We start from the raw sequence: 47,306 nt of genomic DNA, 5'->3' as shown, positions 1-47,306 counted from the left end.
CTGACGCCGTGTCCGCGGACGCGGCGACGAAGCGGGCCCGGTTGTCCCGCCGCTGGCAGCGGGACGTGCGCTGGAGCCCGTACGCCTTCGTATCGCCGTTCTTCCTGCTGTTCGTCGCGTTCGGCCTGTTCCCGCTGCTCTACACGGGCTGGGCGTCGCTGCACCAGGTGGAGCTGACGGCGCCCACCGACATGGAGTGGGCGGGGCTGCGCAACTACACGCGCATCTTCGACGACGACTTCTTCTGGAACGCGGCGAAGAACACCCTCACCATCGGCATCATCTCCACCGTTCCGCAGCTGCTGATGGCGATGGGCATCGCCCACATCCTCAACTACAAGTTGCGCGGCTCGACCTTCTACCGGGTCGTGATGCTCGCTCCGTACGCGACCTCGATCGCCGCCGCCTCGCTGGTGTTCGTGCTGCTCTTCGGCCGCGACTACGGAATGATCAACTGGGTTCTGCACCAGGTCGGCATCGGCAGCATCGACTGGCAGAACGGCGAGTGGGCGTCGAAGTTCGCCGTCTCGACGATCGTCATCTGGCGCTGGACCGGGTACAACGCGCTGATCTATCTGGCGGCGATGCAGGCCATCCCGCAGGACCTCTACGAGTCGGCGGCCCTGGACGGGGCCAACCGCTGGCAGCAGTTCTTCCATGTGACGCTGCCGTCGCTGCGGCCGACGATCCTGTTCACGTGTGTCGTGTCGACGATCGGGGCCAGCCAGCTCTTCGGCGAGCCGCTGCTGTTCGACGCGACCAAGGGCGCCTCCGGCGGCGCCGAGCACCAGTTCCAGACGCTGGGCCTGTACCTGTACGAGCAGGGCTGGGTGAACCAGCACCTCGGGCGGGCCTCGGCGATCGCCTGGACGATGTTCCTGATCCTCATCGTGATCGGGATCGTCAACTACGTCATCTCGCGCCGGCTGCGCGCCAGTCATTAAGGAGTTCCGGCCGTGACGACGACTGTGACGAAACCCCCGGCCGACGCGGTGGACCCGCCGCCGAAGCGCACCCGGGGCCCCAAGTCCGCCCGGGCGGGCGGGCAGTTGCACGCCGGGCCGATCGCGTACGTGATCCTGGCCCTGTTCACCGTCGGCTCGCTGTTCCCGCTGGTGTGGACGGCGATCGCCGCCTCCCGCGACAACAGCCGGCTGGCGCAGTCCCCGCCGCCGTTCTGGTTCGGTTCGGGCCTCCTCGACAAGCTGGAGGTGGCCTGGAAGGACGCCAACCTCGGTGAGGCGTTCCTCAACACCACCCTCGTGGCGGGCATTTCGGCGGTGACCATAGTCGTGCTGTCGACGGTGGCCGGGTTCGCCTTCGCCAAGCTGCGTTTCCGGGGCCGGAGCGCGCTGATGCTGATCGTGATCGGCACGATGATGGTGCCGCCGCAACTCAGCGTGATCCCGCTGTACATGATGGTCGCGAAGCTGGACTGGACCGACCAGTTGCAGGCGGTGATCTTCCCCTCGCTGGTGAGCGCGTTCGGTGTGTTCTTCATGCGCCAGTACCTGCTCCAGGCGCTGCCGGACGAGATCATCGAGGCCGCCCGCGTGGACGGCGCGAGCAGTTGGCGGGTGGTGTGGCACGTGGTCTTCCCGGCCGCGCGGCCCGCGATGGCCGTGCTGGGCATGCTGACGTTCGTACAGACCTGGAACGACTTCCTGTGGCCGTTCCTGGTGCTGACCCAGATGGGCAACCCGACCGTGCAGGTCGCGATCGCCGGCCTGGGACGCGGCTACACTCCCGACCAGTCCCTGATCATGGCCGGCGCGCTGCTCGGCACGCTGCCGCTGCTGCTCGTCTTCGCGATCTTCGGCAAGCAGATCGTGGGCGGCATCATGCAGGGCGCCGTCAAGGGCTGACGGCACCGGCCCGCCATGGTCCCCGTGCTTCCGGGGTGAGTCACCACCACCTCGTCCCGGATGTCCCTCCCCCCTTCCTCCAACGGTCTGAACGACCACCGATGGGAGCGCTTCCATGCCTGAACCCGTGACGCCGGTGACCTTTCCCTCCACCTTCCTCTGGGGCGCGTCGACCTCCGCGTACCAGATCGAGGGGGCAGTGCGGGAGGGCGGTCGCACCCCGTCGATCTGGGACACCTTCAGCCATACGCCGGGCAGGACGGCCGGCGGCGATCATGGTGACACCGCCGTCGACCACTACCACCGCTATCCCGAGGACGTGGCGCTGATGGCGGAGCTGGGCCTGGATGCCTACCGCTTCTCCGTCTCCTGGTCGCGGGTGCAGCCGACGGGGCGCGGCCCGGCCGTCCAGGTCGGTCTGGACTTCTACCGCCGTCTCGTCGACGAACTGCTGTCCCACGGCATCAAGCCGGCCGTCACCCTCTACCACTGGGACCTCCCCCAGGAGCTGGAGGACGCGGGCGGCTGGCCGGAGCGCGACACGGCGTACCGGTTCGCCGAGTACGCGCAGCTGGTCGGCGAGGCGCTCGGTGACCGTGTGGAGCACTGGATGACGCTCAACGAGCCCTGGTGCACCGCGTTCCTGGGCTACGCCTCCGGGGTGCACGCCCCGGGCCGTACGGAACCGGAGGCGTCCCTGAAGGCCGCCCACCATCTGAACCTGGCCCACGGCCTGGGCGCGACGGCCCTGCGGTCGGTGATGCCGGCCCGCAACTCGATCGCGGTGAGCCTCAACTCCTCGACGGTGCGGACGGTGTCGCAGGACCCGGCGGACCTGGCGGCGGCCCGCAAGATCGACGACCTGGCCAACGGGATCTTCCACGGCCCGATGCTGCACGGCGCGTATCCCGAGACGCTGCTGAAGGCGACGGAGGAGCTCACCGACTGGTCGTACGTCATGGAGGGCGACCTGGAGCTGATCAACCAGCCGCTGGACGCGCTGGGGCTGAACTACTACACCCCGGCGCTCGTGTCGGCGGCGGACGCCGAGGCACGGGGCCCACGGGCGGACGGGCACGGGGCGAGCGCGTACTCCCCCTGGCCGGGCGCGGACGACGTGATGTTCCACCAGTCGCCCGGCGAACAGACGCAGATGGGCTGGTCGATCGACCCGACGGGGCTGCACGACCTGCTCATGCGGTACACGCGGGAGGCGCCGGGCCTGCCGCTGTACATCACCGAGAACGGCGCGGCCTACGACGACAAGCCCGACCCGGACGGCCGCGTCCACGACCCGGAGCGGATCGCCTATCTGCACGGCCACCTGTCGGCGGTCCGCCGCGCCATCTCCGACGGCGCGGACGTCCGCGGCTACTACCAGTGGTCCCTGATGGACAACTTCGAGTGGTCTTACGGCTACGAGAAGCGGTTCGGCATGGTGTACGTCGACTACGCCACGCTGAAGCGGACGCCGAAGTCGAGTGCGCGGTGGTATTCGGGGGCGGCGCGGACGGGGACGCTGCCCCCGGTGGAGTGATCGCGGAGCCACCCCCATGCATTCCTCCGCCCTGCCCCTCGTCCGGGGCAGGGCGGAGGAATGTGCCCATACCGTGCGGCCCTCGGGTCCGCGCAGCCGCCGCCGGCGATCGGTTTGTTTCCGGCATGTTGAGAACCGTCCGTTCTTGAGTGGCCGAACATGAGCAGGCCTCACACTCCGCCGGGCACGGCTGAGCGCAAGGTGGGGCCTCCGCGGGCGGCACGGGTTTCGTGCGGCAGACGGTCGGCCGCATACGCATTCACCTGATCGAACACCGAATTCGACATGATCACGCGACTTTTGAAGCGGAATCATTAACTCCAAAATCACGGTATTGCGTTTGCCCGCTTTACCCCGTTGGCGGGCACCCGACGAAGAGCGCGATCAGGCCATCACGCATCGCCGCCGGCATGCAGGAGAATGTGGCAACCGGACGGCGCACCGTGATATGTTCTGTGCGTTCGTTATCGAACGGACGATGCTCTTCGGCGAATCATGAATGGCACTTGCGTACGGCCCTCCGGCCACGACAACGGGGAGAGTGCTTGCATGGGTACGGCCGCAAAACGCCTGATGGGTCCGCCCTTCCTCGCCGCACAACGGGACATTTCCAGCATCGGCCCACGGGCCTGAAGCTTCTTCAGCAGAGCGTCATCACATCGCATTCCCCCTTTGCCGCAACGGTGCGGCCTGCCGTGCTGTCTTGACATGCGCAGCGCGGTCACAGGAATGCGTAAGTGAACTTTCCGTTTACCTTCCAGTTACCCGTCAGGGAAATTCGCGACGCGGCAGAACACGCTTGACAGGCAGAGAACGCATATGCCAGGGTTCTTTGCGCCGACCCTCAGAGGGAAGGACAGTTTTAGGTGCCGTCAGAGGTACGCAGTGAACGAGAAAAGTCACCGCTCCACCCGCACGTCACCAAAGTTGTCATTCCGGTAGGAGGCCTCGGCACTCGCTTCCTTCCGGCCACCAAGGCCATTCCCAAGGAAATATTTCCGCTCATCGACAAGCCCGTCATCCAATACGTGGTGGAGGAAGCCGCCTCGGTCGGGCTGACGGACATCCTCATGGTCACCAGCCGTAACAAACGGCCGTTGGAAGACCATTTCGACCACAACGTCGAAATCGAAGAAGCGCTGTCCCGCAAAGGCGACGAGACGCATCTGGACCAGGTGCGCGAGTCCAGCGACCTCGTGACGCTGCACTACGTCCGCCAGGGCGCACCCAAAGGCCTCGGTCACGCACTCCTGTGCGCGGAATCGTATGTGGGGAACGAGCCGTTCGCCGTCCTCCTCGGCGACGACCTCATCGATCCCCGCGATCCCCTGCTCGCCCGCATGATCGCCGTACAGGAACGATTCGGCGGCAGCGTGGTCGCCCTCATGGAGGTCGATCCACGCGATATGCATCTGTACGGATGCGCAGCCGTCTCCCCCACCGGCGAGGCCGATGTCGTGCGCGTCACCGGCCTCGTGGAGAAACCCGGTCCAGGCGAGGCACCCAGCGCCTGCGCCGTCATCGGCCGCTTCGTGCTCCACCCCGGCATTTTCGACGTGATCCGCGGCACCGGCCCCGGACGCGGCGGAGAGATCCAGCTCACCGACGCGTTGGACAGCCTCTCCCGAACCAGGGCAGCGCCCGTGCACGGAGTTCTCTTCTCCGGCCGCCGCTACGACACCGGCGACCGGGCCGACTACGTGCGCACCATCGTCCGCCTGGCCTGCGAACGCGACGATCTGGGGCCGGACTTCCGAGCATGGCTGGCCGCGTTCGTCTCGCACGACTTTCACGAGACAAGGTGAACTCAATGCCCTCTGGCTCCCTCCAAGAGACCCCGTTCCCCGACTCCTCCCACGGCGACGAGAGCGACGCACTCGCCCTGGCCCGGCTCGTGCTCGCCGGGGACGACCGGACCGTAGAGGCTCTCAGGCCGCAGGCCGGCGACGCGGACCCCGAGCGGTTACCGCTGCTGACCGGCGCGGAGGCCGTGGCCGCACTGCTCGCCCACGCCGGCGTCCACAACGTCTTCGTCTACGCCGGAACCTCCGAACTGGCGCTCTGCGACGCGCTGCACCGCACCGAAGGCGTCCAGCTGTCCAACGGACGCGGTGACAAGGAGTCCGCCTTCATGGCCGCGGGCGCCTCCCTGACACAACCGGGCCGGGGCGCTGCCCTGCTGCACGGCGCACGCGGGCTCACCAACGCCACCGGAGCCGTGGCCGACGCCCGGCGCAACGAGGTGGGGGCCCTGTTCCTCGTCGGCCTTCCCTCCAGCGGCTCCGTCCGCTTCCTGCCGCCGCACGGCGAACACGGCCTGATCCACGGCATCGGCACGTTCGCCGACTGGTCGTGGCAGGCCCCGCCCGTGCCCAAGCGTCCCGGCGAACGCCGGGCGTCGGCCGAGCGGTTCGTGGACCGGCTCCGGGCGAGCCTGGCCTTCTGCACCACACCGCCGTACCGGCCGGCACTCTTCGGTATCCCCCAGGATGTCGCCGAAAGCCGCTGGATACCGCTCGACGCGCTGCTCACGACCCCGCCCGCCGCACCGGCCACCGATCTCAGGCAGCCCGCGCTGGAAGCGCTGCTGAGCGAGCTGCGGCAGGCCCGGCGCCCGCTGTTCCTCCTCGACGACTACGCGCTGCACCACCCGGGGACACGCCCCGCGCTCGACCGGCTGAGCACCATGACCGGCGCGGCGGTGCTTCAGGTGCGGTACCGGCGGGGCCCGATGCTCTTCGAGCGGTTGCGCAGCGAGGAGGTCACGAACTTCGCCGGCTGGCTCAACCCCTTCAGCGCGGCACACCGCGCCCTGCTCGCCGAGTGCGACCTCCTGGTGACGGTGGAGGACCGCAACATCTACGAACGAGTCGTCGGCCCCCTGCCCGACTGCCGGAAGGCGGCGGTCAACACCGACTCCGCCAAGGTCCTCAAGAACGAGTACCTGCGCGACGACGAGCCACTGGCCGTCGGCGAACCGGCCCTGATCCTGACGGAGTTGGCCGACCGGCTGAGCGCCGCCGGGGAGCCGGCGCCCGCGCCCTGGTTCCCGGCGCAGGCCCTCGCCGAGCACATGGTGAGCCCCGAGCAGGCCACCGGCGAGGTCCAGGACGGACGCCGCGCCGTGGCCCGCGCGCTCGCCTCGACCCTCGCCTCCTGGGAACGGCCCGCACTCGTCGACGACAGCCAGATGTTCGGCGGGCTGCTCTCCGAGCACTACGACGACTTCCCGCAGGGGCTGCGGGTCTTCGGCGACCACGGGGCGTTCGTCGGCGGCGGGCTGGCGTACGCGACGGGCCTGGCCCTCGGGGACAAGGACGCCCGGGTGATGTGCACGCTGGGCGACCAGGCCTTCACCAACTCCTTCCAGGGGCTGGTGGCCGCCGTGCAGGACCAGGCCCAGGTGCTGTTCGTCGTCTGCAACAACGGGGAGTCCGTCTCGCTGAACAAGCAGGCCGACGCCTCGTACGGCACCTCGGACCGTTCGTATCTCGCGAACGTCGGACACATGGCGTACCACCAGGTCGCCGAGGCCCTCGGAGTGCCCGCCCAGCAGGTGGTCGTCCCCCTCGGCGGCTCGCCCGCGGCCGTGCAGGCGGCGGTGTCCCTCCTGGCGACCGTGCTGGAGAAGAGTGCCGCCGTACCGGGACCCAGCCTCGTCGAGATCGTCCTGCCGTCGGATCCCGACGTGTGGAAGGGCATCTGGATCACCCAGGGCTTCGAGGAGGCCACGCCGGCGGAGCGGGAGAACGCCTCGGCGGAGCAGGGGAGCGTGGCGGTGGAGCAGGAGAGCGTGGCGTGAGGGAGGGGCCGGCCACCCCTGCCGGGGGACCGGCGCCCCGGCTGTCGGGGACCGCGGGGCCGCAGCGGGCACGGATCGCCCTCAGCGTGGTGTTCTTCGTCAACGGGGCCCTGTTCGGCAACTGGGTGCTGCGCATCCCCGCCGTCAAGGACCACGTCGACGCGGGCACCGGCCCGCTCGGGCTGGCGCTGCTCGGCATCGCGGTCGGCGCCCTGCTGTCCAAGCAGATCTCCGGCCAGCTCGTCGCCCGGTACGGGAGCCGCCCCATCACCGTGCTCGGCATCACGCTGAGCTGTCTGGCCCTGATGCTCCCTGCGCTCGCCGGGAACATCGTCACCCTCGGGCTCGCCCTCATCGGCTTCGGCGCGGCGATGGGCATCGTGGATGTGGCGATGAACGCCCACGGCGTCGCCGTACAGGACCGTATGGGCCGTCCCGTGCTGTCCTCCCTGCACGGGGTGTACAGCATCGGCGGGCTGCTCGGCGCGCTGACCGGCGGGGCTGCCGAGGCCCGTGGGCTGTCCCCGCTGGTGCACTTCGCTCTCGTCGCCGCGGTGCTGGGCGGCGCCGCCCTCGCCGTGTCGCCCTGGCTGCTGCCCGCGAGCAGCGATGTCGCTCCGAGGGCTGCCGAAGGCGGCTGGGCCAGGCTGCCCGCCGAGCGCAGGCTGCCGCTGGTGCTGCTGGGCTTCGTCGGCCTGTGCGGTATGGCCGGAGAGGGTGCCGTCGGCGACTGGGGCGCCATCTACCTGCGCGACGACCTCGGCACCAGCGCCGAGTTCGCCGCCGTGGGCTACTCCGCCTACTCCGTCGCCATGGCGGCCGGGCGCCTCCTCGGCGACCGGTTCCTGGGCCGCTGGGGCGACGTACGGGTGGTGACGTGGGCGGTGACGTTCGCGGGCTGCGGGTTCGCCGCCGGTCTGCTGGCCGGGCATCCGGCCGCGGCCGTCTGCGGGTTCGCGGCGCTGGGGACGGGACTGTCCGTCGTGGTGCCCGCGGTCTTCTCCATGGCCGGACGGATGGGCGGACCGGCCACAGGCCCGGCCATCACCGTCGTGTCCAGCATCGCCGGCACCGGATTCCTGGCCGGGCCTCCGCTCATCGGCTTCCTCGCGGAGCTCACCGGCCTGCCCGCGGCGCTCGGCGTGGTGAGCGTGCTCGCGCTGGGTGCCGCGGTCCTTCTGCACTTCGCCACCTCGGGGCCCCGGGCAGCCACCGGTCCGCCGCCTGCCCGTGCCGCCGACCCGCTCCCCTGATCGCCACCCGAAAGGAACGCCTGTGGCTCAGCTCCGTCCCAGCGACCCGGAGGTCCTGGCGACCGCCGTCGTCGACAGCGTCGTGGTCGTCTCCGACCCCGACGCCCGCCGCTCCGGCCTCTTCTACTGGGAGATGGCCCGCCCGTGGACCGAAGCCGTCGTCGCCGCGGTCAAGAAGGCCGAGAACGCCGAGATCCGTACGCTGGGCGAACGCCTCGCCGAGGACCCGGCCACCCCTGACCACTACCACCGGTTGCGCACCGCCCTCCTCGACCAGGCCGACCTGCCCTCCACCGCTCCCCTGTTCGACGCCGCGTGGGAGGCGGAGTGCAACTCCCGCATCGGCTTCCACCTCGGCGGGCGGCACACCCGCGATGCCGAGCCGGTCTCCGTGGAGGAACTGCGCGCCCTCCCGCCCGGGCCCGCGCTGCCCCCCGGAGCGGACCCCGAGGTGCTGATCGTCGTACCGTTCCGGGACCGCGACACCGGCGGCGCCCGGCTGCGCAACCTGCTGGCCTGTCTGCTCGCCCTGCGCGACCAGTCCTTCCCCCGCGACCGCTACCAGGTCACCGTCGTCGAGTCCGACGACTCCCCGCGCCGGCGCGAGGCGATCACACCCTTCGCCGACCACTACCTGTTCGCCCCCAAGGCCGGGATGTTCAACAAGTCCTGGGCGGTCAACGCGGGCGTGGTCAACACTCCGGGCCGCAACGAGGTGCTGTGCATCCTCGACGCCGACGTCCTCGCCGACCGGGACTTCGTCGCCCGCAACGCCGAACGCTTCCGCTCCCCCGGCGTCGGCGGCCATATGACGTACCGGAAGATGAGCTGCCTGGACGGCCCCACCACCGCCTGGGCCATCCGCGAGCGGCTCCAGCGCGGGAGCGCCGAGGCCGGCGCCGACGGGCTTCGCGCCTTCCAGTTGCGCCGCCCGCCGGGCTGCTGCCTGTGGGTGCGCACCGGGACCTTCCACCGCATCGGCGGCATGGACGAGCGGTACGAGGGGTGGGGCGGCGAGGACAACGACTTCGTCTACCGCTTCGACGTCGCCGCACCCTTCTTCAACCACGACGACTGGATGCTGCACATGCAGCACCCCCCGGCGTCCCTCCTCAGGGACGACGGCGAACTCGTCAACGCCCACATCCCGCCGCTGAGCTGGCGCCCCGAGGGGCCCATCGGCCAACTGGACCGCTTCGCCACCGAGGCCACCGAGGCCACCGTGGAATCCGCCGCATCCGTCGAACCCTCCGAACCCGCCGCCAAAGCCTCCGCCGAACCCGCCTCCGGGAGCTGACGATGCCGCCCTCTCCCGGATTCCAGAGCGAGGTCGTCGTCATCACCGGCCTGTCCGGGGCCGGACGGAGCCTCGCCGCCGACCACCTGGAAGACCTCGGCTGGTTCGCCATCGACAACCTGCCGCCCAAGCTGGTGCCCAAGGTGGTCGAACTGGCCCAGGCCCCGAAGTCGTCCTTCACCCGGGTGGCCCTGGCCGTCGGCACCGGGCACCACCAGGACGAGGTACTGCCCATGCTGGCCTGGCTGCGGTCGTCCGGGGCCAGGGTGCGCGTGCTGTTCCTGGAAGCGGCCACCGACGTCCTCGTACGGCGCTTCGACCACACCCGTCGCCGCCACCCCCTGGCCGACGGCGACGAACAGCACCTGGTCTCCGCCATCGACCAGGAGCGCCAACTGCTCGCTCCGGTGCGCAACGAGGCCGACATGGTGCTCGACACCAGCGCGCTGAACGTCCATGAGCTGCGGCGCAGGCTCGGCACACTCTTCGCGGACGCGGGGAGCGGCCAGGGCGTGCAGATGACCGTGCTCTCCTTCGGCTACAAGCACGGCCTGCCGCTGGACGCCGACATCGTCTTCGACTGCCGGTTCCTGCCCAACCCGCACTACGTCGAGGAACTGCGCCCGCTGACCGGGCTCCACCCGCCGGTCAGTGAGTACGTCCTCGCCCAGAGCACCGCCCAGTCGTTCCTCCAGGACGCCGAACGAATGCTCGGCCGGCTGCTGCCCGCCTACATCGACGAGGGCAGGGCGTACCTGACCGTCGCCCTCGGATGCACCGGCGGTCAGCACCGCTCGGTGGCCATGGCCGAGCAACTGGCCGTCGTCCTGCGCCCGCTGGGCGTCACCCCGGGCGTCCTCCACCGGGATGTCCACAAGTGAGCGCCCGGGAACACCGTCCCCGTGTCGTGGCCATGGGCGGCGGGCGCGGCCTCACCGCCACGCTCCGGGCCGCCCGCCGGTACGCCTCCCACACCACCGCCATCGTCGCCACCGCCGACGACAGCGGCTCCACCGGACGGCTGCGCAGCGCGCTCAGCATCCCCGCCCCCGGCGATCTGCGCCGTTGTCTGACCGCGCTTGCGGGCGCCGAGGACGAACCGCTGGGCCAGGCACTGGAGTACCGCTTCAGCGGCACCGACGTGGAGGGCCACGCCCTCGGCAACCTGCTGCTGGCCGGGCTCACCGCGGTCACGGGCGACTTCCTGGCCGCCACCGTCCGCACCGCGGCCCTGCTGGGCCTGGACCCGGAACAGGGCCAGGTGGTCCCGGCGACGGTCGAACCGGTCGACCTGAGCGCCGTCACATCGAACGGCACCCGGATAACCGGGCAGTACGCCATATCGAAGACGGCCGGCATCCGCCGCGTCGAGCTCAGCCCTCCCGGAGTCAAACCACCCGACGGCCTCGCCCGGACGATTCACGACGCGGACCAGGTGGTGCTGGGTCCCGGCTCCGTCTACACCTCCCTCCTCGCGGCCGCTCTCGTCGACGACCTCCACGCCGCCCTCGCCGCGACCCGCGCCCAACTCGTCTACGTCTGCAACCTGGAGCCCGAGGTGGCCGAGACCCAGGGATACGACGTCGCCGCACACGTCGACGCGCTGTGCGCCCACGGCGTCGAACCCGACCTGGTGCTGGTGCACGACGGCGGCCCCCTGTCCACCGGGGACGTCGGCGTCCCCGTCGTCCGCGCCGACCTCGTCCGCTCCGATCCCCAGTACGGCACGGCTCACGACAGCGTCAAGCTGGCCGCCGCGCTCGCGACGGTCCTCCCGTAGCTCCCGTACTCCCGATACTCCCGTAGCTCCGTAGCTCCGTAGCTCCGTAGTTCCCGTCCCGGAGGTATCCGACATGGCGTTCTTCACCCTGGCCTGCGCCTTCCACGACACCGAACGGCTCATCGACAAGACACTGCCGCTGGCGATCCGCTCCCTCACCCACCCCACCCGGCACGACTTCGAGGTGGTGCTGGTCGCGGAGCGCTCGTCCGACGAGGCCGTCGCCCGGCTGCTGCCCCGGCTGGCCGAACTCGGCGTGGACGAGCTGCGGTTCCGCCGCACCCACCGGCACGCCTTCTCCGGCGCCCCGTCGAACAACTTCCACGGCAACCACTTCACGACCACCAGCCCGTACCTGATCACGTTCACCGACGACACGTTCATCTACAAGACGGACGAGACCTTCGACGTCCTGGACGCCACCGCGCGGATCTTCGAGCAGAACCCGGAAGTCGTCCTCGTCAGCAAGGTGGACGACCACGAGGAGTGGGACTGGCCGCTCACGGACGTCGGGCCGGAGATCGAGCCGGGGGTCCGTTCCGTCAACCGGGTGGTGGACCAGCTCATCGCCTACGACACCGCCCGCTTCGCCCCCGTCGCGCGGCGGCTCGGCGCCTTCGACCGGGACACCTTCGTCAGCCACGAGGGGTTCGAGTACCAGTGGGAGAACCTCGCCAGCCATGTCGGCACCTCCGGCGAGCGCAAGATCGCCTACCCGGAACGGTGGCCGCTGCGGGTCCGCCACAGCGACCTGCGCAACCAGCCGGGTTCCATGCACGGCACCCAGGACGAGGACGTGAAGCTCAAGTGCTTCGAACGGCTCTGGGAGAGCCACGGCCTCACCAAGTGAGGTGATCCGTGCGGCTTACCCCTTCGCGGTGCTGTGCGCCCGCTCCTGCCCGAAACTCGTCAACCTAAGGAGTTGTGACAAACCATGTCCCCTCAGACCCTGTTCCTCGGCGCCGCCCTGACGGTGCCGCTCGTACTCATGGCCGGTCCGGCCACCGCCGCCTCCTCCGGGGCCGATGTCAGGACGGATGTCAGGGCCGATGTCAGGAGCGCCGCGGAGTGCCCCTCCGGCGGCTCGTTATGCCTCTACAGCGGCACGAGCTTCGCGGGCGAGCGGTTCACGGTCGCCTCGGCCGGCTCGGGCGGCGTCTGCGTCAGCCTGGTGGACCACGGCTGGGGCCAGCGCGCACACTCGGCGATCAACACCCACAGCAGCAATGCGGCCATGTTCCAGAGCGACGACTGCCTCGGCCAGCCCTACGCACTGCCCGGCAACTCCAGTCTGGGCGACTTCGGTTCCTTCACTCCGCAGAGCGTCTGGGTGCCGGCCGGCTGACAACTTCTCCCCCCTTCCCGGGAACTTCTCACTCCACGCGCACGACAACCTGATTACGGCGGTTCGGTCCGCGCCCCGGCTCAACGGGCGTGGACCGCACGGCTGTTGTCCGCAAGGCCCCACAGAAACACGGAGTGTCCAGTGCCCCTGTCCGACCAGCTCCAGACCGGCCGCTCCACCACGGCGACGGCGGTGTCCCTCGCCGCAGTGCTGCTGGGTTCCTTCGCCCTCACCGCCTGTGGCGGCGACACGAGTGACTCGGGGGCGGGTGACTCGAAGGCCTCCTCGGAGAAGAACTCGGAGAAGGACTCGGGGAAGGACGACGAGATGGCGATGGACGGCATGGAGGGCATGGACATGGGGGATCCCGACGCCACGCCCGCGAACGAGATCAAGGGTGCGGACCTGAAGGAGGGCACGTTCGTCGTGCTCGACACCGCTCCCCCGGACTCCGACGGCGTCAAGGGCACCGCCTGGCTGGCCCAGCACGACGACGGCACCACCGTCACGGTGATGCTCAGCGGCCTCGAACCGGGCACCGAGTACATGTCCCATCTGCACGCCCAGAGTTGCGCGAAGGACAACGGGGGCGACCACTTCCAGTTCAAGAAGGGCGGCCCGACCACCCCGCCCAACGAGGTCCATCTGGCCTTCACCGCCGGTGACGACGGCAAGGCGATGATGACGGTGAACAACGACACCAAGGTGGGCGACGGGGCCAGGGCGATCGTGGTGCACCCCGCCAAGGCGATGGACAACAAGCTCGCATGCGCCGACTTCTGATCACCCTGCTGGTGGTGTGCGCGGGAGCACTCTCGGCTCCCACCCCCGCCCTCGCGCACACCACCCTGCTCCGCGGCTCCCCGGGCCCCGGTGACTCGGTGGCCCCCGGCCTGAAGGTGATGGCGCTCACCTTCGGCCCGCTGCTGGAACCCTCGCCCGATGCGGTCGGGATCACGGGCCCGAGCGGCACGGAGGTCGCGTCCGGTGCCCCCGTGGTGGTGTCCGACGGCGGTGACGGCGGTGACGGCGACGGGAACGACACGCTGTGTCTCGCGGTCGACGCGTTGGACGAGCCGGGAACGTACACCGTGTCCTACTCCCTGCGCAGCGCGGACGGCGACCCGTTGGAGAGCGCGTTCCAGTTCGCGGTGGACAAGTCGGCCGGCGCGGCGACCGCCGCACCGGAGTGCTCCGGGAAGACCCTCCCGGACCCGGGCACCGCCTCGGGAACAGCCGGAACGCAGGAGCAAGGGCAGGAACAAGCGGAGGCACAGGGACAGGGGCAGACAGAGAGCGCGGACACCGGCGCCGTTTCGGGGCTGTCCGGTACACAGTGGGCGATCGTGGGTGGCGGAGCGGGAGCGGCGCTACTGTTCGCGGCGTTCATGCTGCTGGCGGAAGGCCGCCGTGGAATCCCGCCGCGCAGGCACGAGCACTGATCGCCAACTCGGGCACTGCTGTTGCACACGCGCACGGGCGAGGACCTCAGTCGTGGCACGGAGCCGGGGGTGCCGCTGTTGGCGGCGACGTAGAGGCGCCGTGGTGGGGCGCGACTCAGGGGGGTGCCACGCCCCGCGGGGTCGGCGGGGCGTGGCTGGTCGACACACGCCTAGCCGACGTCACTCACCCGCGAACAGTTCTTCGACTTTCGAAGCGACCAGAGAGCGGTCGAGCCAGATACCCAGGACCTCCAGGTCGGTGCACGACGTGACCCGCTCCCGGACCGGCTCCGAGACCTCGATGCCACGCCGGTCGAGGACCCGGAGGATGTCCTCGGCACGGCCCTTGGCGCGCCCCTCGGCCTCGCCCTTAATGAGGGTTTCCTCGATGAGGGTGCCAGAGCCAGGGAAACGGGGAGTGTACGTGGCCATCAGTTGCCTCCACAGTGCACGGGCCGGGATGTCGCCCAGGCCGACTTCGGTGAATTCCGCCCAACGCTGCGCGGTCTCGCCGCCGGTGTTGGCCACTGCCGCCGCCAGCGCGTCCAGTATCGCAGGGAGACCCGGATCCTTGGCGTGGGCGAGCGCGGAGAAGACGGCGAGGGCGAGGTCCTCGGTCGCCTCGTCCGGGTCGGTGACCGCGGGAACGTTGCCCGGGCCCAGGACGAGAGGGAAGACCGCCATGCTCGTGTGAACGGGCAGGCCGACACGAACGGGTTCCGCCGCCCAGGACGCGGTGGCCTTGTCCCGGCAGACGACCAGCAGGATCGGGGGCAGTTGGTACTTGGCGTACAGGTGCGCCAGGTAGTACGTCCAACTGTTCGGCTTGTCCGGGTCCGGCTTGCCCTGGGCCTCGACGGCGAGCAGGAAGCCGCCGTCCTCGGCCGTGTCGACCCGGAACAGGGTGTCGACCCGGCGGGCCAGCGGCCGGATCTCGGTGAGATCCGTGTCCAGGGGCTGAATCGCCGCGGGCTCGGGGAAGGGGATGCCCGCCTTCGGGAGGACCCGAGCGAAAAGCCCTGGGTCATCCCGGAAGATGTGGTGCATCGCTTCATGCGCTGAGCTGACCATGTGACGGAATGTAGCGGGGAGTTGGGGTCGTGATGGGCAGTTATGGGGCGCGTTCAGCCATATGAGTGAATGTGCCTCTGGCCTATGCCAACCCTGTGCCAGCCCTGCCGACCCCCACCTCGAACCACGTGGCGGCCGTCCTCGTCGTCAACGGCAGGGGACGTCGCAGACAAGCAGGCCAAGAGGCGTCGGGGTGTGCTCAGTTCAGAGGAAGGAACGGGGGCGGCTGAACGCCGAGGTCAGGCGGGAGCGCAGCCCCGGGTGTCTGCGCCGTCGTACCGGCCCACGGTGGGCCCGCCCCCGCGGCGACCGTGCCCGGCCGTCCAGCTGGATCCAGATCCGTACCTCCGTGCCACCCAGCACAGACGAGCCGATCCGTACGTCACCGCCCGTCGACTCGGCCAGCCGGCGCACGATGTCCAGGCCCAGCCCGGTCGAGCCGTCGCTGCCGGAGCCGCGCCCGCGCGCCATCGCCGCCTCGGGGTCCGGGATGCCGGGGCCCGCGTCGGACACCAGCACGATCACGGCGTCCTCTCCGTTGTGCACGTCCACCGCGAAGGCCGTGCCTTCGGGTGTGTGCCGGAAGACGTTGCCGAGCAGGGCGTCGAGCGCGGCGGCCAAATCGGTGCGGGCGACGGGTATGCGGACGGGGCGGTCCACGCCCGCGAGCCGTACCCTCCGCCCCTCGTCCTCCGCGAGCGCCGACCAGAACGCCATGCGTTCACGGACGACCTCCGCCGCGTCGCAACCAGCACCGGGACCGGGCGCCGCCGTCTGTGGCGTGGCCTCCCGCGCCGTGCGGATGATCGTGTCGACCTCGCGCTCCAACTGCTCGACCGCGGCCCGGGTCTGTTCGGCCGCCGGACCGTCGCCCAGCGAGGCCGCGTTCAGCCGCAGCACGGTCAGCGGCGTCCGCAGACGGTGGGAGAGGTCGGCCGCCAGCTCCCGCTCGTTCGCGAGCAGTTGGACCACCTGGTCGGCCATCGCGTTGAACGCCGTCGCCGCCAGGCGCAGTTCCTTCGGCCCCTCCTCGGGGACCCGCGCCCCCAACCTCCCCTCCCCCAGTTCGTGCGCGCTCTCGACCAGACGCCGTGCGGGCCTGACCATGCGGACGCCGAGCCGGTCGGCCACCGCGACCGAGCCGGCGATCAGTGCCACGCCCACTCCGGCGAGCACCGCCCATGCCGCGGCCACACCCTTGCCGACCTCGGACTCCGGCACGTATACCTCGACGACCGCTATCGCGCCGGAGCCGATCGCGGTGGGCTGGAGCAGCGTGGAGCCGCCGGGCACCTGAGTGGTGGAGGCGCGGCCCAGTCCCCGGACGGTGGCGACGTCCGCGTCGGAGGCGCGCTGCCGGCCGAGGTCGACGGCCCGCTCGCCGTCGCCCGCCGGTATGTGCACGGCCATCCCGTCGTCCAAGCCGGCGGAGGCGACGACCCGCTCCAGCTGCTCCCGGTCGGTGGTGATGGACAGCGCGGGCGCGACCGCGGCGGCCTCCCGCTCGGCGTTCGAGAACGCCCGGTCGCGCGCCAGCTCCTTGATGACCAGCCCGAGGGGCACGGCGAAGGCGATCACGACCATCGAGGTCACCGCCACGCACACCTTGACCAGCGCCCACCTCATGGCATCCGCTCCGCCCTCGGTGGCTCCAGCTTCACACCGACCCCGCGCAGGGTGTGCAGATAGCGCGGCCTGGCCGCCGTCTCGCCCAACTTCCGCCGCAGCCACGACAGATGGACGTCAATGGTCTGGTCGTCCCCGTACGACTGCTGCCACACCTCGGCGAGCAGTTCCTTGCGGGCCACGACCACACCCGGCCGCCCGGCGAGGAACGCGAGCAGGTCGAACTCACGTCGCGTCAGGTCCAGTCGTACGCCGTCCAGTTCGGCCTCACGGCGCAGGGGATCGATGGCGAGGCCGCCGACCCGGAGCACCGTCGACGGCGGTACGTCACCGGCGACCGGCCGGGCCCTGCGCAGGACGGCCGCCATGCGCGCGGACAGGTGCTCGACCGAGAACGGCTTGGTCAGATAGTCGTCCGCCCCCGCGTTCAGCAGCCGGACGATCTCCCTCTCGTCGTCCCGCGCGGTGGCGACGATCACCGGCACGTCGGTGATCCCGCGCAGCATCTTCAGAGCCTCGGACCCGTCCAGATCGGGCAGTCCGAGGTCCAGGATCACCAGGTCGAAGCGGACATGGGCGACCTCGCGCAGCGCCTCCAGCGCCGTACCGACGCTGCGCACGGTGTGCGAGGCGTCGGTCAGGTGCCGGATCAGCGCCGAGCGTACGAACTGGTCGTCCTCGACCACGAGCACACGTGCCATGCGCCGCACCGTACGCCATACGGGCAAGGCCGGTTGGGGCCTGTGGACAACTCCCCGAGGGCAGAGGACAGAGGACAGTCGTGGGACTCGTGGTGCAGTATGGCCGCGATGCGCAGAGGACTCGTCCACTTACTGGCCTGGCTGCTCGCCACGGGAGCGGCGGTCACGCTGTCGTGGTGGGGTGTCCACTCGGTGATGGCGGGCACCGCGTACGATCCGCCGCGCGCCCTGCCGATCACGGCCGGCGACACGACGGAGCAGGACCCGCAGGCACTGGCCCCGGCCACGACCCCGGCCACGACGAGACCAGGCGCGCGCCCGGAGCCGTCGACGAGCGGCGAGCCGGCGGCCGGCGGCGAGGAGAAGTCGCGGAAGGACCGCCCCACCACACCGTCACCGACCCCTCCGCCCGCCAAGAAGCCCAGTCCCACTCCGAGTCCGACGGCCTCCGGCCGGATCAGGAGCTACGACACGGAGGGCGGCCACGTCGTCTTCTCGCTCGACAGGACGTACGCGACGCTCGTCTCCGCCACGCCGGCCTCGGACTGGTCGATGCAGGTCTGGAAGACGGAGACGTGGATCCGTGTGCAGTTCGCCTCGGGCGCGGAGCGGGTGTCGGTGTTCTGCACGTGGCACAACAGCGCGCCGCGCGTGGACATCGAGACCTACTGACCGGGCCCCGGCCCCGGCCCCGGCTCCAGCGCACGGCAGACGTCTCAGCGGAACACGGACGGTGGAGGCGGAGGTGACGCCACCGCCGCCACGTCCGTCACCGGCACCGCCCCGCCCGTGAAGTCGCGGAGCGTCCTGCCGTGTTCGACCCGCGCGGGGTGCGGGTCGCACGCGGTGAGGCGGGTGAGTTCGGCGACGGGGAGCGGCCGGTCGGAGCCGGCGAGGACGGCGTTGCCGAACCGCTTGCCCCGCAGCACGGCCGCGTCGGCGACCAGCGCGAGTTCGGGAAAGACGGCCGCGGCCGTGGCGATCTGGCCGCGCAGATGGGCGAGGGGAGGGCCGTCGGCGAGATTGGCGGCGTACCAGCCACCGGGCTTCAGCACCCTGCGGACGTCGGCGAGGAACTCCGTGGACGTCAGGTGCGCCGGAGTCCGTGCCCCGCTGAACACATCCGTGATGACCAGGTCCGCCCACCCGTCGGGCACCTTGGCGAGCCCTTCGCGGGCGTCGGCCGACCGCACCCGGATGCGGGCGCCCGGGTCCAGCGGCAGCTCACGCCGGACGAGTTGGACGAGTGCCGCGTCACGTTCGACGACCTGCTGGGTGGAGCGCGGGCGGGTGGCGGCGACGTACCGGGCGAGGGTGAAGGCGCCGCCGCCGAGGTGCACGGCGTGCAAGGGTCTGCCGGGCGGGGCCGCGAGATCGATGACGTGGCCGAGGCGGCGCTGGTACTCGAAGGACAGGTACGCCGGGTCGTCGAGGTCGACGTGCGACTGCGGGGCACCGTCGATCAGCAGGGTCCACGCGCGCGGCCGGTCCCGGTCGGGCATCAGCTCGGCGAGCCCGCCGTCCACCGTCTCGACGACGGCCGCGTCGGCCGCCTGTCCGCTCCGCGCCTTCCGTGACCTGCCCATCCCGCCATTATCGGGGGTCTTCGGGAGGGCCGACTCGGCGCCCTAGCGGCAGTTGTCCGCCGCCTCGATCAGCCGGGCCGCCTCCCCGAGGGCCGCGCGCAGGACCGCCGGGTCGGTCGCGAGGTCGGCCTCACCGGGCGGGAGCAGCCAGTCGGAGCCCTCCTCGGGGGCGAGGTCCGCGCCCCGGCCGTCGGACTGTGTGCACGTGCTGCCGGGCACGTCCCAGGCGTCGGCGGTACCGGGCGGGACGAGGAAGCCGAGGGTGTCGCCGCCGTCGTCGTGCAGCACCGGGCCCACGGCCGGAGGGACGGGGCCCGTGGCGTCGACGGCACCGCGGCGGAGGATGTCGACCGCCTCCAGGCCCTGCCGGGCGGGGACGGTCACGAGGTCGCACGCGGAGGACTGCTGCGTGGGCGGGGAGCTGTAGCCGGGGGTCGGCCAGTTCCCCGCGGTGGCCGCCGGCGAACAGGGAGTCCGCGAAGCGGAAGTCGGCGAACAGGGTTCGATGCTTTTCATCCCGGCTTCCACCACGTGGGCCTCTCCTCCAGCGAGCGGGGACTCGGGAGTTCGGGCGGCTCCCGGCCATGTTGTCCAACGTGCGGGTTCGTCAACGGCTACGGCGGAAGTGCGCCGCAAAGGATGGCAGTTCATGGCAGATCGAGTACGAGTTATCCGGTTTGTGGCCAAACCTCGCGTGGCGGCACCCGCCGGGCTAGTACGTTCGTGCCCCGCCGGACGCAGGGAACCAACCGTGAACCACACGGACAACTCTCCGCGAATCCGGCATGGTTCGACGGTTCGCGAGAGAGGGCCCGCCCATGGCGTCGTCATCGGTGACCTCGTCCCCGTCCCCGCGGCAACCACGGCCGAACCTCGCCTTCCGGAAGCTGCGCGGTCAGCGCTCACCGGGCGAGTTCGCGGCCGCGGTGCGGCGGGCCGCGCGTGAGATCGGCGAGCGGGTGAGCTGCGACGCGCGGTACGTCGGGCGGGTCGAGTCGGGAGAGATCCGCTGTCCCAACTACGCGTACGAGCGGGTGTTCCTGCACATGTTCCCCGGCCGGACTCTGACCGACCTGGGTTTCGCTCCCCGTTCTGCGGTACGCGGCCGGGGGGCGCGTACCGAGGAGGAGGACCCCTCCTCGCGCACCGAGAACCTGTCGTACGCCCCGCATGAGACGGATGGGGCGTGTGAGCCGTATGACACGCAAGAAACAGACCAGAACCACGAGGAGAGCGACGTGCAGCGTCGCGCATTCATGACTGGCGGTACCGCCACTGTGGCGGCCGTCTCACTGGGCCCCCTGACGTACGGCGGAGCAGCCGCCGCGGCGGGGCGGCCCGTGCGCCGGGTGGGCTCGTCCGAGGCGGGGGCGCTCGAAGACGCCGTACGCCGGATCCGGCTGCTCGACGACCGGCACGGGGCCGACGGGCTGTACCGGAGGGCGGCGGCACCGCTGCGGACGGCGTACGCACTGCTCGACGCGGGGGCGGCGCGGCAGGCCACGACGGACCGGCTGTACGCGGGGGCCGGGGAACTCGCCATCTCCGTGGGGTGGCTCGCGCACGACTCGGGCCGCTTCGACGACGCGCGCTCGCACTACGCGGAGGCACTCGCGACGGCCCGGATGTCGGGGGATCCGGGCCTGGAAGCGCACGCGTTCTGCAACACGGCGTTCCTCGCACGCGACGCGGGCCGTCCGCGTGAGGCGGTGCGGGCGGCACAGGCCGCACAGCGGGTGGCCCGGCCACTGGGCTCGCCGCGGCTGATGTCGCTGCTCGCGCTCAGGGAGGCCGGGGGCTGGGCCGGGCTGGCCGACCGCACCGGGTGCGAGCAGGCGCTGGCCCGTGCGCAGGCCCTGTACGAGCGGGGCCCTTCGGATGCCGACCCGGAGTGGATGACCTTCTACGGAGAGGCCGAACTGGAGGGACTGGAGGCGCAGTGCTGGTCCACGCTGGGCGACTGGCCGCGCGCGGCCCGGCACGCGCGGCGCGCCGCCCGTCTCCAGGACCCCCACTTCACACGCAACATCGCCCTCTACACGGCCGAGCTGGCCGACGACCTCGCGCGCGGGGGGCGTCCCGACGAGGCGGCCGCCGCCGGGATGGACGTCCTCGACCTCCTCGACGAGGTCCAGTCCTCCCGTATCCAGACGATGCTGGCGGGCACGGCCAGGGTGCTGCTGCCGCACCGGCGCGCGTCGGGGGTGTCGGCGTTCCTGGAGCGGCACGCGGCGCTGCCGCGGATGACGTGAGGGAGCCGGCCCCGCGGAGGGACCGACGTGCGCGGAGGGCTACACGGACAGGTGTGAGTGCTACGCGGTCAGGTGTCCCGTGTCGTTCCACGACTCGATCGCCGGCTCCCCGTAGGCCCAGCCCAGCACCGACAGCGACGTGGGGTTCAGGCGGATACGGGCCGCGAAGTCGATGCCCTGGCCCAGCCAGCGGGCGGCTATGGAGCGCAGGATGTGGCCGTGCGCGAAGACCAGAGTGTCGCGGTCGGCGGAGCGGGCCCAGGCGACCACCTCGTCCGCGCGCGCGGAGATCTGCTCCAGGGTCTCGCCCTCGGGCACGCCGTCGCGCCACATGAGCCAGCCGGGGCGTACGGCCTGGATCTCGGCCGGAGTCATCCCCTCGTACGCGCCGTAGTCGCACTCCATCAGCGTGTCCCAGGGGGTGGCCCGGTCGCCGAAGCCGGCGAGTTCGCAGGTTTCCCGCGCGCGGGAGAGGGGGCTCGTGCGGACCTCGGCGTCGGGGAGGCCGTCCAGGGGCGACCGGTGGAGGCGCTCACCGAGCAGTTTGGCGCCGTGCCGGCCCTCTTCCAGCAGGGGGATGTCCGTCCTGCCGGTGTGCCGCCCGGCCAGTGACCATTCGGTCTGGCCGTGCCGGGCCAGCAGGATGCGCGGTGCCATGAGGAGGGGCCTTTCCAGGAGCTGTACGAAACCGCGGGAGCTGTGGGAAACCAGCGGCGGATCGCTCCATCATTGCGCACGCTTGCACGGGGCAACCCAGTGGGCGATCTCTGCGTCTTCGACAACCGAGGCGCCGAAGCGGTTGCCAAAGACTTATGAGGTGCTCGGAAACGGCACTTGTATACACCGTAAAATCGGGCGGGCCACCTGAAGCAGTGGCCAAGGGCCACGCTCGCAGATGGGGGAGGACGATCGGATGCCGCAATCCGATGCATCGCGTACCGAGGTGGCATCGCAGGTGCGGCTCCGCTGGTGGTCCGAACTGCCGCTGCTCGTGCTCGTGTACGCGCTGTACTCGGCCGGGCGGCTCCTCGCCCGCGGCGACGTCTCCACCGCCGTCGACCACGGCCTGGCCATCCTGCGCGTCGAGAAGGCCCTCTGGCTCAACGCGGAACACCCCCTGAACCGTCTCTTCACCCGCGAACCCTGGCTCGGCATACCCGCCGACTTCTGGTACGCGTCCCTGCACTACCTGGTCACGCCCGTCGTCCTCATATGGCTCTTCAGGTCCCGCAGCCACCTCTACCGCGCGGCCCGCACCTGGCTGATGACGTCCACCCTCATCGGACTGATCGGCTTCACCCTCCTCCCCACCTGCCCGCCCCGCCTCCTCGCGCCCGAGTACGGCTTCGTCGACACGATGGCGTACTACAGCTCGTACGGCTGGTGGGGCGGCGAGGCGAGCGCGCCGCGCGGGCTGGGTGGGCTGACGAACCAGTACGCGGCGATGCCGAGCCTGCACGTCGGCTGGGCCCTGTGGTGCGGTGTGATGCTCTGGCGGCACGGCGGCACGCGCACCGCCAAGGTCGCCGGTGTCCTGTACCCGCTGATCACCACGATCGTCGTGATGGGCACCGCGAACCACTACTTCCTCGACGCGGTGGCGGGCGCCGCCGTGATGGGGGTCGGACTGCTGCTGACCCCGCTGGTGATGCGGCTCGCGGACCGGGCATGGGCGGGGCTCCGGGCGCGGTTCGAGGGGCGGTTCGGCGAAGCCCTCGGGGGGCGGCTCGCCGGTCGGCCCACTCCCGTCGCGGACACCTCTCGGGGCGCACCCGCCCCGATTGTCGGTGGCGGATGCCAGACTTCCACGGGTGAGCGAATTCCACGGCAGCGCGAGTCCACCGCCGAGCCGAGTGCCGCCCCCACGGACGCCGGGGACAGCGCTCGGGCCCCGGCTCGCTGAGCTGCGCGGACCCGAGGTACAGCCCAAGGCGCTGGACGCCCGCGCCCTCGCGGCCCTCGCCGCCAACCCGGGCTGCAGACGACGCGCGCTCCTGGACGGGGCGGGTGTGAACAAGACGGCGCTGGCGAGCGCGCTCGGCTCCCCCTCCGCCTTCGGCATGTCGCAGTTCGCCTTCATGCGGGGCAACGCGTTCGAGGCACGCGTCAAGGCGGACGGCGGCGCGGAGCTGCTGCGGCTGGTGCACGAGAAGCTGGACCCCTCCGCCGAGCCGCCGACCGAAGCGGCCACCCCCGACCTCGCCGCGATCGGCCCCCAGGGACGCGCGGCCCGTACGGCACTGGCGCTGCGCGAGGCCTCCGCATCCGGCGGCTGGGCGCTGCTCGACCACCCCATGCTCGTACTCGACGTGGCGGGCTCCCCCGCGTTCCTGGAGCCGGACGCCGTGGTCGTGCACCCGGACGGGTCGTGGACGGTCGTCGAGATCAAGTCCTTCCCGATGCTCGACGGTGCCGCGGACCCGGCCAAGGTGGGCGCCGCCGCCCGGCAGTCCGCGGTGTACGTGCTGGCGCTGGAGGAAGTCGCCTCGCGCCTCGAAACCCCGGCTGAAGTGCGGCACCGCGTGCTGCTCGTGTGCCCAAAGGACTTCACCAACCTCCCGACGGCCGCTGCCGTGGACGTCCGCAAACAACGGGCGGTCACGCGCCGGCAGTTGGCGCGCCTGACCCGTGTCGAGGAGATCGCGGACGCCCTCCCCGAGGGGACCTGCTTCGCCCCGGACCTCCCCCGGGAGCAGCTGACCGCCGCCGTCGAAGCCCTCCCCGCGGCATACGCGCCCGAGTGCCTCGCCGCCTGCGAGCTGGCCTTCCACTGCCGCGGCCGCTCCCGCGAGGAGGGCGCGGTGACGTCCCTGGGCCGGTCGCTCCGGGCCGAGCTGGGCGGCCTGACAACGGCGGAGGACGTCCTGGCGGCGGCCCACGGCATGGCGGGCGACCCCGAGGACCCGACGGTGGCGGCCCTGCGGAGGGCCGCGGACCTGCGGGCGGAGGCACTGAGTGCGGCCGCCGCGCGCGCGGAGGGTGCCCGGTGTCACTGACCGCACGGCCCACCCGGCGCCGGACCGTCGTACCGAGGACCATCACGTCGGCAGCCGTCCGCCGGGAGGGCACCCCATGTCCCTGATCGCGACCCTCTCCCGGCTGGAGGCCGTCCGCACCGGCCGGGCCCAGCCCGCCGCCACCGTCCGGCACCGGCATCTGTCCGAGCGGCCGCTTGTCCTCGTGCCGCTCATCACCGCCGGTGAGGCCGGGGCCCCGCTCGGTGCGCTCGTCGGCACGGACCGGGACGCGCCCCGGCTGCTCGTCGTACCGCAGCCCCGGGACCGGGACCTGCGTTTCACGTTCCTCGCCGAGCTCGCGGACCTCGTCCTGCCGTACGTGGACGCGTACGGCGACGTCGTGGAGGCGGCCGAGCGCAGCGAGACCGACCCGGAGACCGGCAAGCGCGTCAAGGTCGAGGTCGATCTGTGCGCGAACGCCCCGCAGTTGATCGTGCCGAGCCGCACGGGCATCGACTTCGTACGGCTGCTGGGGCGCGCCATGCGCTTCAGGCGGACCGCCGAGCAGGACCCGGAGGCCCCCCATCCGGCACCGCCGCGGGTGCCGTTGCTCGGGCGGTGGCTCACCCATTTCGGGGAGCGGGCGCGCGTGCCCGGCTCCTCGCTCCTCCTCGCCCTGACCGACCTGCTGGCGCGGCACTGGGCCACCGGGCAGTCCAGCGTCGAGGACCAGCACCTCGGGGCGCTGCTCGCCTGGATCGACCCGCCGGAGGGCGAGTCGGGCGACGCGGCGGCGCGGCGGGCCGAGTTGGCGCGGGACGGCGACGGCCAGTTGCTGTGCCCGCCGGCCGGCCCCGCCACCGACCCGGCGTTCGACAACAAGCTGCTGGCCCCGGCCATCGAGCGCTACGACCGCGCGCGGGCCGCGCTCGCCGCCGCCGAGGACGGCCTGGAGGCGGACGACCGGTTCGGTGACCTCACCGCCGCCGAGCGGGAGATCCGTGCCCTCGTCGAGAGCCGCACCCGCCCCACGTGGGACGCGGTGTGGCGAGGCCTCGACCTGCTGCGCGAGCTGCCCGAGGGCGCCCATGCCACCGACCGGTGGACCCGTGACCGCTGGTCGTTCACCGGCCACCGGGACCGGATCATCGCCGGCGAGCCCCCGCAGCCGCGCCGCGACGACGCGGTCACGGCGGCGAACAAGCTGGCCACGCGCGAGCGCGAACAGGCCCGCCTGGACGCCCAGGAGGCCCTCGACGACCCGCTCGTCATGGCCGGCCGCCGCCTCGCCGGGGAGGCCTTCGCGGGCGAGGTCACGGAGGTGGTGATGGCGTACAGCGAGGGCAAGCGGCCCAGCCCGCGCCCCCTCGTCACGGTCCGCACGGACGACCGGCCGCACCTCGGGGAGCGTACGAAGGTGTACCGCTCGCTCGGCGGAAAACCGCAGGCCGCCGAGTTCGTGGGGTACGACGGGCCCGAGGGCGGCGACCACGGCAACCTCGTCGTGCTGCGGATCGTCGACAAGATGGGCCGCGGCAAGGAGCCGGAGGAGGGGTCGGTGCCGCAGAAGGGCGACCCTGTCTGCTTCACGCTCTTCGAACACGACCAGCGGGGCGGCGCGAAGCTGCCCGACCCGGAGGAGACGCCGTGGACGCACGGCGGTCCGCCGGGCGAGCCCGATGCCGTACCGCTGCCGGAGCAGCCGGATCCGCCGACCGAGGAGGACACCCTGTGACCGCGCCCGTCAGCTCGGCGTTCAGCCCCGGCGCCGCGGCCACCCGCGCGACCGACGCGATCCTGCGCGACACCCTGCACGGCACGCACCGCGGAGTCGTCGTCGACTCCCCGCCCGGTGCCGGGAAGTCGACCCTGGTCGTCCGGGCCGCGCTCGAACTCGCCTCCGCCGGGCGCCCGTTGATGATCATCGCGCAGACGAACGCCCAGGTCGACGACCTGGTGCTACGGCTGGCGGAGAAGGACGACGAGCTGCCCGTCGGCCGTCTGCACAGCAGCGACACCGACCCGTACGACAAGGCGCTCGACGACCTGCCGAACGTCCGCAAGTCCACCAAGGCGGCTGACCTCGCGGGCCTCGACGTGGTGATCTCGACCGCCGCCAAGTGGGCGCACGTCAAGGGCGTGGAGCCGTGGCGGCACGCGATCGTCGACGAGGCGTACCAGATGCGGTCGGACGCGCTGCTGGCCGTTGCCGGGCTGTTCGAGCGGGCGCTGTTCGTGGGCGACCCGGGGCAGTTGGACCCGTTCGCGATCGTGGGCAGTGAGCAGTGGGCGGGGCTGTCGTACGACCCGTCGGCCTCGGCGGTCACGACACTGCTGGCCCACAACCGCGAGTTGCCGCAGCACCGCCTGCCGGTGTCGTGGCGGCTCCCGGCGTCCGCGGCGCCCCTCGTCTCCGGCGCCTTCTACCCGTACACGCCCTTTCGCAGCGGCACGGATCACGGCGACCGGCAGCTCGCCTTCGCCGTACCGTCCGACGGTTCGGGCCCTGACCGGGTCATCGACGAGGCGGCCGAGGCGGGCTGGGGCCTGCTGGAGCTCCCCGCCCGGCACACGCCCCGCACCGACCCGGAGGCAGTACGGGCGGTCGCGCAGGTCGTACGGCGGTTGCTGGACCGGGGCGGCGCGGCGACCTCCGAGCGGTCGGAGGAGCCCGTGCCGCTGACCGCCGACCGGATCGCCGTCGGCACCGCGCACCGGGACCAGGCCGCGTCGGTGCGGTCCGCACTGGCGGCCCTCGGCGTCACCGACGTGGTCGTGGACACGGCGAACCGGTTGCAGGGGCGCGAGTACGACGTGACGGTGGTCCTGCACCCGCTGTCCGGCCGCCCGGACGCGACGGCGTTCCACCTGGAGACGGGTCGCCTGTGCGTGCTGGCATCCCGGCACCGGCACGCGTGCATCGTGGTTTGCCGGGCGGGGGTCTCGGAGCTCCTGGACGACCACCCGTCGACGGAGCCGGTCCAGCTCGGGGTGACGGTGAAGTTCCCGGACGGCTGGGAGGCGAACCACGCGGTGCTCGCCACTCTGGGGGAGCACCGGGTGGCTTGGCGGCCCTCCGACTAGTGTGTATACACAAGGGTGTGCGGCGCGGGATGGACAGGGAGTCTCATGGCCCGGGCTACGGGTAAGAGTGAAGCGGTCTACGAGCGGCTGAAGGGTGATATCGAGTCGCTGCGGCTGCGACCGGGGGCGAAGCTCGGTGAGATCCAGCTGGGCGAGGAGTTGGGTGCCTCACGGACGCCGGTACGAGAAGCCATCAGGCGGCTGGCCCGGGAAGGGCTGGTCGACTTCGTGCCGGGCGAGGTGGCCCGGGTCGCCCCGATCTCTCTGGGCGGAGTGCGCGCACTGTTCGAGTTCCGGATGCTGCTGGAACCCCGGGCCGCGGCATCGGTCGCCGCGTCGGGCGCCGTCGACGAGCGACTGCTACTCCCCTTCCGTGCGCTCGAAAAGCAGTTGGACGATTTCGATGAGCACTTCCGCACGCGGGACGCCGCCGCACAGGCACGGTCGTACCAGGAGTTCTACGACATCTCCGAGGGTTTCGACCAGGCGGTGATCGGCGCATGCCGCAATCCGTATCTGGCCCGCACGATTCGCGATCTGCGCAGCCAGACGGTACGGCTGCGGCATCTGTCCCACAGCGGGCCTCGCCGCATGCTGACCTCGCTGGAGGAGCACCGCGCGATGCTCAAGGCGATCACGAACGGGGACGTCCAGGCCGCCGACGCGGCATGCCGGCACCATCTGGCGCAGACCCTGCAGGCGCTCATCGAGAGTCTGACCAGCCAGGATCTGGCATTCGGTCCTGACATCCACCTGGACGTCGTGGGCTGAGCCGCGCTTCCGCGTTGCTTCTGCCGGGCTACTTCTACGGGGCTACCTCTACCGAGTCGCTCCTTCCGGGGCGCTCCTTCCGGGGCACTCCTTCCGGGGCACTCCTTCCGGGTCACTCCTTCCGGGTTGCTTGCCGGGTGCTCGGATTCCTCAGCCCGAGCCGTGTTTCTTTTGTATCCCATGATGTATACAGGTACGGATACACTCTGCTGCTCGACGCGAGAGGCTGTCTTATGCCGCACACCGTCGGCGCCGCCGACCTGCTGGGGTTCGTCGCCGCGACCACCGAAGCCCATGGCGTCCCGTCCGCTGACGCCCGCCTGCTCGCGGACACGCTGGTGACCGCGGAGCTGTGGGGGCATCCGTCCCACGGAATGCTGCGCCTGCCCTGGTACCTCAGCCGTATCGAGAGCGGAGCGACCAGTGCCGTCGCCGCCCCCGAGATCGTGACCGACAACGGCGCCGTCCTCGTCGTGGACGGGCGGGACGGCCTGGGCCAGGTGCTCACCGACCGTGCCGTGACCTGGGGTGTGGAGCGCGCCCGCCAGCACGGCATCAGCGCGGTCGCCGTGCGCAACTCCGGTCACTTCGGCACGGCCGCCTACTTCACCCGCAAGGCCGCCGAGCAGGGCTGTGTGGCGCTGCTGGCCACCAACGCCAGTCCCGCGATGGCCCCGTGGGGCGGCCGGGAGAAGCGGATCGGCACCAACCCGTGGTCGATCGCCGCACCGGGCGGCCGCCACGGCACTGTCGTGATGGACATCGCCAACACCGCCGTGGCGCGCGGCAAGATCTACCACGCCCGAGAGCGCGGCGCGCCGATCCCCGAGGGCTGGGCGGCCGACATCGACGGTGTGCCGACCACCGATCCGCGCCGCGCCATCGAGGGTCTGATCCTGCCCATGGCCGGCCACAAGGGCTACGCCATCTCCTTCATGTTCGACGTCCTGGCGGGCGTGCTGACCGGCAGCGCCTTCGGATCGTCCGTCGTCGGCCCCTACCACCCCACCGGCCGCAGCGGCGTGGGGCACCTGCTGATCTGCGTGGACATCCGGTCGATGGCCGACCCGGCCGAGTTCGAGGCGCGGATGGAGGCCCTGATCGAGGAGACCAAGTCCACCCCGGCCGCCCCCGGCACGGCCGAGATCCTCGTCCCCGGCGAGCCGGAGATCCGCACCGCCGAGCGGCTGCGCACCGAGGGCATCACGGTCGTAGACGACACCTGGGCCGCCCTGACGCGCATCGCCGACGCCACCGCCGTACCTCTGCCCGCACCCGCCTCCACGCCCGCACCCACACCCGAGGAGCTCCCCGCATGATCGCGCTGACCGTGTCCCTCCAGGTCGTCCCCGGCTGCCGTGACGACTTCCTGAAGGCCATCGAGGAGAACGCCGCGCGTTCCTTCACCGACGAGCCCGGCTGCCGTTACTTCGACGTCGTCTGTGACCTGTCCGACGACCACCACTTCGTCTTTCACGAGATCTACGACGACGAGGCCGCCGTGGAGGCCCACCGGGCCGCCCCCCACTACAAGGTCTGGCGCGAGGCGGCGGCGAAGTACGTCGTCCCGGGCAGCCAGGTCAACACGCTCTCCCGCCGCCTGTTCCACCACTCCTGACCACTCCTCACCACCCCGTACCGCCCCGCACCGCCCCTGACCACTCCCGAGCACTCCTGACCACCAACGGAGCCGTCCGATGTGCACCAAGCCCGCTGAGCCGAACCTGCTGATCCGCCCCGACGAGGTCGAACGCTTCGACCGCGGTGGAGGCGTCGCCACCATTCCCTACGTGGGCCGGTGGAACTCCGGGACAGCCGTCATCACCACCGGGCAGACCGTCTTCCAGCCCGGTACCGGCCTGCCCCTGCACAGCCACAACGTCGAGGAGTCGGTGCTGATCCTCGAAGGCGAGGCGACCGCGGAGATCGACGGTGAGTTCTTCGACCTGGAGGCCGGCCAGGCGACCTGGGTTCCGGCGGGCATCCCGCACCGGTTCTTCAACCGGAGTGAGGGCGTCATGCGGATCTACTGGGTCTACGGCGGCCGGGACGTCACCCGCACGATCACCGCCACCGGCGAGACCTTCGAGCACCTCTCGGAGCACGACAAGGGAGGGGCGCCCACCGCATGAGCAGCACCATGATCGAGACCGTCAACCCGGCCACCGGCCGGCCGACAGCCGCCTACGAGGCCTGGGACGCCGCGCGGATCGAGGCCGCCGTGGAGCGGGCCCATGCCGCCTCCCTCGCCTGGGCACGGGTGCCGGTCACCGAGCGGGCCGCCCGTGCGGCGCGCCTCGCGGACTCACTGCGCGAGCACGCCGGGCAGCTCGCCGACCTCGCCGTGGCCGAGATGGGCAAGCCCGTCGCCGAAGCGGCGGGAGAGGTGGAGAAGTCCGCGCTGACCGCCGACTACTACGCCCGGCAGGGCCCGGGCCACCTCGCCGACCAGCGCGTCGCCATCGACGGCGCCGAAGCCTGGGTGGCGTACGAGCCGGCCGGACTGCTGCTCGCGGTCATGCCGTGGAACTTCCCCGTCTGGCAGGTCATGCGCTTCGCCGTTCCCGCGCTGGTGGCGGGCAACGGCATCCTGCTCAAGCACGCCTCCAACGTCACCGGCAGCGCCCTTGCCCTACAGGACCTCTTCGCCGAGGCGGGATTCCCCGACAACCTGGTCAGCGCCCTGGTGGTCGCGGATGCGGACGTTCCCGGTGTGACCGCGCGGCTCATCGAGGACGAACGCATCGCCGCCGTCACGCTCACCGGCAGCAACCGCGCCGGTGCGGCCGTCGGGGCGGCGGCCGGACGCGCCGCGAAGAAGTCCGTTCTGGAACTGGGCGGTTCGGACGCGTTCGTGGTCCTCGACGACGCTGACGTCAAGCGAGCCGCGGCTGCCGCGGTCAGGGCCCGGTTCACCAATTCCGGACAGAGCTGTGTGTGCGCGAAGCGGTTCATCGTCGCCGAGCCCGTGGCGGACGCGTTCACCGCCGCGTTCGTGGCCGGCGTGGAAAGCCTGCGTCTCGGTGACCCGCGCGACCCGGACACCCAGGTCGGTCCCCTGGCCCGGGACGACCTGCGTGCGGCGATACAGCGGCAGGTCGAGGAGTCGGTGGCCGCCGGAGCCCGTCTGCTCACCGGGGGCAAGCCGCTGCCGGGCGAGGGTTACTTCCACCAGCCGACCGTGCTCGCCGGCACCGGGCCGGGCATGGCCGCCTTCGACGAGGAGACCTTCGGCCCGCTGGCCGCGATCGCCGTCGCCCGCGACGACGAGGACTGCATACGGCTCGCCAACGCCACCGCCTACGGTCTGGGCCTGAGCGTGTGGACCGCCGACGCGTCCCGGGGCGTCGATGTCGCCCGCCGTATCACCAGTGGCGCCGCGTTCGTCAACGCGATCGTCGCTTCCGACCCGCGCCTGCCCTTCGGGGGTACCAAGCGCAGCGGCTACGGCCGCGAACTGGCCGCCGAAGGCATCCGCGAGTTCACCAACACCCGCACCTACTGGGTCGCGGCCTGACCGTCCGTCCGCACCGTCCGTCCGCACCGTCCTTCCACACCGCCCGTCCGCACCGTCCGTCCACGCCTGCAGTCCTGACCGGACGCGGGGAAGCCCACCTGACGAGGAGCCCACCTGACAAGTGAGTCGGGCGAGGCCGCCGCCGTCCGCCTGTGGCCTGGCCGCTTGATGACAGTGCGCGTGACTGTCGCGTGGCGGGGCAACGGGATTGGATGGAGGGCCCAGTACGGGGGATTCCTTGAAGGACCGGTCCATCCGGCTGTGCGCTGCCCGGGTCCTCGATGTGAGCCGCATGAGGGTCCTCCGGGCGACGAACCGTCGTCCCGAGGACGCGGCGTTGCCCGGGCCGGCTGGTTGAAGGGTGCTGCTCGTGGTGGACCGGTCCGCCCCAGTGCGGGCCCGGCCGTCCTCGGGTCGGCCCGGTCAGATCGGAGAGACCGATGAAACGTGTCAGGGACCACGCAGCTCCGCGCATCGTCCTGGTGGGCGCGACGGGAGCCCTCGGGGCCACCGTCCTTGAGCTGATCGGCGAACTCGGGGTGCGTTACCGGGACATCCAGCTCGTGGCCTCGCCCCGGTCGGCGGGTCGTGCGGCTCCGGTCGGGGGGCGGTCGCAGACGGTCGTGAGCCTGGACGACGCCGACTTCGCGGATGCCGATCTGGTCCTCTTCTGCACCGGCGAGGCGGTCAGCGGCCGCTGGGCTCCCGCGGCAGCGGCCGCGGGAGCGCTGGTCGTCGACAGCTCCGGCGCCTTCCGCACCGACCCGGACACCCCGCTGCTCGTCCCGCCGGTCAACGGCCACCTGATGGAGCGGTACCCGGGCGGCATCGTCGCCGGGGCCGGCGGTCTCACGGTGCCGCTGGTCCTGCTGCTGCACGACATCGAGCGGCGCTGGGGTGTGCGCCAAGTGGTGCTGAGCAGTTATCAGGCGGCTTCGGGCCGGGGCCACCAGGGCGTCGAGGAACTCCTCGAAGGCAGCGAACTGGCGCTGAGGGACCCGGACGCCGAGCTGCCCACCGACTGTTTCCGTCCCGCGCAGGCCTTCAACGTGGTCCCCGCCGTGGGGTCGTTGCTGGAGAACGGGTCCAGCACCGAGGAACAGCACCTCGTGCAGGAAACCCGCCGGATCCTCGACCTACCGCATCTGAACGTCGCCGCGACCTGCGTCCGGGTGCCGGTGGTGCAAGGGCACTCGGCGGCGGTGTACATCGAGGCGGGGGGCCCGGTGGTGCGCCGGGACCTGGTCGAACTGCTGGCCTCACTGCCCCGGGTCGTGGTGCACGACAGTGAACCCCCGAGTGGCCCTCCGACGCCGCTGACCGCCGGTGACCCGGACCTCATCCACGTGGGACGGATCCGGGTCACCCCGCACAATCCGCGCGGCTTCTGGCTGTGGCTGGTCTTCGACAACCTGCGTGTGGCCGCGCTCAATCTCCTCCAGATCGCCCAGACCGCGCAGGCCCGTCCGCCGCGGGCCCGAACCCGCCTGGGTGAGTCGGCACACCGCTGAAGGGCATACGGGACGCCGGGCCGCTCCATGTGGACGAGGCGGAGGCGGCCCGGCGCGGAAGGACGAATTCCTGTTGGACCGGCTCAACCCGGCATCACGGCATCACGGCATCACGGAAACTCGTTCCCGGGGAGATTCGGCTGCACCAGATCCCACTTGTCGTCGGCGACCGTAACGAGGGTCCGATCCGCGTCGGACGATACGGCAGCGACCGCCGAGCTCGCGGAACCAATGATTCCGCCAGCGAGAAGGAAGACCGCCATACGACGACGGAACAGAACGCGCCGGTTATTCGCCATCACGCCTCCACCATTCGATTAATTCGACAGCACGGCACCGCGGTTTCCGGGCTCCTTCGAAGCCTGTCAGTCGAAATGATCCGGTTCGAGGCTCAAGCGGTGTCCTATGATGGCGCGGCCACAAGTGGATAGCGGAGACGTCAAGTGGAGTGATCCCTTTGGAGAGCCAACCCCTGTTAGACGACCTGGCGGTTGACGCCTACCGATCCGCGTTGCGAACCGGTGTCTTCGTCGACGACGAAGTCGCCGCCGATCTGGGTGTGGAGCCCGCGCGGGTCACCGAGGCCCGCAAGACCCTGCAGGATCTACGACTGCTCAGCGCGTCCGGCGACGACGGTCCCGTGGTGCCCCTCGACCCGGAGGTCGTGGAGGCCGAGCTGGTGACTCCGCTGGAGATGTCCATCGCTCGTCAGCGGCACCGGATGGCGGAAATCCACCAGCAGTTGCACTCACTTGCGGGACTCTACCGCTCAGTCGAGCGTTCGCATTCCCGGGATGAACCGATTCGCGCTCTGGAGAACGCCGGGGATGTGCGGCGCGAGATCGATCTGGCGAGACACCGCTGCTCCGAGGAGCGGTTGAGTCTTCAACCGGGTGGAGGCCGGTCGGCGGAACTCCTGCAACAGGACGTCGTACAGACGCAGGAAATGCTGCGGCGCGGTGTCCGTATCCGGACGCTTTATCAGCACACGGCCCGGGCGAGTCTCACGACCCGGACCTATGTCCGGCAAATCTGCGCGGACGGCGCGGAGGTCCGTACCGCGGAGGAACTTTCCGAACGGCTCATCATCTACGACCGCAGAATTGCCTTTGTCCCCATGGAACGGAAGGGCAGTGAACCGCCCGGGGCGGCGGTGGTCACCGACCCGACGCTGGTGGCGTACCTGTGCCGCTCCTTCGAGGCCGCGTGGCAGGTCGGCCGGCCCTTCGGGAACAGCCCCGAGTCCGATGACAGCCAGCAGGTGAGCGCGGTTCTCCGGTCGTCGATCCTGCGGCTGATGTCCATGGGGCTCAAGGACGAGGTGATCGCCCGCCGCCTCGGCATGGCGACCCGCACCTGCCGCCGTTACATCTCCGCGCTCATGGACGAACTCGGCGCCACCAGCCGCTTCCAGGCCGGGGTGATCATCGGCCGCCGGGAGGCATCGGCCGGGGCCAGGGGCCCGGAGCATCCGGAAGGAGACTCCGCCGACTGTACGGCCTGAGTACCGGTGGCTCCGGCGTACCGCACGAGCAACGAGCATCACCCTGACCAGGAGGGGTCTCACCCGCCCCGATGTCCACAACTGGCCACGCCAGCACAGGACGTCGGTGACGCCTCGTATCCGCCCTGCCTCCCATGCGACCTTGTCGGCACCGGCTGACGACATCGATGTCGCATGGGAGAGAACGATGAGAACGATGACAGACCTCATCAGCCTCGAAGAGGCCGAGGAACTGGACGTCGACCAAGTACACGAGCTCTACCGCACGTACATCAACAAGAGCCAGGTCCGGCTGATGACCTCCTTCGGCTTCGGCCGGGAGCTCGTCGACCACGCCGAGGGCGCCTACGTCCACACCCGCGACGGCCGCAGGATCCTGGACTTCACCGGCGGGGTGGGCGTCCTCAACCACGGCCACAACCACCCGCGCATCCTGGCGGCCCGGCAACGCTTCCAGGAGCGGCGGCGCATGGAGGTGCACAAGACCTACTTCTCGCCCTATCTGGCGGCCCTCGGCCACAACCTGTCGGCGGTGCTGCCGGGCGACCTGACCCGTTCGTTCCTGCCCAACTCCGGCGCCGAGGCCGTCGAGGGCGCGGTGAAACTGGCGTACAAGTACCACGGCGGACGGCGGCGGCAGATCCTGCGCGCAGACATCAGCTTCCACGGCAAACTGCTGGGCTCCGGCGGACTCACCGGCGGCGCGCAGAACCACTTCGACTTCCCCACTATCCCCGGCATCCGCACCTTCGCCTACGACGACCTGGACTCGGTGCGCCGGACGCTGGCCGAGGCCCGCGACGCGAACGGACGCAGCGATGTGTACGCGCTGCTCGTCGAGCCGTTCAGCGCGTCCACGATGCGCTGGTGCTCGGAGGACTTCCTGCGCGGGCTGCGCGAGTTGTGCACGGCCGAGGACATCGTGCTGATCTTCGACGAGATCTACACCGGCTGGGGCAAGACCGGCAGCATGTTCCACTTCACCCGGTACGAGGGCCTGGTGCCGGACGTGGTGACCACGTCGAAGTCCTTCGGCGGCGGCAAGTCCTCCGTCTCGGCCTATGTGGCACGGGAGCCGGTCTTCCGCAGGGCGTACGACAACATGACGGACGCCATGATGCAGAGCACGAGTACGACGTACTACGGGTTCGGCGAGGAGACGGCCACGGCCATCGAGGCCATCAACGTGGCGGTCGAGGACGACTACCCGGCGCGGGCGCGCGCCATCGAGGCGGTGCTGCGGCCGGGCCTGGAGCGCATCCGCAAGACGTATCCGGACCTGATCGCGGACGTGTGCGGTTCCGGCGCGCTGTTCGGGGTCTTCCTGTCCGGCGGGCCCAAGGTGCTGGACCTCATCGGCAAGCTGCCGGCCGGCGGTCCGGCCAAGGACCCGCTGATCCGCACCAAGATCATCACGGCGGCGGTCATCGACACGCTGTACCGCAAGCACGACATCTACTCGTACTACACGCTCAACGGCCGCAGTCCGCTGGTGGTGAGCCCGCCGCTGGTGGCGGGGCCGGAGGAGGTCGAGCGGTTCCTCGACGCCCTGGACGCCACGCTCGCGGAGGGCATGGGCCGGCTGGTGGGCCGCTTCGTGCGGGAGCGGGTGAGCTCGCTGTGGTGACGAACCCTCAGGAATATGGGCCGGCCGACCCGAAGTGGTCCTCGCTGCCCGGCCGTGTCGCCGTCACCGGTGCCGCCGGAGTGCTCGGCGCCCATCTGGTGGAGCGGCTGTTGCGGGAGGGCAAGGAGGTCCGCGCCTTCGACCGGCGTCCGGTGCCGGCGGCGCCCGGCCTCGTGTCGTTCACCGGTGACATACGGGACCGGCGGGCGGTCGCCGAGGTGCTGGACGGTGCCGACGCCCTGGTCCACTGCGCCTCGGCGCTGCCCAGTTATCCCACGGCCGACATCCGCTCGATCGTCGTCGAGGGCACGACGACCGTGCTGGAGGCGGCCCGCGCCATGGCGGTCCCGCGGGTGGTGCACATCTCCTCGACGGCCGTGTACGGGTTGCCGCGGCTGGTCCCCACGCCGGAGGACTTCCCGCACTCGCCCGTGGACCCCTACAGCTCGGCGAAGGCCGAGGCGGAGACGGTCGCGGAGCGGTTCCGGGCGGCGGGGATGTGCCTGCCGGTGCTGCGGCCCAAGACCTTCCTGGGCCCCGGCCGGATGGGGCTGTTCGACATGCTGTTCCAGTGGGCCGAGGAGGGCCGGCACTTCCCGGTCCTGGGCAAGGGTGACGTCCGTATCCAGATGCTGGCGCTCGAGGACCTGGTGGACGCCGTGCTGACCGTGCTGCGCGCCCCGGACGAGGTGGCCTGCGACACGTACAACATCGGCGCTGCCGAGTTCGGCACCCTGCGCGAGGACTTCCAGGCGGTGCTGGACGCGGCGGGGCACGGCAGGCGGGTGGTGTCGGTGCCGGGCCGGCCCGCGGTGGCGGTGCTGCGGGCGCTGGAGCGGACCCGGCTGTCGCCGGTGTACGGGCGGCTGTTGTCCAAGCTGCTGGCCGACTCGTACGTCTCGGTCGACAAGGCCGGGGAGCGGCTCGGCTTCCGCCCGCGGTGGTCGAACCGGGACGCCATCCTCCGTACGTACGACTGGTGGCGCGAGCAGCGGGCGACGGCCGCGTCCGGGGCGGCGGGTACGGCGGGCGCTTCCGGCGGGCCGACCAGCCGGGACCCCTGGCGTCAGGGGGTCCTGGGAATGGTCAAGGTGCTCTTCTGACATGTCCACAACTAACGAAGGGGTGGCTGCCGCGCACCCCCGGGAGCCGACGTCCGCCCTCGGTCCCGAACCGTCCGCCCTCTCCGACACCGACACCGGCGCCGGTACCGACACCGGCACCGGCACCCGGCCGCGAACCCGCTGGTGCACGGGGACCCGGCTGCTCGTCGGCGCCACGGCCGCCTGGGCGGTGCTGCTCGTCCTGCACGTGCTGCTGGCCGGGCGGTGGTGGCCCTGGCTCGTGGCGGAGGCGGTGCCGCCGCTGACGCTGGTGGCGGTGCCGCTGCTGCTCCTCGCGGTCACCCCGCTCGCCCGGCCCGTGCGCCGGTGGCTGTCCGCGGTCCTGGTCGTCCTGCTGCTGGCCGGGGCGTATCTGGCGGACCTCGGCCCGGCCTGGGGCGAGGGCACCGACAGCGCCCGGGGCACCACCGTCAAGGTCTTCGCCTGGTCCACGGACTACTGGCGGATGACCGACGACACGGACGACTTCTACGCCTTCCTGCGACGCCAGAACGCCGATGTGTACCTGTTGCAGGAGTACCTGTACTGGGAGGGCGACCAGCCGGTCCGGATCGACGACACGGCCCGGCTGCGCCGGGAGTTCCCGGGCTACAGCCTGTCCGTGGAGGGCGAGTTGCTGACCCTCTCCCGGCTGCCCGTGGTCGCCGAGCACCACCGGAGCGTGTCCGGCGGCGGCACGGACTGGTACTGGAAGGGCTCCAAGACCCAGCGCACCGACCTCCGGGTCGACGGGCGCACCGTCTCGTTCTACAACGTGCACCTCCCGGTGCCCTTCCGTGTCGGGGACAACCCGCTCACCGGCCGCTTCCGCGGCTTCCTGCGCGACCAGTACGACCGCCGGGAGCGGGAGTTGCGCGCCCTGCGCACGGACCTGGCGGACAACCCCCATCCGTCCGTGGTGGCCGGCGACTTCAACTCCCCCTGGATGGGCCGGCTGCTCCGCCTCGGCGCGGGCTCCCAGGCGCACCGCCCCGAAGGCTCGCTGCTGCCCGCCCTCTCCTGGCCCGTCTCCGACTATCCCCTGCCGCGGCTGTGGCGACTGGACTGGCTCCTCACCACCGGCGACCTGGCCGTACCCGCCTACCGCTTCCACGGCGGCGAGGCCTTCTCGGACCACGTGGCGCAGGAGATCCGCGTCACCGTCCCGGACGACGCCTCCTGAATCCTCGGGCCTCCTGACACCTCGGCTTCCCGAACAGAGCCGAAGCGCACCCCGAGCCGCCCCGAAACACACCCAACCCGCTCCGAAGCACACCCCAACCCGCTCCGAAACGCACCCCACCCCGTCCCGAAGCTCACCCCGAACCGATCCCAAGCGCACCCTCTGACACCCCTGAGGAGGAACCCCACCGTGAGGGTACCCAGCAGATTCGATGTGACGGTGATGCTCGACTACTACGCCCCGTACGTCAGCGGGCTCACCGAGGCGGCCCGGATGACCGCGGAGGGCCTGGCCGCCCGAGGCTGGAAGGTGGCCGTCGCCTGCGCCCAGCACGACCCGGCGCTGCCCCGCCACGAGGTCATCAACGGCGTCCATGTCTTCCGGGCACCGGTGCTCACCCGCATCAGCCGCGGCTTCGTCGCCCCCGCCCTGCCGCTGCTCGTCCGGCGTCTCGCGGCGCGCTCCGACATCCTGCACATGCACCTGCCCAACCCGGAGGCCGCCTTCGTCGCCGCGCTCAAGGGCAGCGCCCGGCTCGTGGTGACGTACCACATCGACGTGTTCCTGCCCGACAGCCCCGTGAACCGCTTCGGCATGCGGGCCGTAGACCAGGTCTGCAAGTCCGCCGTCCGCAAGGCGGACCTGGTCATCACCAACAGCGAGGACCAGGCGCGCGGTTCGCGGATCTGGCCCACGATCCGCAGCCGCACGCTGGCCCCCATCCCCTCCCCGTGCGTGGACCGCAGCGGCGGCGCTCCCCGGCTGCGCGACGGGGACGGGCTGCACATCGGATTCATGGGGCGGATCGCCGTCGACAAGGGCATCGAGTACCTCATACGGGCCTTCCGCTCCCTCGACGACCCGCGCGCCCGGCTGCTGATCGCCGGGGACTACACGACCGTCGCGGGCGGCAGCAACATCGCCCAGCTGCGCCAGGAGGCCGGTGACGACCCGCGGATCCGGTTCACGGGTCTGCTGCGCGGCGAGGCGGTACGGGACTTCTACGCCTCGATCGACGTCTTCGCGCTGCCCTCGGTCTCGGAGTCCTTCGGCATCGTCCAGGTCGAGGCGATGATGGCGGGCGTTCCGCCCGTGTCCACGAACCTGTCCGGCTCCCGCTATCCGGTGGAGGCCACGGGATTCGGACGGCTGGTCCCGCCCCGCGACCCGGCGGCGCTGCGCGAGGCGGTCCTGGAGCTGGCCGAACTGCCCGCCGAGGACCGCGAGGCGGGCCGGGAGGCGGCGACGAAGCTCTTCGGCGGCGAGGCCTTCCTCGACGCGCACGAAGAGGCGTTCCGCAAGCTCCTGCCGGGGGTGCGGTCATGACGGGCCCGAGCGGCACGGACACCGTGGACGAGCAGAGCGTCCCGGGCGCGACGACAACGGCCCAGGACCCGGCCCGCACCGCGAGCGGGTCCCCCGCCCCGGTCACCGAGCCCGCGGTGCCCCGGCGTTCGCGGCTGCCGGCGGGGCTGGTGCTGCTGCGGCCCCGCCAGTGGGTGAAGAACGTGTTCGTCCTGATCGCCCCGCTGGCCGTGGACCCGGCGGCCGTGTTCCGTCGCCCGGGGGCGATGCTGGCCACCCTGGTGGCGTTCACGGCCGCGTCCGCCGCGGTGTACGTCCTCAACGACTGGCTGGACCGGGAGCGGGACCGACTGCACCCGGTCAAGCGCCACCGGCCGCTGGCCTCCGGGCGAGTGGGCCCCCTCGGCGCCCTGCTGCTGGGCGCGGCCTGTCTCGCGGCGCTGGCCGGCACCGGGGCGCTGCTGCCCCCGTCGGCGCGGGCGGCCATCGCCGGGTACGCGGTGCTGAACCTCGCGTACTGCCTGGCGCTGAAGCACTACCCGCTCGTCGACGTCAGCCTGGTGGCGGCCGGCTTCGTCCTGCGGGCCGTCGCGGGCTGCGTGGCGGTGGCGGCCCCCTTCAACCCCGCGCTCGTCATCAGCATCTACTGCACGTGCCTGCTGCTGTCGCTCGGCAAACGGCGGCACGAACTGGTCACCGCCGAGCTGCGAGGACAGGCCGTCGCCGGACGGCCCGCCCTCTCCGGGTACTCGGTACCGCTGCTCGACCAGCTCATGGCCGTACTCGTGGCCGCCACCCTGATCAGCTACGAGCTGTTCGCCCTGTCCGCCCCCCAGCCGCACGCGGCCGTACTGGCCGTCGTCACCGTGCCCTTCGCCATCTTCGCCGCCTGCCGCTACGTGCAGCTGGTGGCGGTACGGCGCAGCGGCGGGGAGCCGGGCCGGGACGTGCTCACGGACGTCCCGCTCGTGATCAACGCCGTGCTGTGGCTGGCCTGCCTGGCCATCGGCCGTTTCGTGTGAGGTGCCCCCATGACCCCGGAGAACCTCATGAACCCAGAGAACCCCATGAACTCAGAGAACCCGATGAGCCCGAGGACCTCCATGAACCCGGGGACCTCCATGAGCCCGAGGCGAGCCCCCACCGTCTCCGTCATCATTCCCAACCACAACTACGCGCGGACCCTGCGCCACTGCCTCCAGGCCGTGGTGGAGCAGACCTACCCGCACATCGAGATCGTCGTCGTCGACGACGGCAGCACCGACGAATCCCCGCAGATCGCCGGGGAGTTCCCGGTCCGGCTGGTGCGCACCGCCAACGGCGGGGTCTCCGCCGCCCGCAACACCGGGGTGCGGCACAGCACCGGGGACATCCTGTTCTTCCTCGACTCCGACATCGCGCTGCGCCCCGACGCGGTCCGGATCGCCGTGGACGTCCTGGAGGCCGACCCCGGCGTCGGCTTCGTCTGCGGCATCTACGACTCCGTACCGCTCATCGACGACGGCCCGGTCGAGCGCTACAAGGTGCTCCACGGCCACTACTGGCGGCGGCGCACCGCCGGGAGCGTCAAGGCGGCGTACTTCTCGATCGGTGCGATGCCGCGCAGCGCGTACCACAGGGCGGGCCCGCTGGACGAGTCGCTGCGCGACACCGAGGACGTGGAGTACGGCGCCCGGCTCGCGGCCGTCTCGACCGTGCTGCTCGATCCGCGGATCGTGGGGCGCCACGATGACGACGACCGGCTCGGCACGCTGCTGCGCAAGCAGTACCGCCGCTCGGTGCCCCTGGTGGCCCTCTTCACCGACCGCGGCCGTGACCGCCCGCAACTGTCGGACACCGCGTACCGGCCGACGGCTGTGGCGGGCACTTCCCTGGCCCTGGCCGGGCTCGTGGCCCTGCCGTTGTGGCCGGTGGCGGGCGCCGCCGCCGTGGTCGCGGGGCTCGGCGCCTTCGCCGTCGAGGAGCGGAAACTGCTGCGCTTCCTGGGCTCGGCCGCGGGTCCGCGCGCACTGCCCCTGATGGCCGGCCTGCACGCCCTGGTGACCGCCGCCACCGGGGTGGCCGCCTTGGAGGGTGCCGCCCGCTGGGCGCTCTCACCGGCCTTCCGGCACCGCTACCGGGGGGCGCCGAGGCCCGTCGGGAGTACGGCCTCGCCCGGGACCACCGGTCATGCCTGAGCGCACGGCTGGAAGTGCCGTGCGGAAGCTGCGGGCCGTCGCGCGTCGGCGGTGGGTGCGCGCGACGGTCACGGTGCTGGTGCTGGCGCTGTGCTCCGGCTTCCTCCTGCGGTCGTTCGCGCGGGACCGGGCCGCCACGGGCGCGGCCCTGGGAGAGCTGGGGCCGCTGCTCCCGCTGGCCCTGATCCCCGCGGTGGCCGGGCTGTGGCTGACCGCGCTGTCCTGGCGGGAACCCTTGCAGGCCCTGGCGGTGCCGATGTCCCGCGCGTCGGCGGTACGGATCTTCGCGGCGGGCCAACTGGGCAAGTACGTCCCCGGCGTGATGTGGTCGATCGTGCTCCAGACCCGCCTCGCGGCGGCCTCCGGCATCACGGTCCTCCACTTCACCGCGGCCTTCGGCGTCTACGCCGCGGTGTCGCTGTCCACCGGTGCCGCGCTGGGGCTGCCCGCCCTGGCGCGGTACGCCCACGGCGACGGGACCGCGGTCCTCGCCGCCGCCCTGGCCCCGCCGGCGCTGCTTCTCCTGCCGCGGCTGCTGACGGCCACGGTCCGGCTGCTCACGGCGGTACCGGCCCTGGCCCGCAGGCTCGCCCCGGTCCCGTACGCGGCGCTCCGGCGCTCTGTGTGGCTGTGCGCGCTGTCCTGGGTGGTGACCGGCGTGCATCTGTGGCTGTTCGCCGTCGCGCTGGGCGCGGATCCGCTCGACGCGCTGCTGCCCTGCCTGGCCGGGTTCGCGGTGGCGACCTCGCTGGCCAGCGTGGTGGTCGTCGTACCGGACGGGCTCGGGGTGCGGGAGGCGCTGCTCGCCGTGTCCCTGGCCTCGGTGCTGCCCGCGCCCGAGGCGGCCGTCGCCGCGGCGGCGAGCCGCCTGGTGCTCGCCGCGGCGGACGTTCTGGCCTTCGGGTACGGCTCCGTCGCGGCGCGCGGGGCCAACCCGGCTCCCGATCCCTCTCCCCTGTCCCCCGCCAAGCCCGATACCCAATACACCAGCTGACACCGGATGACAGGGGGTGACAGGGGGTGACAGGGGGCGACAGCTGGAATGACACCCCTGCAACCTCCGACCAGGAAAGGACAGCGCATGCTGACGACGGCCTACGGGGACTCGGTCATGGACCGGCTCCGTACCACTGGAGTCGCTCTCGGCACCATGTACTTCGGTACCACCGTCGACGAGTCGACCTCCCGGGCACTCCTCGACCGTTTCGCCGAGCGCGGCGGCCGACTGCTCGACACGGCCAACTGCTACGCCTTCTGGGCCCCCGACGGCACCGGCGAGGAGTCGGAGCTGGTCATCGGGCGCTGGCTGGCCGCGACCGGCGCCCGCGACGAGATGCTCATCGCCACCAAGGTGGGCTGCCTGCCCGACCCGCTGGACGGGCCCTTCCCCGAGTCCGCCGAGGGGCTGCGTCCCGAGGTCGTCCTCAAGCAGTTCGAACGCAGCACGGAACGGCTGGGCTGCCCTTCGGTCGACCTGTACCTCACCCACGCCGACGATCCCGCGACTCCGCTCGCCGACACCCTGGGAGCCCTCTCGGAGCTGGTGGCCTCCGGCCGGGTGGGCGTCGTCGGCGCGAGCAACCCGGACGCGGCCCGGCTGCACGAGGCGGCCCGGCTGGCCTCCGCCGACGAGGCGACCGCGGCCCCCCGCGTCGTACAGGTGCGGCACTCCTACCTGTGGCCGGACCCGGCGGCCGACATCCGGCCACAGCTTCCGCTGGACCATGCCCTGGTCGCGTACGCCACCGAGCACGGTGCCGTGCTCCAGGGATACTCGCCGCTCCTCCAGGGCGCGCTGACCCGTACCGACCGGGAACTGAGCCCGGAGTACCGGAGCGCCGAGAACGAGCGACGGCTGAGCCGGCTGCGGGAGCTGGCCGAGCGCCTGGGGGTGACGGCCAACCAGCTGTCGCTCGCATGGATGGCGAGCGGCCGGGTGCCCGTCATGCCGGTGCTGGGCGTGAGCAGTGTGGCCCAGCTCGACGAGGCCCTGGACGGGCTCGCGCTGGAACTGCCGGAGGAGGTGCGCACCCAACTCGACGAACTGGCTCCACTGGGGGAACTCTGAATCGAGAGTGCCGCCGACGAAGCCGACCTGTAGAGGGGCCACTGGGGCCCCAAAAACGATACCGAGCCACAGCACACGCAGAATTCACATACAGAATTCACCGGCTTCTCCGTGAGAAACACCACAGAGAGCGATATCCGAGGAAACAGAGAGGCGACGGGAAGGGGACGGGCAGGGGTAATCCATTTGCGGGCGCGGGCGGGAGGCCTGCCCCGTCCCCTCTTGCGCGGCCGGGGGAGAATGGACGGTGGCCCAACCTCAAGAGGGCCACCGGACGTGTACGAGGAGGAGAAGACATGGCGGAGCCCACGCCGCGTCGGAACGAACCGCGGCTACGCCCCGCGCCCCTGCTCTTCGAGCCCACGGAAGCGGCCACCGACCCGGAGCACTTCTTCGATCTGGAGTCGATCGACGACCCGCGGGCGCTGCTGGCCCGCGCGACGGACCTGGCGCACGCGTTCCGCGCGGCGGCCGACCGGGCCGTGGAGTTCCAGGCCATCGCGGCGGCCCAGCTCGCCGACCCGCGCCGCTTCGACCGGCTGACACCGGCGGACATCGCCGAGCGGGCCGAGTGGACCGAGGACTACGCGAAGAAGATGGTCGACTTCGGCCGGGACCTGATGCGGGGGCTGGACGGGCAGGGCCCCGAGGCGCTGTGAGCGGGAGGGTGTGAGCCGGCGTCGTCGGCTCACGGCACCCTCGGTGCCCGCGACCGAAACCACAACCGAAGCGAACCACGACCTGCGGCCACCGCGCTGGCATATGCCGGGCGGGAAGATACCCCACTCGCGCACCTCCCGTCCCGATTTCCGGCAACCGCCCGGAATCGGGCACTCACCGCCGGTACATCTGGACGGCATGAGCGAGCACCCGCATCCGCAGAATCGTTCGGTGAGCGCGCACCCCCACCATCAGGTCGACGCTCCGGACGGCACCGCCTCGGACGTCACCCCGGAAGGGGCTGCCTGGCTTGCCTCGGCAGGAACGTATCCGCGCAGCGCGCTCTCGCTGTGGGAGGAACGGCCCGCCGCACCGGTCGTCCTGCCCTGCGGCACGGTCTTCCACATCGTCAGCGTGCCCGCGCTCTTCGGGCGGCGGATGCTGGACCGGCTGTGGGAGGAGGGCCCCGGCTCGGGACCCGTGGCGACGTACCGCGGACGCATGCTCCTGTTCGCCGCACCCGGCACCGCCCAGCGCCTGCCCTCGCTCATGGCGTGGGAGGAGTGGGGCTCGCCCGGCAGGACCGGTGCCGTACCGCCGCTGCTGTGCCACGGCACCGGTGACGCGGTGACCGTCCCTGCCCTGCGCCCCGCGGCCGAGAGCACCACCGCCGACCGGCTCGCGAGCCGCTGGCTCGTCGCCCCCGACACCCGCACACCGTGGCTTCCCGGGCCCGAGGTCCTGCTGTGGGCGGCCGTCCGGGCGGCCCGTTCCGCGGTCTCCGCGGCCGTGCGGATATCGATTTTTCCTCCCGCCGACCAGGGTGCTAAGGTCTAGCACGTCAGCAGGCGCCGCTAGCTCAGTTGGTTAGAGCAGCTGACTCTTAATCAGCGGGTCCGGGGTTCGAGTCCCTGGCGGCGCACGATGTCGATGGCGAGGCATGTTCGCGGAAAGCGCGAACCTGTCTCGTCATCGTCGTTTTTGCGCGGCTTCGCCGCGTGTGTGTGGGGGGGGCTTCGCCACCCACACCCCCATCCCCGGAGGCGGGGGAGCCGTGGGATGTCGAGTTCGCCCCGGGGCTTGACCTGGATCCGGCGGAGTGGCCCTGGGACACAAGGTCCCTCTAGGGACCCTGGTCCAGGATCGTGATCCGTACCGTCCAGGCGCCTGTGGGGGTGCGGCCGTCGACCTGTACCCGTACGTTCTCGCCCGGCACCGTGAAGCTCTCCCCAACCGCGACCGGGGCGTCCGCGAGCGGAGGGTAGACCGACTCGTTGCCGCAGGACTCGGTGAGGGGGTGGGCGTCGACCACCTCGACGGGGCCTCCGCCGGACTCGGTGCCGCTGCGGATGCGGTAGACGAGGATGCCCTGGCTGCAGACGGAGCCGTCGTTGCCCACCGGACCACGCGCCTCGAAGCCGAGGGCGCTGTCCCGCCCGGTCCGCACCACCGCCAGCTTCGTACCGCGCCCGGAGCCGAAGGCGACCGGGTGCTCCGCCTCGACGACCCGGTCGCCGACCCCGAACGCCCTCGTCCCCAGTGCCTGCCCGTCGGCGGCACCGGGCTCCGGCCCGGCTGCCCCGGCCGTCGCGGCCTCGTCCGGCGCCGGACCCGCCGACAGCGGCTCCAGCGTCAGGCGGGTCACCCCCGAGCCTCGTACGCAGGCCACCTGGTGCGGTTCCAGCCAGCCGAGTTTCCACTTGTGCCAGCCGAAGAGGTCCGGGGCGAGGCCGAACTGGCTGCCCATGAGGTCCCAGTCGCCGACGTATGTGTCCCAGTCGCCCTTGCCGTCGGTGGGGCGGTGGTAGAGGTCGGGCAGGTCGAAGACGTGGCCGGTCTCGTGGGCGAGGACGAGACGGTCCGGGGGATGGTTCTCGAAGACGGTGACGACACGGCGGATCAGCGTGCCGTCGGCCTCCAGCGGCGTGTCGAGGTTGACGACCTTCGTCGCGTCCGAGTCGACGCCCGGGGCGTCCGGGTCGGCCACGAAGTACACGATGTCGTAGGCCGAGAAGTCGACCCGGTCGTCGGCCGCGCGCAGGGCGTCGCGCAGGTAGGCGGTCCGGTGTGCGGCGTCCCAGTCACGCTCTATGGCGTAGGCGGTGGACGGTCGCGGCATCTGGATCCAGTCGTTCCGCGGGTGCGGCCGCAGCGTGAACCTGCCGTACGAGGCACGCTCGAAGAAGCGGCTGGTGGCCGGGAAGTGGTCGGCGGCCAGTTCGGCCGGGGTGGTCATCGGGGCGGAGTCCGGGAAGGACAGGAAGACCAGCAGGGCGTCGAGG

Annotated in this window: 43 protein-coding genes and 1 tRNA gene; 37 read left to right on the top strand and 7 right to left on the bottom strand. The window is 71.4% G+C overall.

The features are described from left to right. The first annotated feature begins 8 nt into the window (after nucleotides 1–8). From FPZ41_RS15280 to FPZ41_RS15215, 13 genes are all read left to right on the top strand, one after another. A complete protein-coding gene (locus FPZ41_RS15280; RefSeq protein ID WP_322620260.1) occupies nucleotides 9–944 on the top strand; it encodes a carbohydrate ABC transporter permease in 936 nt (311 codons plus the stop codon). Nucleotides 945–956: 12 nt separating this feature from the next. Further along, nucleotides 957–1,865 (top strand): carbohydrate ABC transporter permease, encoded by a 909-nt coding sequence (locus FPZ41_RS15275; protein ID WP_322620258.1) that lies wholly within the window; start codon nucleotides 957–959, stop codon nucleotides 1,863–1,865. A 115-nt stretch (nucleotides 1,866–1,980) separates the two neighbouring features. After that, nucleotides 1,981–3,402, top strand: a complete 1,422-nt coding sequence (locus FPZ41_RS15270) for a GH1 family beta-glucosidase (RefSeq protein ID WP_152862926.1) — start codon at nucleotides 1,981–1,983, stop codon at nucleotides 3,400–3,402. A gap of 866 nt (nucleotides 3,403–4,268) precedes the next feature. Beyond that, nucleotides 4,269–5,207, top strand: a complete 939-nt coding sequence (locus tag FPZ41_RS15265; protein WP_322620257.1) for a UTP--glucose-1-phosphate uridylyltransferase — start codon at nucleotides 4,269–4,271, stop codon at nucleotides 5,205–5,207. A gap of 5 nt (nucleotides 5,208–5,212) precedes the next feature. After that, entirely contained in the window at nucleotides 5,213–7,204 is a 1,992-nt protein-coding gene (locus FPZ41_RS15260; protein ID WP_194236098.1) for a thiamine pyrophosphate-binding protein, read from the top strand. Then, the gene (locus tag FPZ41_RS15255) at nucleotides 7,201–8,457 is read left to right on the top strand and encodes an MFS transporter (RefSeq protein ID WP_194236097.1); all 1,257 of its coding nucleotides are present in this window, start codon (nucleotides 7,201–7,203) and stop codon (nucleotides 8,455–8,457) included. The genes FPZ41_RS15260 and FPZ41_RS15255 overlap by 4 nt, the downstream gene beginning before the upstream one ends. A gap of 22 nt (nucleotides 8,458–8,479) precedes the next feature. Then, nucleotides 8,480–9,754: a glycosyltransferase gene (locus FPZ41_RS15250; RefSeq protein ID WP_322620256.1), complete on the top strand. Its 1,275-nt coding sequence runs from the start codon at nucleotides 8,480–8,482 to the stop codon at nucleotides 9,752–9,754. Between the two features lie 2 nt (nucleotides 9,755–9,756). Beyond that, nucleotides 9,757–10,635, top strand: coding sequence for an RNase adapter RapZ (gene rapZ / locus FPZ41_RS15245; protein WP_152862920.1), 879 nt, complete (start codon nucleotides 9,757–9,759; stop codon nucleotides 10,633–10,635). After that, entirely contained in the window at nucleotides 10,632–11,534 is a 903-nt protein-coding gene (locus FPZ41_RS15240) for a gluconeogenesis factor YvcK family protein (protein ID WP_194236096.1), read from the top strand. Before rapZ ends, FPZ41_RS15240 begins: the two co-directional genes overlap by 4 nt. Nucleotides 11,535–11,607: 73 nt before the next feature. Further along, nucleotides 11,608–12,384 carry a hypothetical protein gene (locus FPZ41_RS15235; protein ID WP_152862916.1) on the top strand — a complete coding sequence of 259 codons (777 nt, stop codon included), beginning with the start codon at nucleotides 11,608–11,610 and terminating at the stop codon, nucleotides 12,382–12,384. 84 nt (nucleotides 12,385–12,468) lie between these two features. Beyond that, nucleotides 12,469–12,879, top strand: coding sequence for a peptidase inhibitor family I36 protein (locus FPZ41_RS15230; protein ID WP_152862914.1), 411 nt, complete (start codon nucleotides 12,469–12,471; stop codon nucleotides 12,877–12,879). Between the two features lie 141 nt (nucleotides 12,880–13,020). Further along, a complete protein-coding gene (locus tag FPZ41_RS15220; RefSeq protein WP_194236095.1) occupies nucleotides 13,021–13,662 on the top strand; it encodes a superoxide dismutase family protein in 642 nt (213 codons plus the stop codon). Continuing rightward, nucleotides 13,647–14,321: a copper resistance CopC family protein gene (locus FPZ41_RS15215; RefSeq protein ID WP_152862913.1), complete on the top strand. Its 675-nt coding sequence runs from the start codon at nucleotides 13,647–13,649 to the stop codon at nucleotides 14,319–14,321. The genes FPZ41_RS15220 and FPZ41_RS15215 overlap by 16 nt, the downstream gene beginning before the upstream one ends. Before the next feature lie 180 nt (nucleotides 14,322–14,501). Here the strand turns inward: FPZ41_RS15215 and FPZ41_RS15210 are convergent, their stop codons facing one another. The 3 genes from FPZ41_RS15210 to FPZ41_RS15200 form a co-directional block, all read right to left on the bottom strand. Then, the gene (locus tag FPZ41_RS15210; protein ID WP_152862911.1) at nucleotides 14,502–15,392 is read right to left on the bottom strand and encodes an RpnC/YadD family protein; all 891 of its coding nucleotides are present in this window, start codon (nucleotides 15,390–15,392) and stop codon (nucleotides 14,502–14,504) included. Nucleotides 15,393–15,596: 204 nt separating this feature from the next. Next, nucleotides 15,597–17,018: a HAMP domain-containing sensor histidine kinase gene (locus tag FPZ41_RS15205; protein WP_152862909.1), complete on the bottom strand. Its 1,422-nt coding sequence runs from the start codon at nucleotides 17,016–17,018 to the stop codon at nucleotides 15,597–15,599. Then, the gene (locus FPZ41_RS15200) at nucleotides 17,015–17,719 is read right to left on the bottom strand and encodes a response regulator transcription factor (protein WP_152862907.1); all 705 of its coding nucleotides are present in this window, start codon (nucleotides 17,717–17,719) and stop codon (nucleotides 17,015–17,017) included. Before FPZ41_RS15200 ends, FPZ41_RS15205 begins: the two co-directional genes overlap by 4 nt. A gap of 108 nt (nucleotides 17,720–17,827) precedes the next feature. On the opposite strand from FPZ41_RS15200, the gene FPZ41_RS15195 reads away from it, so the two are divergent. Beyond that, nucleotides 17,828–18,391: a hypothetical protein gene (locus FPZ41_RS15195; RefSeq protein WP_194236094.1), complete on the top strand. Its 564-nt coding sequence runs from the start codon at nucleotides 17,828–17,830 to the stop codon at nucleotides 18,389–18,391. A 44-nt stretch (nucleotides 18,392–18,435) separates the two neighbouring features. Here the strand turns inward: FPZ41_RS15195 and FPZ41_RS15190 are convergent, their stop codons facing one another. Together FPZ41_RS15190 and FPZ41_RS15185 are read right to left on the bottom strand one after the other, a co-directional pair. Then, nucleotides 18,436–19,305, bottom strand: coding sequence for a spermidine synthase (locus FPZ41_RS15190; protein ID WP_152862904.1), 870 nt, complete (start codon nucleotides 19,303–19,305; stop codon nucleotides 18,436–18,438). Nucleotides 19,306–19,347: 42 nt separating this feature from the next. Next, a complete protein-coding gene (locus FPZ41_RS15185) occupies nucleotides 19,348–19,821 on the bottom strand; it encodes a hypothetical protein (protein ID WP_228022744.1) in 474 nt (157 codons plus the stop codon). Nucleotides 19,822–20,123: 302 nt separating this feature from the next. On the opposite strand from FPZ41_RS15185, the gene FPZ41_RS15180 reads away from it, so the two are divergent. Continuing rightward, nucleotides 20,124–21,557, top strand: a complete 1,434-nt coding sequence (locus FPZ41_RS15180) for a hypothetical protein (protein WP_152862903.1) — start codon at nucleotides 20,124–20,126, stop codon at nucleotides 21,555–21,557. A gap of 60 nt (nucleotides 21,558–21,617) precedes the next feature. On the opposite strand, the gene FPZ41_RS15175 is transcribed toward FPZ41_RS15180, so the two are convergent. After that, nucleotides 21,618–22,214, bottom strand: a complete 597-nt coding sequence (locus tag FPZ41_RS15175; protein ID WP_152862902.1) for a histidine phosphatase family protein — start codon at nucleotides 22,212–22,214, stop codon at nucleotides 21,618–21,620. Nucleotides 22,215–22,470: 256 nt separating this feature from the next. Between FPZ41_RS15175 and FPZ41_RS15170 the strand changes: the two genes are divergently transcribed. The 22 genes from FPZ41_RS15170 (at nucleotide 22,471) to FPZ41_RS15065 (ending at nucleotide 45,946) form a co-directional block, all read left to right on the top strand. Next, nucleotides 22,471–23,460, top strand: coding sequence for a phosphatase PAP2 family protein (locus FPZ41_RS15170; RefSeq protein ID WP_152862901.1), 990 nt, complete (start codon nucleotides 22,471–22,473; stop codon nucleotides 23,458–23,460). Then, nucleotides 23,411–24,553: a hypothetical protein gene (locus FPZ41_RS15165; RefSeq protein WP_322620259.1), complete on the top strand. Its 1,143-nt coding sequence runs from the start codon at nucleotides 23,411–23,413 to the stop codon at nucleotides 24,551–24,553. The genes FPZ41_RS15170 and FPZ41_RS15165 overlap by 50 nt, the downstream gene beginning before the upstream one ends. A gap of 76 nt (nucleotides 24,554–24,629) precedes the next feature. Beyond that, a complete protein-coding gene (locus tag FPZ41_RS15160) occupies nucleotides 24,630–26,249 on the top strand; it encodes a hypothetical protein (RefSeq protein ID WP_152862900.1) in 1,620 nt (539 codons plus the stop codon). Next, the gene (locus tag FPZ41_RS15155) at nucleotides 26,246–27,598 is read left to right on the top strand and encodes an AAA domain-containing protein (protein WP_322620255.1); all 1,353 of its coding nucleotides are present in this window, start codon (nucleotides 26,246–26,248) and stop codon (nucleotides 27,596–27,598) included. Before FPZ41_RS15160 ends, FPZ41_RS15155 begins: the two co-directional genes overlap by 4 nt. 45 nt (nucleotides 27,599–27,643) lie before the next feature. After that, nucleotides 27,644–28,369: a GntR family transcriptional regulator gene (locus FPZ41_RS15150; RefSeq protein ID WP_152862899.1), complete on the top strand. Its 726-nt coding sequence runs from the start codon at nucleotides 27,644–27,646 to the stop codon at nucleotides 28,367–28,369. A gap of 233 nt (nucleotides 28,370–28,602) precedes the next feature. Continuing rightward, nucleotides 28,603–29,688 carry an Ldh family oxidoreductase gene (locus FPZ41_RS15145; protein WP_152862898.1) on the top strand — a complete coding sequence of 362 codons (1,086 nt, stop codon included), beginning with the start codon at nucleotides 28,603–28,605 and terminating at the stop codon, nucleotides 29,686–29,688. Beyond that, nucleotides 29,685–29,987, top strand: coding sequence for a putative quinol monooxygenase (locus tag FPZ41_RS15140; RefSeq protein ID WP_152862897.1), 303 nt, complete (start codon nucleotides 29,685–29,687; stop codon nucleotides 29,985–29,987). The genes FPZ41_RS15145 and FPZ41_RS15140 overlap by 4 nt, the downstream gene beginning before the upstream one ends. Nucleotides 29,988–30,066: 79 nt before the next feature. After that, nucleotides 30,067–30,501: a cupin domain-containing protein gene (locus FPZ41_RS15135; protein WP_152862896.1), complete on the top strand. Its 435-nt coding sequence runs from the start codon at nucleotides 30,067–30,069 to the stop codon at nucleotides 30,499–30,501. Then, on the top strand, nucleotides 30,498–31,886 hold the full coding sequence (locus FPZ41_RS15130) for an aldehyde dehydrogenase family protein (protein WP_152862895.1): 1,389 nt from the start codon (nucleotides 30,498–30,500) through the stop codon (nucleotides 31,884–31,886). The genes FPZ41_RS15135 and FPZ41_RS15130 overlap by 4 nt, the downstream gene beginning before the upstream one ends. A 440-nt stretch (nucleotides 31,887–32,326) precedes the next feature. Next, the gene (locus FPZ41_RS15125) at nucleotides 32,327–33,397 is read left to right on the top strand and encodes an aspartate-semialdehyde dehydrogenase (protein WP_152862894.1); all 1,071 of its coding nucleotides are present in this window, start codon (nucleotides 32,327–32,329) and stop codon (nucleotides 33,395–33,397) included. A gap of 511 nt (nucleotides 33,398–33,908) precedes the next feature. Next, nucleotides 33,909–34,901, top strand: coding sequence for a LuxR C-terminal-related transcriptional regulator (locus tag FPZ41_RS15120; protein WP_152862893.1), 993 nt, complete (start codon nucleotides 33,909–33,911; stop codon nucleotides 34,899–34,901). Nucleotides 34,902–35,097: 196 nt separating this feature from the next. Further along, the gene (locus FPZ41_RS15115; protein ID WP_152862892.1) at nucleotides 35,098–36,528 is read left to right on the top strand and encodes an aspartate aminotransferase family protein; all 1,431 of its coding nucleotides are present in this window, start codon (nucleotides 35,098–35,100) and stop codon (nucleotides 36,526–36,528) included. After that, the gene (locus tag FPZ41_RS15110) at nucleotides 36,525–37,631 is read left to right on the top strand and encodes an NAD-dependent epimerase/dehydratase family protein (protein WP_322620254.1); all 1,107 of its coding nucleotides are present in this window, start codon (nucleotides 36,525–36,527) and stop codon (nucleotides 37,629–37,631) included. Before FPZ41_RS15115 ends, FPZ41_RS15110 begins: the two co-directional genes overlap by 4 nt. Nucleotide 37,632: 1 nt before the next feature. Then, nucleotides 37,633–38,814 (top strand): endonuclease/exonuclease/phosphatase family protein, encoded by a 1,182-nt coding sequence (locus FPZ41_RS15105; RefSeq protein WP_152862891.1) that lies wholly within the window; start codon nucleotides 37,633–37,635, stop codon nucleotides 38,812–38,814. Between the two features lie 189 nt (nucleotides 38,815–39,003). Continuing rightward, nucleotides 39,004–40,140: a glycosyltransferase family 4 protein gene (locus FPZ41_RS15100; protein WP_322620253.1), complete on the top strand. Its 1,137-nt coding sequence runs from the start codon at nucleotides 39,004–39,006 to the stop codon at nucleotides 40,138–40,140. Then, nucleotides 40,137–41,141 carry a UbiA prenyltransferase family protein gene (locus tag FPZ41_RS15095; protein WP_152862890.1) on the top strand — a complete coding sequence of 335 codons (1,005 nt, stop codon included), beginning with the start codon at nucleotides 40,137–40,139 and terminating at the stop codon, nucleotides 41,139–41,141. The genes FPZ41_RS15100 and FPZ41_RS15095 overlap by 4 nt, the downstream gene beginning before the upstream one ends. A 99-nt stretch (nucleotides 41,142–41,240) precedes the next feature. Next, on the top strand, nucleotides 41,241–42,296 hold the full coding sequence (locus tag FPZ41_RS15090; RefSeq protein WP_152862889.1) for a glycosyltransferase family 2 protein: 1,056 nt from the start codon (nucleotides 41,241–41,243) through the stop codon (nucleotides 42,294–42,296). Further along, on the top strand, nucleotides 42,289–43,290 hold the full coding sequence (locus tag FPZ41_RS15085; RefSeq protein WP_152862888.1) for a lysylphosphatidylglycerol synthase domain-containing protein: 1,002 nt from the start codon (nucleotides 42,289–42,291) through the stop codon (nucleotides 43,288–43,290). The genes FPZ41_RS15090 and FPZ41_RS15085 overlap by 8 nt, the downstream gene beginning before the upstream one ends. An 87-nt stretch (nucleotides 43,291–43,377) precedes the next feature. Beyond that, on the top strand, nucleotides 43,378–44,364 hold the full coding sequence (locus FPZ41_RS15080; RefSeq protein ID WP_228022743.1) for an aldo/keto reductase: 987 nt from the start codon (nucleotides 43,378–43,380) through the stop codon (nucleotides 44,362–44,364). Nucleotides 44,365–44,660: 296 nt separating this feature from the next. Continuing rightward, nucleotides 44,661–45,023, top strand: a complete 363-nt coding sequence (locus FPZ41_RS15075; protein ID WP_134035671.1) for a hypothetical protein — start codon at nucleotides 44,661–44,663, stop codon at nucleotides 45,021–45,023. A 199-nt stretch (nucleotides 45,024–45,222) separates the two neighbouring features. Then, nucleotides 45,223–45,861 (top strand): bifunctional DNA primase/polymerase, encoded by a 639-nt coding sequence (locus FPZ41_RS15070; RefSeq protein ID WP_152862887.1) that lies wholly within the window; start codon nucleotides 45,223–45,225, stop codon nucleotides 45,859–45,861. 11 nt (nucleotides 45,862–45,872) lie between these two features. Further along, nucleotides 45,873–45,946, top strand: a tRNA-Lys gene (locus tag FPZ41_RS15065). Between the two features lie 201 nt (nucleotides 45,947–46,147). On the opposite strand, the gene FPZ41_RS15060 is transcribed toward FPZ41_RS15065, so the two are convergent. Further along, the coding region (locus FPZ41_RS15060; protein WP_152862886.1) for a M6 family metalloprotease domain-containing protein at nucleotides 46,148–47,306 on the bottom strand (1,159 nt) is incomplete at its 5' end.

The organism is Streptomyces acidicola (assembly GCF_009377235.1).
Classification (GTDB): Bacteria; Actinomycetota; Actinomycetes; order Streptomycetales; family Streptomycetaceae; genus Streptomyces; species Streptomyces acidicola.
Note: the sequence above shows the minus strand (reverse complement) of the source record. Positions and strands in the feature narration are given on the sequence as shown.

Bases quoted from the DNA above. Each gene is read 5' to 3' on its own strand.
- FPZ41_RS15190 (WP_152862904.1), bottom strand. From the start codon at position 19,305: ATGGGCAGGTCACGGAAGGCGCGGAGCGGACAGGCGGCCGACGCGGCC.
- FPZ41_RS15260 (WP_194236098.1), top strand. From the start codon at position 5,213: ATGCCCTCTGGCTCCCTCCAAGAGACCCCGTTCCCCGACTCCTCCCAC.
- FPZ41_RS15105 (WP_152862891.1), top strand. From the start codon at position 37,633: ATGTCCACAACTAACGAAGGGGTGGCTGCCGCGCACCCCCGGGAGCCG.
- FPZ41_RS15185 (WP_228022744.1), bottom strand. From the start codon at position 19,821: ATGAAAAGCATCGAACCCTGTTCGCCGACTTCCGCTTCGCGGACTCCC.
- FPZ41_RS15170 (WP_152862901.1), top strand. From the start codon at position 22,471: ATGCCGCAATCCGATGCATCGCGTACCGAGGTGGCATCGCAGGTGCGG.
- FPZ41_RS15070 (WP_152862887.1), top strand. From the start codon at position 45,223: ATGAGCGAGCACCCGCATCCGCAGAATCGTTCGGTGAGCGCGCACCCC.
- rapZ (WP_152862920.1), top strand. From the start codon at position 9,757: ATGCCGCCCTCTCCCGGATTCCAGAGCGAGGTCGTCGTCATCACCGGC.
- FPZ41_RS15130 (WP_152862895.1), top strand. From the start codon at position 30,498: ATGAGCAGCACCATGATCGAGACCGTCAACCCGGCCACCGGCCGGCCG.
- FPZ41_RS15195 (WP_194236094.1), top strand. From the start codon at position 17,828: ATGCGCAGAGGACTCGTCCACTTACTGGCCTGGCTGCTCGCCACGGGA.
- FPZ41_RS15200 (WP_152862907.1), bottom strand. From the start codon at position 17,719: ATGGCACGTGTGCTCGTGGTCGAGGACGACCAGTTCGTACGCTCGGCG.
- FPZ41_RS15230 (WP_152862914.1), top strand. From the start codon at position 12,469: ATGTCCCCTCAGACCCTGTTCCTCGGCGCCGCCCTGACGGTGCCGCTC.
- FPZ41_RS15205 (WP_152862909.1), bottom strand. From the start codon at position 17,018: ATGAGGTGGGCGCTGGTCAAGGTGTGCGTGGCGGTGACCTCGATGGTC.
- FPZ41_RS15135 (WP_152862896.1), top strand. From the start codon at position 30,067: ATGTGCACCAAGCCCGCTGAGCCGAACCTGCTGATCCGCCCCGACGAG.
- FPZ41_RS15095 (WP_152862890.1), top strand. From the start codon at position 40,137: ATGACGGGCCCGAGCGGCACGGACACCGTGGACGAGCAGAGCGTCCCG.
- FPZ41_RS15125 (WP_152862894.1), top strand. From the start codon at position 32,327: ATGAAACGTGTCAGGGACCACGCAGCTCCGCGCATCGTCCTGGTGGGC.
- FPZ41_RS15175 (WP_152862902.1), bottom strand. From the start codon at position 22,214: ATGGCACCGCGCATCCTGCTGGCCCGGCACGGCCAGACCGAATGGTCA.
- FPZ41_RS15085 (WP_152862888.1), top strand. From the start codon at position 42,289: ATGCCTGAGCGCACGGCTGGAAGTGCCGTGCGGAAGCTGCGGGCCGTC.
- FPZ41_RS15145 (WP_152862898.1), top strand. From the start codon at position 28,603: ATGCCGCACACCGTCGGCGCCGCCGACCTGCTGGGGTTCGTCGCCGCG.
- FPZ41_RS15080 (WP_228022743.1), top strand. From the start codon at position 43,378: ATGCTGACGACGGCCTACGGGGACTCGGTCATGGACCGGCTCCGTACC.
- FPZ41_RS15160 (WP_152862900.1), top strand. From the start codon at position 24,630: ATGTCCCTGATCGCGACCCTCTCCCGGCTGGAGGCCGTCCGCACCGGC.
- FPZ41_RS15075 (WP_134035671.1), top strand. From the start codon at position 44,661: ATGGCGGAGCCCACGCCGCGTCGGAACGAACCGCGGCTACGCCCCGCG.
- FPZ41_RS15150 (WP_152862899.1), top strand. From the start codon at position 27,644: ATGGCCCGGGCTACGGGTAAGAGTGAAGCGGTCTACGAGCGGCTGAAG.
- FPZ41_RS15180 (WP_152862903.1), top strand. From the start codon at position 20,124: ATGGCGTCGTCATCGGTGACCTCGTCCCCGTCCCCGCGGCAACCACGG.
- FPZ41_RS15090 (WP_152862889.1), top strand. From the start codon at position 41,241: ATGAGCCCGAGGCGAGCCCCCACCGTCTCCGTCATCATTCCCAACCAC.
- FPZ41_RS15215 (WP_152862913.1), top strand. From the start codon at position 13,647: ATGCGCCGACTTCTGATCACCCTGCTGGTGGTGTGCGCGGGAGCACTC.
- FPZ41_RS15210 (WP_152862911.1), bottom strand. From the start codon at position 15,392: ATGGTCAGCTCAGCGCATGAAGCGATGCACCACATCTTCCGGGATGAC.
- FPZ41_RS15270 (WP_152862926.1), top strand. From the start codon at position 1,981: ATGCCTGAACCCGTGACGCCGGTGACCTTTCCCTCCACCTTCCTCTGG.
- FPZ41_RS15140 (WP_152862897.1), top strand. From the start codon at position 29,685: ATGATCGCGCTGACCGTGTCCCTCCAGGTCGTCCCCGGCTGCCGTGAC.
- FPZ41_RS15115 (WP_152862892.1), top strand. From the start codon at position 35,098: ATGACAGACCTCATCAGCCTCGAAGAGGCCGAGGAACTGGACGTCGAC.
- FPZ41_RS15235 (WP_152862916.1), top strand. From the start codon at position 11,608: ATGGCGTTCTTCACCCTGGCCTGCGCCTTCCACGACACCGAACGGCTC.